Source organism: Actinoplanes sp. GCM10030250 (genome assembly GCF_042666575.1).
Lineage (GTDB): Bacteria > Actinomycetota > Actinomycetes > Mycobacteriales > Micromonosporaceae > Actinoplanes.
The window spans coordinates 1-41,641 of sequence record NZ_JBHTDO010000031.1 but is presented as its reverse complement, the minus strand read 5'-3'; the positions used below and the strand labels follow the sequence as shown (position 1 = coordinate 41,641).

Here is a 41,641-nt window from a genome sequence, read left to right as displayed (position 1 = left end):
GCGCCCGAACACCCCCCTCACGGCCAGCCGAGCCACCCGGCTGGCGCTGAGAGCTGTGTCCGGCGCCCCCGGGGAGCAGCGCGGGGCGGCTGGCCGTCAGCGGGGCGGGGCGGCTGGCCGTCAGCGGGGCGGGGCGGCTGGACGTCAGCGGGGTGGGGCGGCCGGCGCCCGGTGCTGGCTCGCGGGGGTGAGGCAGCACCGGGCGCCGGCTGGTCAGGGGCGGTGGAGGAGGCGGGCGGCCAGGGTGGTGGAGGCGGCGGCGGTGAGGAGTCCGAGGTAGACGCTGGTCTCGGCGAGGACGAAGCCGGTGATGTCGAGGACGGCGACCGCGCAGAAGGCGGCGAGGAACCAGATCGTTGACACCCGGGCCACGTACGCGAGGGCGTCCCTGGTCGGCGGGATGCGGACGCCGAGGTGGCCGCTCGGCTGGATGCGCAGGGAGTCGGCGAAGTCGTCGGAGGCCACCGCCAGGGACGGGGCGTCGGTGACACCGCGCATGGCGGACTCGAAGCGGGACAGGGCCAGCTGGGCGCCGGTGTGCTCCGGGGCCAGGCTGAACGCCTTCATGACGGCTTCGCGGGCGCTGAGCGGGCGGCCGATGGCGAACAGGGCGAGGGCGTACGTGACGTACAGGTCGGCGTCGTAACCGGCGAACTCGACCGCGATCCGCAGGCCCTCGGCCGCCTCGGCGGTCTGGCCGGCGGCGAGCCGGGCCTCGGCGAGGCGGTTGTGCAGGCGCGGGTTGCCGGGGTCGTCCTGGCAGGCGGCGTAGGCGGATTCGATCGCCTCGGCGTGCTCACCGAGTGCGGTGCAGGCGCGGCTGACCCAGAAGAGCGACTCGGCACCGTCCGGGTCGAGTTGCCAGGCGGCTCCCGCCGCGCGCAGGGCGCCCCGCGGGTCGCCGAGGTCGAGGCGCGCCCGGGCCATCCGGTGCCAGGCGGCGATGTTGCCCGGCTCGCGCCCGACGAACGGGGCGAGCAGGTTGGCCGCGTTGTGGGCACGGCCGCGGGCCAGCAGGGCGTCGGCTTCGATCAGCAGGGGCTCGGTTCGCACGCCGGATGAGATCGGCGCCGGGGGCATGCACTTGCGGAACCCGGCCGTTGCGTCCCGGTTGCGCCGGACAGAAGGCGCACAAGAGCCGGGGCGTGGGGACTGACCAGAAAAGGTCAGCCGGAGCGGAGTTCATCGCGGTAGGCGGTCAGGGCCTTGGCCATCCCGCCCAGGAAGCGCTCGACCGCCCGCAACTCCTCGACGCTGAACTGCTCCATCACCGCGTCGGTGTGCGGGCGCAGCGGCGTGAAGAACGCCACAGCCAGCGACATCCCGGCATCGGCGTAGCGCAGGTGCACCACCCGCCGGTCGGTGCTCTCCCGGGTGCGGCGCAGGTGACCGCCGCGCTCGAGACGGTCGATCAGCGCGGTGGTGGCGCCGGAGGACAGGCCCATCGCCTCGCCCAGGCGGCCGGGGGTCAGCGGGCTGCCGTCCCGCTCGGCCCGCATCACCGCGAGCAGGGCGTGCATGTCCGTCGCGTGCAGCTGGTTGCGGTTGGCGAAGGCGTGCCCGATGTGCTGCGCCTCGCTGCTGTACGTGTTCAGCAGGTCGACGAGTTCCCTGCGCAACCGCTCCCGCTCAGCGGTCTCCTTCGCTTCCACGGGGGTAAGTGTTGCAGATGTCCGCCCAGTCGTGAACAATCTCGATTGTAAAGATTCTCGTTCTTGGAGTATTCATGAGATGGCACAGCGTCAAAGGGGCATCGGCGTGAAACGGGCTCAGGCATGAAGGGCATCGGCTTGAAAAGGGCGTGGGCCACCCTGTTGCTGGCCCTCGTGCTCGGCGGGCTGGTCTTCGCCTTCGCCGGCTCGACGCGGACGGACAACGATCAGACCTCCTCGCTGCCGGCCTCGGCCGAGTCGACCCGGGTCGCCAAGCTGCAGAAGGAGCTGCCGTCCGGCCGCACCAACCCGGCGCTCGTCGTGATCGCCAAGGGCGGCGCCGAGCTCACCGACGCCGATGTCGCGAGCGTTCAGGACCTCGGCCGGCCGATCTTCTCCGAGGACCGCAAGGCCGCCCTGATCACCGTGCCGCTGCCGGCCAGCGGTGACAGCGACGAGACCATCCGCGTCGTCGACGAGCTGCGGGCCACGGCGAAGGACGGCCTGCCCGCGGGGGTCACCGCGCAGGTCACCGGCGGGGCCGGGTTCGGCGCCGACCTGGCGAACAGCTTCAGCGGCGCGAACACCCGGCTGCTGATCGTCACCGTCATCGTGGTCACGGTCCTGCTGCTGGTGACGTACCGCAGCCCGATCCTGTGGATCGTCCCGCTCTTCGTCGTCGGTTTCGCCGATCAGCTCGCGGCGAAGGCCATCGCGCTCTACTCCGAGCACACCAGCCTGGCGATCAACGGTTCGACGACGGGCATCGTCACCGTGCTGGTGTTCGGCGCGGGCACCAACTACGCGCTGCTGCTGATCTCCCGTTATCGGGAGGAGCTGCACCGGCACGAGAACCGGTTCGACGCCATGTCGAGGGCGCTGCGCGGTGCCGGCCCGGCCATCGCGGCCAGCGCCGGTACGGTCATCCTCGCCCTGCTCACCCTCCTGCTCGCCGACCTCAGGACGAACGCCGCGCTCGGTGTCACCGCCGCCACCGGTGTCCTGATCGCCGCGGTCTTCGCGCTCGTCGTGCTGCCCGCCGCGCTGGTGGTCTGCGGCCGCGGCCTGTTCTGGCCGTTCATCCCGCGGATGGGCCAGGGCGGCCCGGAGGACGGCAAGGGCTTCTGGGCCCGGATCGCCCGTACGGTGGTCCGCCGCCCCGCCGCCGTCACCGCCCTCGCCGTCGTGGTCCTCGGCCTGCTGGCGTCCGGCGCGATCGGCACCAAGGTCGGCCTCTCGCAGACCGAGCAGTTCCGGGTCGAGGCCGAGTCGGTGGCCGGCCTGGAGACGCTGAGCCGCTACTTCCCGGCCGGTGCCGCCGGTCCCGCCGTCGTGCTGGCCCCGCCGGACAAGGCCGAGCAGGTCCTCGCCACGGTCAGCGACACTCCCGGCGTCGCTCAGGCCCGGATCGGCGAGCGCACCGATGCGCAGGTCAGCATCAGCGCCGTGCTGGAGGCGGCACCGGACACCGCCGAGGCCTTCGACACCATCCGTGACCTGCGCGACCGGGTCGGCGACGACGCCCTGGTCGGCGGCAGCGTGGCGACCGCCCTGGACACCCGGGACGCCGCCCGCAGCGACCTGGTGACGATCGTGCCGGTGATCCTGATCGTGGTGCTGCTGGTGCTGATCGTGCTGCTCCGCGCCCTGGTCGCGCCGCTGCTGCTGATGGCCACCGTGGTGCTGAGCTTCCTGGCGTCGCTGGGTGCCGGGTCGTGGCTGTTCCGCAACGTGTTCGACTATCCGGCGCTGGACAACTCGGTACCGCTGTTCTCGTTCCTGTTCCTGGTCGCGCTCGGTGTGGACTACAACATCTTCCTGGTCACCCGGGCCAAGGAGGAGACGCCGGCGCGCGGCACCAGGGAGGGCATGGTGCACGCCCTCGCGGTCACCGGCGCGGTGATCACGAGCGCCGGCATCCTGCTGGCGGCCGTCTTCGCCGTGCTCGGGGTGCTGCCGGTCGTCACGCTCACCCAGATCGGTGTCATCGTCGGCATCGGGGTGCTGCTGGACACGCTGCTCGTCCGTACCGTCTTGGTCCCCGCCCTGGCCACCCTCACCGGTGACCGGTTCTGGTGGCCCGGCCGCCCGCAGGACGAAAAGCCCGAAGCGACCGGCGGCGACGTGCCGCCACCGGCCCTGCCCGCCGACCGGGAAGCCGGGGACCGCACTCCGGCGGCCGCCCCCGCCGAGACCGCCTGAGCCACCGTCCCCGGAAACTGTTCAGGCGCACGCCGGGCTCATCCTGGAAACCGTCAGGAAGCGGCGGCCGGCGCCTGAAGCGGAACTCCGGCGAACGGAATCACCGCGGGCGCCGTACCGTTCTCCCCCGCCGGGTGCTGCCACACGCCGCGGCGGCGCAGCTCCGGCAGCACACCCTCGCCGAACCAGTACGCCTCCTCAAGATGCGGATATCCGGAGAGGATGAACTCGGAGATGCCGAGGGCCGCGTACTCCTGAAGGCGATCGGCCACCTCGGTGTGGCTGCCGACGAGCGCGGTGCCGGCGCCGCCGCGGACCAGGCCGACGCCGGCCCAGAGATTCGGCGAGACGACCAGGCCGTCGCGGTCGCCGCCGTGCAGGTCGAGCATCCGGCGCTGGCCCTCGGACTCGCTGCGCCGCAGCCCCGCCTGCACCTTGGCGATGTCGTCGGAGGAGACGTTGCGCAGCAGGCGGGCGGCCTCGTCCCAGGCCTGGTCGGCGGTGTCCCGGGTGATCACGTGCAACCGGATGCCGAACCTGATGTCCGGCTTGAGGGTGCGGATCCAGGCCAGCTTCTCGGCCACCTGCGCGGGCGGTTCACCCCAGGTCAGGTAGACGTCGGCGTGGTTCGCGGCGACCGGCCCGGCCGCCTTCGACGAGCCGCCGAAGTAGATGGCCGGCGGCAGGTCGGGAACCCGGGCGAGCCGCGCGTCCTCCACGCGGATGTGCTCACCCTCGTGGGTGACGGTCTCACCGCGCAGCAGGGCGTTGACGACACCGAGGAACTCTCCGGTGCGCGCGTACCGCGAGTCCTTGTCGAGGAAGTCGCCGAACTGGCGCTGCTCGTGGGACTCACCGCCGGTGACCACGTTGAGCAGGAGCCGGTTGCCGGACAGCCGCTGGAAGGTGGACGCCATCTGGGCGGCGAGGGTCGGTGAGATCAGCCCGGGGCGGAACGCGACGAGGAACTTGAGCCGCTCGGTGACCTCGGTGAGCATCGCCGTGGTCAGCCAGGCGTCCTCGCACCAGGCGCCGGTCGGGGTGAGCGCGCCGACGAAGCCGAGCTGCTCCGCGCTGCGCGCGATCTGGCCGAGATATTTGATGGTCAGGGGGCGCACGCCACCGGCCGAGCCGACCGGCGTGCCGTGCCCGCCGCCGACGATGTCGCGGCTGTCGCCATTGGTGGGAAGAAACCAGTGGAAGTCCATTCCCGGAGACTACCTACATGTCCTATGGACTGGATAGGATGCCCGGCATGAATGAGGGCGAGTACGACGAGCGTCGGCTGCAGGACTTCCTCGCCGGGCGGGCGCGCGGCTTCTCACGGCGCGATCTGCTCAGAATCGGCGCCGCCGTGAGCGTCGCCGGCACGGGCGTGGCTGCCGCGGCAACGCCCGCCGGGGCAGTCGAAAAAGCCGCCACCATCGTCAAGCCGCTGCCGCCGGAGCTGTTCCGGGTGCACGGCACCAACGCCGAGACCCGCTGGTCGGCGCTGAGGGATCAGGGCTACCACGTGCCGGTGGACAGGTTCTTCGTCCGCAACCACACCAGCACCCCGATCATCGACCCGGCCGGCTGGCACCTGGAGGTCTCCGGGTCCGGGCTGCGCGGTGCGGCGGCACAGTTCACCCTCGAGGACCTGAAAAGGCTGCCGGGCGAAACCCGTACAGTCGCTGTCGAATGCGCGGGCAACGCCCGCAGTTACTACACCACCCAGCAGGGCCAGACCGTTTCCGGCACTGCCTGGGGTCTCGGCGCCGTCGGCGTCGCGCGCTGGCGCGGTGTCCGGCTCTCCACCGTCCTGCGCCGCGCGGGCCTGAGCCGCCACGCCCTCGACGTGCAGCCCACCGGCCTCGACGCGAACTTCGTCAGCGGCGGCGCCGACCTCGGGCCGGTCCGCCGCCCGCTGCCGCTGCGCAAGGCACTTGACGACGTGCTGCTCGCCTACGAGATGAACGGCGAGCCGCTGCCGGCCGACCACGGTGCGCCGGTCCGCGTCGTCGTGCCCGGCTGGATCGGCATCTCCTCGATCAAGTGGGTGGGCCGGATCGAGGTCTCCGCCGAGCCGCTCTTCTCGCCGTGGAACACCCAGTTCTACCGGCTGTTCGGCCCCGAGTTCCCGGCCGAGGGCCTGCCCTTCGACCGCCAGGTGATCAAGAGCGCGTTCGAGCTGGACCCGGGCGCGACCTTCGCCGCCGGTGTGCGGACCCGGCTGACCGGCCGTTCCTGGTCGGCGAGCGGGCCGGTCAGGAAGGTCGAGGTCAGCACCGACGGCGGTACGACCTGGCGCCGGGCCCGGCCCTACGGCGCGACGCCGGGCGGGGTCTGGCAGCGCTGGGAGCTGGACTGGACGCCCGCCGCGGGCGCACACGAGCTGCTGGCCCGCGCCACCGACGTCAAGGGCAACACCCAGCCGGACGTGGCCCGGTTCAACACCCTCGGCTACGTCTTCGACGCCGTGGTCCGCGTGCCCGTGTCAGCAGCCTGAGAGCCGGCCGTCAGGCGGACGGTGAAACCGTCGGCGTCCCGCTCCAGGGCGACGTGGTCGCAGAAGAGGTGGCTGAGCCACAGGCCGTTGCCGGCGGCCTGCACCAGCCCGGCGAACGGGTCGCCCGGACCGGGGCCCTCGTCGGTCACCGTCACCACCACCCGGCCGCCGCCCTGCCAGGCCCGCAACCGCACCGCTCCCTTGCCGTGCCGGTGCGCGTTGGTGACCGCCTCGGTGATCCCCAGCAGCATCCCGTCCAGGGCCGGGCCGGTGACCAGCCCGCGGACCGCGTCCCGCGCCACCGCCCCGGACGGGTCGATCAGGTCGGCCACCGGCGCGGTTGCCTGCAGCGGGTCGGGCCGCACCGGGCGGGGCTCGCCGAGGTAGCCGGCCGGGTCGGTGTAGTCCCGGTTCACCGCGTACCGGCCGCCGGGCAGGAAGCTGTGCGGGTGGGTGCGCCGGACGTCGGTGAGGACCCTGTCCGGCGTGACCCGGGTGTCGTAGACGCACAGGCTCCAGACCGGGAACTCGTCGTAGACGTGGTTGACGGCGGACTCGTACCGCGCCCACCAGTCCCAGGCCGGCCCGAAGACCTCGCGGGGCGGCTCGCCGAGGATCCGGACCCGTGGCGCACCATCGGCGAGGTGGCCGCCGATCAGGTCCCGGTACTGCCGGATCAGCGCGGCGGGACGGGTGTAGACGGTGTCGGCGTCGAGGAACGTCACGCCGCCGCCGGGCGGCAGGGCGGCGCGGATCAGGCTGGTGGTGCACCCGCCGAGGGTCACCACCGCCGGTTCGCCCACGGTGATCCCGCCCCGCAGGAACGGTACGGCGACACCCAGCAGGTGCTCGGCCGAGTCGTGACAGACGGCGTCGTGGCGGTGCCCGCCCGGGAGCGGGCTCATCCGGCCTCCTCGACCCGCAACCCGGTCAGGCACAGCGCGTCGGCCATCGGCGCCACGGTCCGCAGCCGGGTCCGGATCACCACGGTCAGCGACCGCCGCTGCGCCTGCCGGTGCAGCGCGATCAGGCCACGGTGGGTGATGAAGCCCAGGTCCTCGGCGTGCATCAGTATCTCGCCGCCGGCCGGGCGCAGGTCGGCCCGCTCGAAGAGCGCGAGGAAGAGGTCCTCGGCCGAGGCGTCCACCTCACCGGCGAGCACGGTCTCCGACGACGTGCGCCCGGCGTACAGCTGGAACGGCACGCCGGGTGCGTTGGTCCGCTGGTGCACGCCGGCCAGTTCCGCGACGGCCCGGTCTCCCAGCTCGGCCCGGTCGTAGACGCAGACCGCCCGCAGCGGGGCGGTAAGCATGTAGCGGCCGATCGCGTACTCGTACCTGACGAAGGCGTCGAGGCGCTGCCGCGTGCGCACCATCGGCGTCGCGTCGGCGACCACGCGCAGCCCGGTGTACCCGGCGGCCACGGCCTCCTCGGTGGCCGCCACGTAGGACGACATCTGGGCGACCGGGTCGAACGGCTGCTCGGGGCAGTAGACCTCCAGCGGATCAAGGACCTGGACGGTGCCGGGTGGCCAGGCCGGGGCCTCGTCCAGCAGCCATCCGACGGCACCGTTGGAGCGGGGCCCGGGTACGTACCAGACCCGTTCGCCCGCTAGCAGGCCGGCATGCAGGAAAGACCGTGCGTTCAGCACGAATTCCTGGTGATCGTCATACGACCAGCAGGTGTGCATCATGGGCCCCAGGGTGCCACGGCGCGCTCCGCAGTGGCAGAACGTCGCCCGTCCGGGGGATCCCGCCGGCCTGGCGATAGGGTCTTGTCATGCCGTCGAGAAGGGCCAAACCGACGTCGAGCGACGTGGCGGCGGCCGCGGGGGTCTCCCGCTCGGCGGTGTCGTTCGCCTTCAACAACCCGCAGCGCATCTCGGTGGCCACCCGGGAGCGGATCCTCGGCGTCGCCCAGCAGCTCGGGTACGCGCCCAGCACCCTGGGCCGGATGCTGCAGGCCGGCACCACCGGCTCGATCGGGGTGCTGCTGCCGCAGCGGCTGGCCCGGGTGCTGGAGAACCCGTACTACTCGCGGTTCCTGATGGGCGCCGGGCAGATCTGCGACCAGGAGGGTTACACCCTGCTGCTCACCCCGCCGCTGCAGGACTCGGTGCTCAGGGCGATCCCGTACGCGGCGGTGGACGGCTTCATCGTCTGCGGCCTGGAGAAGGACCGCGGCGAGGTGGCCGAACTGGAGCGTCGCGGCATCCCGTTCGTGCTGATCGACAGCGACCGGCACGAGGGCGCGCCGAGCGTCGAGGTGGACGACCGCGGCGGCGCCCGGGAGGTGACCCGGCACGTGCTGGAGCTGGGGCACCGGCGGCTCGCGGTGCTCTCCATCGGGGCCGAGCGGGAGGCGCTGGCACGGGGCAGCTACGGGCCGATCGCGCGGCGGCTGGCCGGGATCGGGGACGCTCTGGACGAGGTGGGGCTGAGCCTGGCCGGCGTGCGGCTGGCCGAGGTGCCGGTCACCCGGGCGGACGGCTATCGGGCCGCGCGGGAGCTGATGGCGGCGGGCGAGCCGCCGACGGCGATCCTCGCGCTGTCCGACGTGCTGGCGTACGGGGCCGTGGACGCTTTGCAAGAACTTTCCGTCGATGTTCCCGGCGACGTCTCCGTGACCGGTTTCGACGATCTTGCGGAGTCGGCGTGGTTCCGGCCGCGGCTGACGACCGTACGGCAGCCGATCGTCACGAAGGGCCGGATGGCCGCCGACTTCCTGGTCTCGGCCATCCGGGGCGAGGCTCAGCATCCGCACCAGACACTCGGCACCTCGCTGATCATCCGAGATTCCACCGCAAAAGCCCCATAACGGCATACTGCAAGAACTTGCTGCAAGAAAGCAGCCGTCTTGCTATGTAACACGAGTTAGTTGCCTGCTACCTTCCTGATCCATGACAGACGCACTGATCGCACCGCCCGCCGTGGAGGCGCCGCCCGCATCCTGGTGGCGCAACGCGGTCATCTACCAGATCTACCCGCGCAGCTTCGCCGACTCGAACGGCGACGGCATCGGTGATCTGCCCGGCATCACCGGCCGGCTGCCCTACCTGCGTGACCTCGGCGTGGACGCGGTCTGGCTCTCACCCTTCTACTCCTCACCGCAGGCGGACGCCGGTTACGACGTCGCCGACTACCGCACCGTCGACCCGATCTTCGGCACCGTCGCGGACGCCTCCGAGCTGATCACCGGCGCACACGCCCTCGGCCTGCGCGTGATCGTCGACCTGGTGCCGAACCACTCCTCCGAGGAGCACGAGTGGTTCCGCAAGGCGCTCGCCGGTGGCCCCGGGTCGCCGTTCCGCGAGCGTTACCACTTCCGCACCGGCAAGGGCGACAACGGTGAGCTGCCGCCGAACGACTGGCCGTCGATCTTCGGCGGGCCGGCCTGGACCCGGGTCGCCGACGGCGAGTGGTACCTGCACCTGTTCGCCGCCGAGCAGCCGGACTTCAACTGGGAGCACCCGGCGGTCCGCGACGAGTTCAAGACCATCCTGCGGTTCTGGCTCGACCTGGGTGTCGACGGCTTCCGCGTCGACGTGGCGCACGGCCTGGTCAAGGAGGACGGCCTGCCGGACGTCGGCTCGCACGCCGAGTGGCACCTGCTCGGCGTCGGCGAGAGCCCCTGCTTCGACCGCGACGGCGTGCACGAGATCTACCGCGACTGGCGCCGGATCCTCGACGAGTACCCCGGCGAGCGCATCGCGGTGGCCGAGGCGTGGGCACCCAGCCTGGCCCGGGTCTCCCACTACGTGCGCGGCGACGAGCTGCACCAGGCGTTCAACTTCAGCTACCTGGGCACCGCCTGGAACGTGCACGAGCAGTGGCAGATCATCGACGAGTCGCTCGCCGCGATGCGTACCGTCGGCGCGCCCACCACCTGGACGCTGTCGAACCACGACGTGGTCCGGCACACCACCCGCCTGATGCAGGCCGGCGAGGGCGAGGTGGCCGGCCGCAAGCCCGCCGAGGTCGACCAGGAGGCCGGCCTGCGCCGGGCCCGCGCCGCGTCCGCGCTGATGCTGGCGCTGCCCGGTTCCGCCTACGTCTATCAGGGTGAGGAGCTCGGCCTGCCCGAGGTCATCGACCTGCCGCCGGAGGTGCGCCAGGACCCGGCCTTCCACCGCGCCACCGGCCAGGACGGTTACCGCGACGGCTGCCGGGTGCCGATCCCGTGGAGCGGGACCGCCGCGCCATACGGCTTCGGCCCGGACGGCGGCGGCAGCTGGCTCCCGCAGCCGGACTCGTGGGCCGGGCTGAGCGTCGCTGCCCAGGCCGGGGTGGACGGTTCCACGCTGGAGCTCTACCGGGCCGCGCTCGCCGTCCGCAAGGCACACCCGGCGCTCGCCGGCACCGACAACCTGCGCTGGGTGCCGGCACCGGCCGGCGTGCTCGCCTTCGAGCGCGACGGGGCGGAGAACTTCCGCTGCACGGTCAACATGGGCGACCAGCCGGTCGCCGTCGGCCGCCCCGGCGAGTTGCTGCTGGCCAGCGGCCCCCTGGACGGCACTCCGGACAACGTGGTGCTCCCGCCGGACACCACGGCCTGGTGGTCGATCTGACCACCCGGTGAAAGGTCCCGGCCACCCCAGGACGGTGGGGGTGGCCGGGACGCACCACCGTCCTGAGTGGATCATGCAGGGGCGCGTATGCTTCCCGGCTATGACCGATCACGACGCCGTGAAGCTCGACACCAGCGTCCCGCACTCGGCGCGGGTGTGGAACTACTGGCTGGGTGGCAAGGACAACTACCAGGTGGACCGGCAGGTCGGCGACGACTTCGCCAACCTGTACCCGGACATCGCCGTGGTGGCCCGCCAGTCGCGCGCGTTCCTCAAGCGTGCGGTCACGCACCTGGCCGTCGACGCCGGGCTGCGGCAGTTCCTCGACATCGGCACCGGCATGCCCACCGCGGAGAACACCCACCAGGTGGCCCAGGCGGCCGCGCCCGAGTCGCGCATCGTCTACGTCGACAACGACCCCCTGGTGCTCGTGCACGCGCGGGCGCTGCTGACCGGCACGCCGCAGGGCGCGACCGAATATGTCGACGCCAACCTCCACGAGCCCGCCAAGATCCTCGACGCCGCGAAGGGCACGCTGAACCTGGACGAGCCGGTCGGCCTGATCCTGATGAACATTCTCGGTCACGTCCCCGACCTGGACCAAGCCGTGTCGATCGTCCGGGCCCTGCTCGCCGGCCTGCCCTCCGGCAGCTACCTGGTCACCGCCGACGGCACCAACGTCATCGACGGTCCCGCCTTCGAGGAAGCCATCGGCGTCTGGAACGCGAACGCGCCGCTGAGCTACCACCTGCGCCACCCGGATCAGCTCGCGCGCTATCTCGAGGGCCTCGAGGTGCTGGAGCCGGGCCTGGTCCCGTGCGCCGGCTGGCGACCGGCGGCGGGCGCCGCACCCGACGAGCTCCGCGCGGTCGACGAATACGGCGCGGTAGCACGCAAACCCTGAGATCCAGGCGTTCCTCCAGCAATCACTTTCGGTCAGGCTTACGTCTCGCCTACCGCTCCTTTTCCGGTACGACCCACGTAGAGTCCCCGAACTACCGGCGGGACGGCCAGGAGTTCCCTCCCGGCCGTCCCCCGCCGCCCGCTCATGCGTTCCCGTCAAGCTCAGGTCATGTCGACGGCGTAGGCCTCGTCACGGACGTCGGGGTCCGGATGGTCCCGGAGCCCGAGCAGCATCCCGCGCCACGGCTCACCCCACCCGAACGTGGCGCCGAGCCGGGTAAGCTCCACCGCGAGCAGCCCGCCGGCCAGGTCACCGCGGGCGGTGAGCCGGCTGGCGACCGGGTGCAGGAAGTCCACCCCGATCAGCTCCGGCAGCTGGCGCAGGCGGCCACCGGCGTGCTGGGCCGCGCGCAGGGCGAGGACCGGCCGCCCGTCGCAGAGGTCGGCGATCGTGTCGAGATCGTCGAGCCGTCCGAGTCCGATCAGCGTGATCACGGCGACGCTCCGATAGCCGGGCTGGTCCGCGAGCCCGCGGAACTCCGGAATCAGCCGCGCCCGGGCCTCGCCCCGGGGACCGGCGAGCGCGGCCCGCGCGAGGGCCTCGATGCGCCGCCGGGCCGGGCGGTCGTCGCCGGGACGGCCGGGCAGGTCGTCGGCGGCGTCGCGAGCGGCCAGCCGTTCGAACGCCTCGTGGAGCCAGCCGGATCCGGCGGCGGCCATCAACCCACCGGTCCGGACGCCGTCCAGGCTCTCGCCGAGGTCGGTGAACCGGTCCACGATCAGCGCGGTGACGTCGGCGGACCAGGGCGCCCAGCCGGGCAGGCTCTGGAACGCGGCCCGCCGGATCTCCCGGTCCGGTGCCCGGCAGGCGGCCGCGATCAGGGCGGCGTACCGGGCACGATGCGGCTCGGCGATCCGCCGCGGGTCGGCGACGAGCACCGCGCGCAGCTCCTCCCGGCTGCCACCGGCCGCCGCCTCCACGATCGTCCAGCTCACCGCGGAGTCAAGGTGCTGCCGGGCGGCGGAGACGATCGCCGCCCGCACGTCCCGGTGCTGGTCCGGCACCCGGTACGCCGCCAGCAGCGTCTCCATCACCTCCGGCGGCCCGTACCGCGCCAGCAGCCGCACCGCCTCCTTCCGGCTGGTCACCTTGGCCCCGGACGTGGACAGGATCGGGCCGATCGAGGCCACCAGCCGGGACGGCGGGATGTGCGCGACCGCCCGGCCCGCCGCATACAGGGCGACCCGGGCCCGGTCGTCGCCCACGTGCGCGAGCAGCACCGGCAGGGCCTCGTCCGGCCGTTCGGTCCGGATCAGGGCACCGAGCGCCGCCTCCGCCAGCACCACCTCCGCCGAGTCGGCATAGCGCAGGACCACCTCCCACCCGGCGACCGGTATCCGCGCCACCGCCTTGATCGCCGCGGCCCGCTGCCACACCGGCTGCTCGGTGTCCTCGGCGACCAGGCTCAGCAGCCCGGCCATCCGGTTCTGCTGACGCGGCAGCCACCGCTCCGCATGGGTGATCGTCCCCGGAACCCAGCGGACGCCGGCCGGCACGAACCGCCCGCGCGGGCGGCGTGCCAGCGCCACGTCGAGCAGGTCGGTGCGGCGCGCGCTGATCGTCTCCCACACCACCGGGATCGCCACCGCGGTCGGGTCGGCCGCCAGCACCTCCGCCACCCGGTCGTCGCGCCCGCGCCGGTCGTCGAGCCACAGCGTGATCGCGGTACGGGCGTCGGTCTCCGAGACCCGCGGCTCGAACGCGCGGCGCAGCAGTCCCCGCAACTCCGGCAGGTTCCGGGCACGCCGGCCCAACGCCCGGGTCACCGCGAACAGCGGGCCGCACGAGCCACGGCTCATCGTCGCCTCGATCCACGGCCGCAGCCGGGCGAACACCATCGCCTCCTGTCCCCGGCGGAGCCCGTCGAAGCGGTGCAGCACCGGCATCGACGCCGACGTACTGACCCGGTCGATGGTGGACAGCGCCCAGGCGAGCAGCTCCGGCTCGTCCACGTGATGGCGCAGCACCCCGGCCGCGAGCCGGGCGAGCGCGTTCGTGGTGCCGGCTGAGGTGTCGCGGGCCTCGGTCACGTCGGTGACGATCGTTGCCAGGTGGCCGGCGACCGCGGGGGTGAGCAGCCGGGCCGCACCGGCGAGCGGCCGGAGCGCCGACATCCGTACCGGATCCTGCTCGTTGCCCAACCGCAGCAGCCGCCCGATCACCTCGGCGACCGGCTCCGGGTCGCGGCTGCGCACGGCCGCCAGGACCAGCAGGCCGTAACCGCGGGCCCGGTCACCCGCGTCGCCGGAGCGGATCGCCGATTCGAGCGCGGCGACCGCGTCCGGCCAGGCCAGGTAGCCGCTCCAGTATTCGGCCTGGGGTTCCTGCTCACGGATCCGCGGCAGGGTGAGAACGCGGGCCGCCTCCCGGATCCGGACCTCGCGCGGCAGCACGTCCATCAGCTCGGCCGGCGGGATGCGCACGGAGGTGTCGACGCCGGCGAACGCGGCGTCGTGGAGTTCGGCACGCCGCGACGGCGGCAGCGCGGCGAGCAGGGCGGGCAGGTGGCGGTCGCGGATCGTGCGGGCCAGCGGGACGAGGGCCGCGGTGGAAAGCACCGCGAGGCGGCGCAGCAGCGCCGGTGGCAGGGCCAGGCCGCGCAGCCAGGCGACGCGACGGGGCGCGGTGAGCAGGCGGGCGACGCGGTCCGGGCTGTGAGCAGCGATTTTTCCGTACGCGGTGAGCGAACCCGGGAGTGAATCCTCGGGGGCGTAGAGCTCGAGGAGATCGAGCGCTGCCGCGGGGTCACCGGACAGCACGGCGGGTGCGGCCCGGTGCCAGATCCAGGACCGGCGGTCGGGCTCGGTGGCGGCCAGGACGTCCCGGACCCATTCATGCACCAGGCCGGCGTGGCGGTGGGCGAGCGCGGCCAGGTTGACCTGGTGCTCCAGGCCGGGCAGGAGTGCCCGTACCGTCTCAGCGCCGCAGGCGGGAAGGACCGCCGCCGCCTCACCCGGCCCGTGCGACGCCAGGACGTCGCGGATCAGCGCGTCCGCGACAGCGGGCCGGCGCAGGCGGCGCACCCGGCGATAGAGCCGGCGCCGATCGGCGGCGCTCAGGTCGTGCGTGGTGAGGATGCCCGCACGCAGCGCGGCGTCGAGGGCGACGGCCCGCAGCGCCGGCAGCGGATCCCGGCTTGCCGCGGCGATGCCCTCGGTGTCGCGGCTGGTCATGGCCGCGATGAGCGCGAGGTGACGCTCGTAAGGCCCGTGCTCGCGCAGGTCGGCGCAGACCTCGGCCCGGTCGGCGGCGGTGCGGGCCCAGGCGGCGACGTGGCGCAGCCGCTGCCGGTGCGGCAGCGGGTCGAGGACGGCGAGCAGCTCCCGGGTCGCGGTGATCATGCCGAGCATTGTGCCCGCGAGCCCGCCCGCTCCCACCCGATTTACGGCCACCGGCCGATCTTGAGAACCGCCGAGCGGCGTCATGCGCGGCGCGGGTGGAGAGCTGCTTCTGAGCGGCCCACCGCGCGCGGACTCGCGCGGGGATGCGCGGGCGGCGGGCGGCGCGCCCGCAACCCAACCCTGCGCTTCCACACCCGCCCCGAACGACAACCGGCTCGCACACAAGCCGACCGTGCGCTTCTACCCACGCCGGGGCGACAACCAGATCCCAAACAACCTCACTGTGCGCGCCTGCTGGTCCTTTCTAGGCGGGGGCCTCCGCGCGCTCGCGGATGGCGTGGCCGACCTCGGCCCGCAGCGCGGCGAATTCCGGCGAACCGCGGAGTTCGTCCGGGGCGATGCCGGTGCGGGGGAGGCCGATCTTCAGGTCCAGCGCGATCTGGCCGGGCCGGGGTGTGAGGACCACGACCCGGCTGCCGAGGAAGACCGCCTCGTCGACGCTGTGGGTGACGAAGATGCTGGTGCGGCCGGTTTCCGCGCTCACCTTGCGGAGGTCCTCCTGGAGGCGTTCCCGGGTGAGGGCGTCCAGCGCCGCGAACGGCTCGTCGAGCAGCAGCAGCGGGTTCTCGACGGCCAGGGCCCGGGCGATCGCCACCCGCTGCTGCTGACCGCCGGAGATCTGCCAGGTGCGGCGCTTCGCCACGTCGTGCAGGCCGACCTGGGCGAGCAGCTCCTCGACGCGGGATTCGGTGGCCGGCAGGCCCGCGTACTTCAGGGCCAGGGCGACGTTGCCGCCGACGGTCTTCCACGGGAACAGCCGGGGCTGCTGGAAGACCAGACCGGCGCCCTTGCCGGGCACCGGCGGCGTCCCGGCGGTGAGCACGCTGCCGACGGTCGGCTGCTCGAAGCCGGCGATCAGCCGCAGCAGCGTGCTCTTGCCGCACCCGGACGCCCCGACGAGAACCAGGAACTCCCCCGCCGGGACGGTCAGGTCGACCGGCCCGACGGCGGTGACGTCGCCGTAGGAGTGTTCGACACCCTCGATGAGGACGGCGTCAGCTGAGGGAGAGTCAGCCGAGGACACTGGGGAGACCCTTCACGTAGATGGACTTCTTGACGTCGTCGAGCGTGGGCACCGCGTCGATCTTCTGCTGGCCCTTGAGGAACTCGGCGGCGCTCACCAGGTTGTCCGCGATCTTGCCGACGCTGCCCTCGGTGCCCAGCCACTCCGGCGAGGAGATGTCGGCCGGCTTGAGGAAGACACCCTGCTTGAGCTGGTTCAGGGCCTCGTCGGGGCTGAGGTTGAGCTCGGCACCGACCGCCTTGGACGCGGCCGCCGGGTCATTGGCGATGACGTCGAGGGCCTGCGCCTCGACCTTGCGCCACGCGTCCACGGCCTCCGGGTGCGCCTCGGCGAACGCGGTGGAGACCACGCCCAGGTCCAGCGTGGGCTTGCCACCGGCGGCCAGCTCCCGGCTGGTGATGAGCACCTTGCCGGTCTTCTTCAGGTCGTCGAGCGAGGGCAGCCAGCTGTACGCCGCGTCCAGGTCGCCCCGGGTCCACGCGGCCAGGATGTCCTGCGGTTCCAGGTCGACGATGGTCAGCTCGGACTCCTTCACGCCGGCCTTGTCCAGGGCGGCGAGCAGGCTGTAGTGGGCGGTCGAGGCGAACGGGGTGGCGACCTTCTTGCCGCGCAGCGAGGCCACGTCGGTGACACCGCTGCCGTTGCGGGCCACCAGGGCCTCGTTGTCACCGGCCACGTCGAGCACGAACGCCACCTGGTAGGGGATGCTCAGCGGTGCCGACAGGCCACGGGCCACCGGGCTGGAGCCGATCGCGGCGATGTCCAGGCTCTTGGCGACGAACGCGGTGTTGATGCTGGCGCCCGAGTCGAACTTGGTCCAGGTGATCTCGTAGTCCGGCAGCGCCTTCTCGAGCAGGCCCTGGTTCTTGACGATCAGGTCACCGCTCGGGAACGCCTGGAACGCGATCCGGATGGTCTTCTTCTCCGGGTCCGGCCCACCGCTGGCGGCGCCGCTCCCGCAGGCTGCCGTCGCGGCGAGCAGCGCGACGGAGAAGGCAGCGGCAAGGATTTTCTTCACTGTGGATCCCTTATCTATGATCTGCCGCGCCACGGGATCAGCCGGTTCTCGGCGATCCGCAGCAGGGCGTCGATGAGCAGGCCGGAGAGGCCGATGGCGAACAGGCCGAGGACGACCACGTCGGTCTGTGAGTAACGCTGCGCGTCGCGGACCATGCCGCCGATGCCCGGCACACCGTTGATCGTCTCGGCGGCCACCACCGACGAGTACGCGACGCCGACGGCCAGCCGGATGCCGGTGAAGATCTCCGGCAGGCCGGCGGGCAGCACCACGTCACGGACGGTCTGCCAGCGCCCGGCACCCAGCGCCCGGGCGGCCTCGACCAGCCCGGTGGGCGCGCTGTGCACGGCGGCGGCGGTGGCGACCGCGACCGGGGGCAGCGCGGCGATCGACAGCAGCCACAGCTTCGGGGTCTCGTCGATGCCGAACCAGATGATGAACAGGCTGAAGTACGCCAGCGGCGGCAGCGCCCGGATGAACGTGACGACCGGCTCGGTCACGATCCGCAGCCAGCTGATCGTGCCCATCAGCACCCCCAGGATCAGGCCGCCGACGATGCCGATCACCGATCCGATGACGATGCGGCGCAGGCTCACCCCGAGGTGCTCGATGAGCAGGTGACCGCTGTATCCGCGGACACCGTCGTGCACGGTCGAGGTCACGACCAGCTGGTGCCAGACCGCCGCGGGCGAGGGAATGAAGGTCGGGTTGCGCATGACGCGCGCGGTGATCTCCCAGAGGAGATAGAGCACGACGAGCGCGAGCAGCCGCAGCGCGAGGCGGCGGCGGAGGCCGCCGCCGGGCGCGAGCGCGGCGGTCCGGCCGGCCTGCTGGGTGGCGGCGCGCTCAGCGGGCGGCGCGGGGGCTACGGAGGTGGTCAAGGAAGCTCCTGGCAGAGGTACGCGTGAATGCCTCTTATTCCTACCGTATCTATGGGCTTACTCGCAATAGCCGTCCCGATTACTGGGCCCGCCGGCGCGCCCGCCGCCGTTGTAACAGGCTGTTAAAACATATATTCCTGATAGGACTTGTGGGACTTGGGAATTCCTACCTACCGTCGGCGCCATGAGCGTCCTGACACCGCGGCGACCGGGGAACACCGGTCCACCACCGGCCACCGGCACGACCGGCGACGACCTCGTCGTGGTGCCCGCCCGCCATCCCGGGCGGTGGGCCGCCGTCGCGCTGGTGTTCGTGCTGCTGGCCCAGTTCGCGCACGGCCTGGTAACCAACCCGGGCTGGGACTGGCCCACGTTCTTCGGCTACTTCCTGGAGAAGTCGGTCGTCGAGGCGCTGGGCGTGACGCTCACGCTGACCCTCGCCGGCGCGGTCCTCGGCTTTCTCGGCGGCGTCCCGCTCGCCGCGATGCGCCTCTCCAAGAACCCGGTGCTAGCCACGGTGAGCTGGACCTACATCTGGGTCTTCCGGTCCGTGCCGCTGCTGGTGCAGCTGCTGTTCTGGGCGAACCTCGGCTATCTCTACGAGACCCTGCAGGTCGGCATCCCGTTCGGGCCCGGATGGTCGTTCCCGACCGTCAACCTGATCAGCTCCTTCGGCGCCGCGCTGCTCGGCCTGGCCCTGCACGAGGCGGCGTACGCCGGCGAGATCATCCGGGCCGGTCTGCTCTCGGTGGACGCCGGACAGCACGAGGCGGCCGCCGCGCTCGGCATCCCCCGGCGCCGGCAGTTCTTCCGGATCGTCCTGCCGCAGGCCATGCGCGCGATCCTGCCGAACGCCGCGAACCTGCTGGTCAACCTCCTCAAGAGCACGTCGATCGTGTACGTGCTGGCGATCGGCGAGCTCTTCTACCAGGTGCAGGTGATCTACGGGCGCAGCGGGCGGGTCGTGCCGCTGCTGATGGTCGCGACCGTCTGGTACGTGATCCTCACGGCCGCCCTGTCGGTCCTGCAGTACTACACCGAGCGCTACTACGCCCGGGGCGCGGTGCGGAACCTGCCGCCCACTCCGCTGCAGCGGCTGAGGACGGCCTGGAGAACGAGGGCGGCAGCGAAATGATCGAGATCACCGGTGTGCACAAGTCGTTCGGCACGACCGAGGTGCTGCGCGGGGTCGACCTGACCGCCGAGGCCGGAACGGTCACCGTCATCCTCGGGCCCTCCGGCTCCGGCAAGTCGACCCTGCTGCGCTGCATCAACCACCTGGAGAAGGTCGACCGCGGCCGGGTGCGGGTGGACGGCGAGCTGATCGGTTACCGCCAGTCCGGCAACCGGCTGCACGAGCTGAGCGAACGGCAGATCCTCAAGCAGCGCGCCGGTATCGGGTTCGTGTTCCAGAACTTCAACCTCTTCCCGCACCTCACGGCCGCGGAGAACATCGCGGAGGCGCCCATCTCGGCTCTCGGAGTGCCGAAGGCGCGGGCCCACGAACACGCACAGGAGCTGCTGGAGCGGGTCGGGCTCGGCGATCGCGGGGACGCGTACCCCCGCCAGCTCTCCGGCGGCCAGCAGCAGCGCGTGGCGATCGCCCGCGCCCTGGCGCTCGACCCGAAGCTGATCCTCTTCGACGAGCCGACCTCCGCCCTCGACCCGGAACTGGTCGGCGAGGTCCTCGACGTGCTCCGTGACCTGGCCCGGGCCGGCACCACGATGATCGTGGTCACGCACGAGATCGGCTTCGCCCGGGAGGCGGCCGACACGGTGGTCTTCATCGACGAGGGCCGCATCGTCGAGCAGGGTCCGCCCGCTCAGGTACTCGACCGCCCGCAGCACGAGCGGACCAGGGCGTTCCTGTCCAAGGTCCTCGTCTGAGCCTCCGCCCGCGAAAACCGTCGCACCACCGAATTGAGAAACAGGGAGCGCTTGTGCGTACAAAATGGATGGTTGCCCTTGCGGTGACGGCCTTGAGCCTGACCGCCTGCGCCGCCCCCGAAGAGAAGGCGGCGGAGCCGGCAGCCGGCGCGAATCCCTCCGAGGTGGCCGTCGTCAAGATCAACGACAGCCCCGACCAGAACCGGATCCTCCCGGCCAAGGACGACGCGATCGCGGCGCTCCTGCCGGCGAAGACGGCGGCAGCCGGCAAGCTGATCATCGGCGTCGGCGCGGCCGGTTCCGGCTTCCCGCCGCTCGCCTTCGCGGCCACCGACAACAAGACGCTCATCGGCAGCGAGCCCGACATCGCGGTCGCGATCGCCGGCGTCCTCGGCCTCGAACCGGTCCTGGAGAACGCCTCCTGGGAGAACCTGTTCATCGGCCTGGACAGCGGCAAGTTCGACCTCGGCGCCTCCAACATCACCGTCACCGAGGAGCGCAAGCTCAAGTACGACTTCGTCACCTACCGTCTGGACAACCTGGCCTGGCTCGCGAAGAAGGGCTCCGGCACGACGGTCACCGGGCCGAAGGACATCGCCGGTAAGAAGGTGTCGGTGAGCTCCGGGACCAACCAGGAGAAGATCCTGGTCGAGTGGGCGGATGAAGCCGAGAAGCAGGGCCTGCCGAAGGTCGAGATCAAGTACTACCAGACGAACCAGGCGGTGTATCTGGCCCTCGGATCCGGCCAGATCGACCTGCACCTCGGCCCCAACCCGTCGGCTGCCTACCACGTGGCGACCACCGGGCAGACCGAGATCGTCGGGACGTACTCGGGGGCCGGCAAGGACCTGCAGGGCCTGATCGCGCTCACCACGAAGAAGGACAACGGGCTGATCAAGGCGTACTCGGCGGCGCTGGACAAGCTGATCGCGTCGGGTGACTACGCCAAGATCCTGGACCGCTGGAACCTGGCCAACGAGGCCGTCACCAAGGCCGAGGTGAACCCGCCCGGCCTGCCGATCGAGGGCAAGTGAGCCATCCGGCCGCCGCGGCGGGATCTCCCGTCGCGGCGGGGCTACCCGCCGCGACATCCCTCTCCGGCGCGGCGCCTGTTTCCGGCGCTCCGTCCGGCGCGGCGCCTGTTTCCGGCGCTCCGTCCGGCGCGGCTCGACTCTCCGGGGCTCGACTTTCCGGGGATCTCTCCCCTGCTGACCTTGATGTGCTGGACAACCCGGCGTGGAGTTCGCTGGCCGGAGTGCACGCGCGGTTCGCCGAGGCCTACGGGCAGGCCGCGCGCTATCAGCGCGACGTCGCGCCGTTCCACGCGCTGGCCGACCCCACCGACCCTCGTGCGTGGGCCGACCTGGCTCAGCTTGTCCCGCTCGGTGAGGCGGTGACCATCGCGGGGGCCGGCGGGGTGGCCCATCCCGGGTGGGAGGTGGAGGGTTCCATCGCCGGCGTACAGCTGGTGGACGTCTCGCTCCGCGCGGAGCCCGAACCGGCGGCGGTGCGGCTCGGTGCCGCCGACGTGCCGGAGATCCTCGACCTGATCGAGCGGACCCGGCCCGGCCCCTATCTTCGGCGCACCGTCGAGCTCGGCACCTATCTCGGGCTTCGGGAGAACGGCGCGCTGATCGCGATGGCCGGTGAGCGGCTGCACCCGACCGGCTGGACCGAGATCAGCGCGGTCTGCACGGATCCCGCCTGGCGCGGGCGTGGCCTGGCCACCCGGCTGGTTCGTGCTGTGGCCGCCGGCATCCGGGAGCGTGGGGAGACGCCTTTCCTGCACACGTCGGCGGCTAACGCTCCGGCCATCCGGTTGTACGAGTCGATCGGATTCGTGCTGCGTAAGAAGACGGACTTCACAGCTTACCGCCGTATCTGAGGTTGGTGCCGAGCCCTAAACAGTCTCGCCGCCGGTGCTTTCGCCGCCGGTGCCGGTGCTTTCGCCGCCGGTGCCGGTGCTCTCTCCGCCGGTGCCGGTTCGGAGGGCGTGCAGGGCCCAGCGGTTGGCGGCGGCGATGACGGCGAGGGCCGCTGCCAGGATCGGGTGGCCGGTGAGAAGTAGGGCGAGGGTGGCACCGCCGAAGACGAGCCACTCGGGGAGAAGGCGTTGCGGGTCGGGCAGCGGGTGGCTCGCCTTCGGGGCGACCCAGCGGCCCCATACGATCGCGCCGAGCACCGGAAGGGCGACCGCGGCGAGGATCCGGCTCCAGACCGGTCCGGGCGTGTGCCACCCGCCGTAGGCGAGGGCCGCCAGCGCGCACAGTTCGAGCACGAACCGCAGTCCCAGGTTGAGAACCCGCACGCACGCCGGTCTACCAGACGCTGATCTTCCTTGCAAAGCCTATTTCGCCTGTAGGTTTTATTGACTTCGCGGTTGAGCAGGAGAAGAGTGACGACATGGCGCAGCTATCCGCCCGCACTCGCCTCGCAAGCCCGGTCGACATCGCCATCCACGGCGAATACCGCAGAACGCCGGAGACGCGGTTCACCGGCCGGATCACCGAGGACGGCGCGTTCACCGCCCGGCCGTTCCGCTACCACGTCTACGGCGGCTGGTTCTGTCCGTGGACCCACCGGGTGGCGATCACCCGCGAACTCGCCGGCCTGCACGACGTCGTGACGATGTCGTATGTGGACGATCGGCGCGACGCCCGCGGCTGGGCGTTCCGTGAGCTGCACGGGCCCGACCCGGTGAACGGCTTCACGCTGCTGCGACAGGCATACGAGGCGACCGAGGAGAACTTCGACGGGCACGTAGCCGTACCCATGCTGTGGGATCGATTCTCGAGCCGCGTGGTCAGCACGGACGCCGCCGGGATCGGCATCGATCTGGCCACCCGTTTCCGGCACCTGGCCTACACCCCGGTGAACACCTACCCGGAGGCGCTGCGCGACGAGATCGAACGGCTGGACCGCTGGATCGGCCCGGCGGTCAACCACGGGGTGACCGCCGCCCGGCACGATCCGGCGGCGCGGTCCGCCCTCCTCGAGGCGTTCGAACTGCTGGACGGGCGGCTGGCCCGGTCCGGATTCCTGGTCGGCGGGGTGCTCACCGAGGCTGACGTGCGCCTGTGGGTGACGCTGATCCGATTCGACGCCGGCCCGAACGCCGACCGTGCAATCAACCCGGGCCTGCACGTTTATCCGCACCTCTCGCGGTACACGCACAGGCTCTACGAGCTGCCCGCCTTCCGCGACACCACCCGCTTCGAGTCGTTCAGCGCCTGAACCCCCGGCCCAGCTGGCTCCCAATACTGCCTCAACCGCGCTGGGACAGCACTGGGTGCCAGCCGGGCTACTCAGAGCCGGGCCCAGGGCCGGACTCAGGCTCGGACTCAGGCTCGGACCCAGGGTCGGACCCAGGGTCGGACTCAGGCTCGGGAGAAAGGGCGGAGCGGTGGGACGGGTCGGGTTGGCGGCCGGCCACCTCGACAAGATGGTGCCGGCAGGACTGAGCGGCCGGACTGAGCGGCCGGTCCCGCGAGTGCATCACCCCGATCGGCGGGTGCACCGGCGTCGGATGCAGATTCCGCACCGCCACCGCCGGCCCGCTGCCCCCTTCCGCCGCCGACCGTGACAGGAGCCCCACCCCGAGCCCCGCCGCCACCAGCTCACGAATCCCCGCCGCGTCGCTGGCCTCGAACTGCACCCGCGGCGTGAACCCAGCCGACCGGGCCGCGTCCTCCAGGATCCACCGCAGCCCACTCCCCTGCCGCAGGCTGACGAACGCTTCGTCCCGCGCCTCACCCAGGGTGAGCCGGCCGGCCCGCGCCAGCACATGCCCGAGCGGCACAGCCAGCAGCAGATGCTCGTCCGCCAGCGGCAGCGCGTCGAACCGCGGCGGCAGGTCAGCGTGCACCGGCCCCACCACCAGATCCAGCTCGCCCTCGTCGAGCGCTCCGAGCAGCCCGGTCACCAGCCCGGAGCGCAGGCGCAGCGCGATGCCGGGGAACCGGTCGCGGAAGCGGGCGAGAGCTTGCGGGAGATCGTACGGCCCGAGCGTCGCCGTAGCCCCGATGGTCACTCGCCCGCTCACCACCGCCGTGATCTCATGCAGTTCGGTCCGCGCCCCGTCCAGCTCGGCCATCACCCGCCGCGCCCGGGCCACGAACAGCTCACCGGCCGGGGTCAGCGCCACCCGCCGCGTGGTCCGGGCGAACAGCGCCAGCCCCAGCTCCGCCTCCAACGCCCGAATCTGCGCCGACACCGCCGACTGGGCAACGTGCAGCCGTTCCGCGGCCCGGGTGAAACCGCCGTACCGCGCTACCGCCTCGACGTAACTGAGCTGCCGCAACTCCACGCCTTGATGGTGGACCCGGCAGCGGGGAATGGAGGGCCTACCGCGATCCGTCCATCGATCCAGCGATTTCGGCACGTCCTCCGCGCCGGCGTCTGAATGCCGGTTGACCGGCCGCCGTCTGGTGCGCGGCGGGGCTTGTGACAGCGGCCGTGAGGTTGTCTCCGACCACGTGAACTTGTCTCCGGCCAATAATTCGGCAGAGTGCGGAGTTGGCACCGCAGTGTGCGGTGGGGAAATTCATTTTGGCATGATCTACTGCTGACACCTCGGGGTCGGGATGCGGGAAAATTTAGGTATGAGACAGGGGTCGTTGTTCAGCCGGGAGCAGATGACGGAAATGCGCGACCGGACCCTGTCTCGGAATTATTCTGCCGCTCGTGATGAATTTCGCCGTGTGCATGAGCGTCATCGCGAATGGGGGTTGCGGCGCCGTCATGCCGAAAAGCTGCGCCGTCTTCGTGAGGGCACTTCGGCCCCAGCCCCGCGCACCGCACCACCCGCCCCACGTCCCACGGCGCCAGCCCCGCGCACCGCCCCACGTCCCGCGACGCCAGCCCCGCGGCCGGCACCACGGCCTGCACCGCGGCCGGCACCACGGCCTGCACCGCGGCCGGCACCACGGCCTGCACCGCGGCCCGCAACACCCGCCTCTCCTCCCGCGGCGTCCGCACCGCGCCCCTTAACACCCGCACCGCGTGTCGTGGCGCCGGCCCGATGTTCGGTGGTGCCCGTTTCGCGTCCGATGGTGCTGGTGGCCGCGTGGCAGGCATTTGTCGCGCAATGGTCGGTGACTTTGACGACGTGGGCTTGCGGTGGGGTTTTCTTGAATTTTGGTGGTCATTGTGGGATTGCGGTTGGGGCGGCAGTCGATGATTTCGGATATGTGCGGCGGCGTTGTGGTCACCATGCTGGGGTTCAGGAGAAGGCGGGCATTATTGGTTCTTTTTATGAGTGCCGGAAAGCTGACCGGAAAGTTGAAAGGACGGGGTGCCTGAATCGGCTGCCGAGACTGCTGCTGGTGCCGGTCTGGGGATGCGCTGGACGTTCGGTCCTCTGCCGTGCGCCGCCGGGCTCCGTTGTCGGCAGGGCGGTCAGACGGTCCACTCCTTGGCCAGCAGTTCGTAGGAGCGCACGCGGTCCGTGTGCGAGTGGGCGATTGTCGTGATCAGCAGTTCGTCGGCGCCGGTGACTCGCTGGAGGGTGCGTAAGCCGGACGCCACGGTTTGTGGTGAGCCGACGAACTGGGTGGCGACCCGGTCCGCCACCAAGTGGCGATCGTGATCGCTCCACTCGTACGCCGAAGCCTCCTCCACGCTGGGGAACGGCACCGCGCCGAGTCCGGTCCGGATGCTGCGCACCCACAGGGCGTATGGTGCCGCCAGGCGCCGAGCTGTCGCGTCGTCCTCCGCGACCAGGACGTCCGCCGAGACCATGAGGTGCGGCTTGCTGAGCGCCGCCGACGGCACGAACGACTCCCGGTAGGCCTGGGCCGCCTCGAGGACCTTGGCGGGCGCGACGTGGTAGTTCGCGACGAACGGCAGGCCCCGTGCCCCTGCCGTGCGCGCGCTCTCGCCGCCGCTGCTGCCCAGCAGCCACAGCTGCAGGTCGGCGCCCTCGCCGGGTACCGCCCGGATCTCGTTGCCCTCGTCGTCGGTGATCGGCCCGGCGAGCAGCGCCTCGATCTGGTCGAGGATCTCCGTCAGGGCCAGCGGCTCCGCGCCGGGCTGCTGGAGGTAACTGCTCGCCAGGGCGGTCCGCTTCGAGGCGAAGATCGGCGCCCAGGAGAAGGCCTTGGGAATGAGCAGTCCGTCGACGACGCGTTCCTCCTCGGGGACGGCCGGCGGGCGGGCGGCGAGGGCCTCCTTCTTGGCCTGGCCGGAGCGGCCCAGGCCGAGGTCGAACCGGCCCGGGTGCAGGGCGTCGAGCAGCCCGAACTGCTCCACGATGGACAGGGCGGTCTGGTGGCCGGTCTGCACGGCGCCGGAGCCCAGCCGGATGTGGCCGGTGACCGCGGCGATCTGCCCCAGCAGCAGCGCGGGCTGCGCACTCGCCACACCGGGCGTGAAGTGGTGCTCGGCCACCCAGTAGCGGTGATAGCCGAACTGCTCGGCCCGGCGGGCCAGATCCAGCGTGCGCCGCAGGGCGTCACCGACATCGCCGCCGGCAACGAGCGGGGCAAGATCAAGGACATTCAGGGGTACGGGCACAGCTCACTCCCTTTCCGATACGGGCGGCAGTCCGAGGTGGCCGCGCAGGGTGGTGGTCTCGTACTCGGTGCGGAAGACGCCGCGCTCCTGCAGTAGGGGGACCACCTGGTCCACGAAGTCGTCGAGGCCGGCCGGGGTCAGGTGGGAGACGAGGATGAAGCCGTCGCAGGCGTCGGTCTGCACGTACTCGTTGAGCTGGTCGGCGACCCGCGCAGGCGTACCGATGAAGTTCTGCCTGCCGGTCACGTCGATGATCAGGTCGCGGATGCTGAGGTTCTTGGCCTCCGCCTTGGCGCGCCACTCGGTCGCGGTCTTGAGCCGGTCCGGGTACATCCCGGCGCGGCCCTTGATGATCGTGTCGTCCTCGTCGGCCACCGGGTCGATGGCCGGCAGCGGGCCCTCCGCGTCGTAACCGGACAGATCGGTGTTCCAGAGCTGTTCCAGGAGCAGGATCGCGGTCTGCGGGCTGACCTGGGCGCGCCGGATGTGGTGGGCTTTCTCCTGCGCGTCCGCGTCGCTGTCGCCGAGCACGTAGGAGACGCCAGGGATGATCTTCAAGCTGTCCGGGTCGCGGCCGTATCGCGGCAGGCGGGCCTTCACGTCGCGGTAGAACTCCTGCGCATCGGCGAGCTGGTGGTGCCGGGAGAAGATCGCGTCGGCGTGCTGGGCGGCCAGTTCGCGGCCGCCGGTCGAGTCGCCGGCCTGCAGGACGACCGGGTGGCCCTGCGGGCTGCGCGGCACCCCGAACCGGCCACCGATGTCGAACTGCCGCCCCTGGTAGGCGAAGTCGCCGCCGCCGGAGTCCCAGAGGCGGCGGGCGGCCTCGATGAACTCGCCGGCCCGGACGTATCGGTCCGCGTGGTCCAGGAAGCCGCCGCGCCGGAAGTTCTCGCCGAAGAACGCACCGGGCGAGGTCACCACGTTCCACGCGGCCCGGCCGCCGGAGAGGTGGTCGAGGGTGGCCAGCTGACGGGCCAGCTCGTACGGCTCGTGGTAGGTGGCGTTGAGGGTGCCGGCCAGTCCGAGCCGCTCGGTGACCGCGGCCAGCGCCGCCAGCACGGTGAGCGTGTCGGGGCGGCCGACCACGTCCAGGTCGTGGATGAGCCCGCGCTGCTCGCGCAGCCGCAGGCCCTCGGCGAGGAAGAAGAAGTCGAACTTGCCACGCTCGGCGGTGCGGGCCAGGTACTCGAACGAGTCGAAGTCGATCTGGCTGCCGGAGCGCGGGTCGCTCCAGACCGTCGTGTTGTTCACGCCCGGGAAGTGGGCGGCCAGGATGATCTGCTTAGGCACGGCCGGCCTCCTCGTAACGGTTGGGAGCGGGGGCGAGGCCGAGGCGTTCCCGCAGCGTGCCGCCCTCGGCGGGCTGGAAGAGCCCGCGTTCGCGCAGGATCGGCACCAGGTCGCGGGTGATCGCGGTGAGGTCGTGCGGCAGCTCACCCGGCCGCAGCCGGAAGCCGTCGAGCCCGGCTCGCGCCCAACCCTCGATCAGGTCGGCGGCCTGCTCGGCCGTGCCGGCGAAGACCGCGGCGTCGGAGGTGGTGACGCCCCTGCGCCGGAGCGCGTCGTCACCGAGGTGGACCACCAGGTCGGCGTAGACCTTGAGCCGCCGGTCCAGCTTGCCGATGATCTTGGCGGCGGAGTCGGCGTCGGACGGGGTGATGAAGACCAGGTCGGCGGAGCGCGCCGCGAACTCCCAGGCCAGGGGTACGTGCGCGAGCACGGCGACCACCGGCTGTCCCTGCGGCGACCGCGGCACGATCGAGGGTCCCTTGACCGAGAAGTACGGTCCCGCGAAGTCGATGTAGTGCAGCCGCTCGCGGTCGATGAACCGGCCGGTCGCGACGTCCTTGATGATCGCGTCGTCCTGCCAGCTGTCCCAGAGCCGGCGGACCACCTCGACCGCGTCGGCGGCCTCGGCGAACAGCTCCTCGACACCGAGCGGCTCGCGGCGGCCCAGCAGCGCGGCCTCGGCCGGGTCGCCGGAGACCCGCGGTTGCCAGCCGGCCCGGCCCTTGCTGACGTGGTCGAGGGTGGCCAGCGCGGTGGAGAGGTGGAACGGCTCGGTGTGTGTGGTGGTGGCGGCCGGTACCAGCCCGATGTGCCGGGTGAGCGGGGCGATCCGGGCCGCGACCAGGACGGCGTCGGGCCGGCCGCCGCCCGCGGGAGGCCCGAAGGAGTCCTCGATCGTGACGAGGTCGAGCCTCGCGTCGTCGGCCGCGCGAACCAGGTCGACCCAGGGATCAGCGGTGAAGTACCGCCCGTCCAGGGCGACCGCCAGATGCAGTCGGGTCATCCTCTTTTCCTATATCTTCTATAGGACTAATGCAAGAGTGGGTGACACGCGGCTCAGATCTTGGATGAACCATCACGGCCGGGGATGCGTTCCCCATGACGTGCAGCAGACAGACCTCGCCGATCCGCAGCCGAAGCCGGACGAACCAGCCACCCCGGACGAAGCCCCGCCGGCGGAGCCCACAGCTCTCCCCGAGGAGCTCACTACTCCTTCCGAGGAGTCCACAGCTCCCTCCGAGGAGTCCACAGCTCCCTCCGAGGAGCCCACCGCCTCGTCCGGGGACGAATCGGACCGGGCGGTCCTGGAAGACTCCGCTGACTCGACCGGAAAGCCGCCCGGCCGTGTACGCCGCCTGGTGCGCTCGCCCCGGTTCCAGACCGGCCTGACCGTCCTGGCCTGCGTGATCGTGTTCGCCGCGCTGCTGTACCCGAACGTGCTGAAGCGGCTCAACCCCGGCGGGTTCGCCCGGATCCCGATCGAGGCGGGCCTCGGCATCGCCCTGCTGATCCTCGTGCCCCGGCGGGTACGCGTCGTCCTGGCGTCGATCGGCGGCATCGTCCTGGGCCTGCTGATCATCGAGAAGTCGCTGGACATGGGCTGGTTCGAGACCCTGGCCCGGCCGTTCGACCCGATTCTCGACTGGGAGCTGCTCGGTGACGCGTACGGCTTCGCCCGTGACGTCTACGGACCGGGCTGGGCGTACGCCGCCATCGCCGGGATCGCCCTGCTCGTCCTCCTGGTCCCCGCCCTGACCACCTGGGCCGTCCTGCGGGTCGCCGCGCTGCTCGGCCGGTTCCGCAAGATCTCCGCCTACACGGCCGGCGGCGTGACGGCCGTCTGGCTGGTCGCCCTGCTGCTCGGCCTCCAGATCGTCCCGAAGGTGCCGGTCGCCGCCCGCTCCACCGTCACCTACGCGTGGGACCGGGTCACCCAGGCGAAGGCCGGCATCGCCAACGAGGCCAAGTTCGCCGAGGAGGTGAAGGTCGACCCGTTCAAGGACACCCCCGGCGACAAGCTGCTGACCGCGCTCCGCGGCAAGGACGTGATCTTCACCTTCGTCGAGAGCTACGGCCGCAACGCCCTCGAGGCGCCGGAGCTGGCACCGGGTGTCAACGCCGTCCTCGCGCAGGGCACCACCAAGCTGCAGCAGTCCGGTTTCGCGGGCCGCAGCGGCTGGCTCACCTCGCCCACCTTCGGCGGCAACAGCTGGCTGGCCCACTCGACCTTGCTCTCCGGCCTCTGGATCAACAACCAGGGCCGGTACCGCAACCTGACCGCCAGCGACCGGCTCACCATCCCGTACTCGTTCAAGCGGGCCGGCTGGGACACCGTCAGCGTCATGCCGGGTGCCACCCGCGCCTGGCCGGAGGGCACCTTCTACGGCTACAACCGGGTCTGGGACAGCCGCAACCTCGGCTACCAGGGCCCCAAGTTCAGCTGGGCGCCGATGCCCGACCAGTACACGCTCAAGCAGTTCACCGAGCTGGAGTACAAGAAGCCGGGACGTCAGCCACTGATGGTGGAGATGCCGCTGGTCTCCAGCCACACCCCGTGGGCGCCGATCCCCGAGTTCATCGAGTGGGACGCGGTCGGTGACGGGTCGGTCTACGCCGACATCGCCAAGAACCAGAAGACCAAGGCGGAGACCTGGGCGTTCTCGCGGCGGGTCAAGAAGGCGTACGGCGACTCGATCGAATACACCCTGACCACGCTCATCGACTGGGTGAAGAACTACGCCGACGACAACCTCGTGCTCGTCTTCCTCGGCGACCACCAGCCGTCCAAGGCGGTCTCCGGCGAGAACGCCAGCCACGACGTGCCGATCACCATCGTCACCAAGGACGGCGCGCTGCTGGAGCGGATGAACGCCTGGAACTGGTCCGAGGGCCTGAAGCCGGCAACGGACGCCCCGGTCTGGCCGATGAACACTTTCCGGGACCAGTTCCTCACCACGTTCGGCTCACAGAGCACGCCACACTGACAGAGCACGCCACACTGACAGAGCACGCCGCACTGACGCGGTGGGCGGCGCCCGACCGGTCACTCCCGGGCGCCACCCACCCCCAGCTGGCTCTCAGTGCTGTCCCGCGGCCCGGCGGACACCACTGAGAGCCAGCCCGTTTCGCTACCGGGGTGTCCGGAGCACCGGGCGCAGGGATTCCAGTACGTCGGGGTTCTCGATCGTCGACGGCACCGGCTCGTCACGGCCGTCCGCGATCCCCCGCATCGTCGCCCGCAGGATCTTGCCGGAGCGGGTCTTCGGCAGCGCCGCCACCACGTCCACCCGGCGCAGCGCGGCGACCGGCCCGATCCGCTCCCGGACCAGGGCGATCAGCTCCGCCTCCAGCGCGGCCGGGTCGGCGGCGGCATCGCTGCGGACCACCACGAACCCGCGCGGCACCTGGCCCTTCAGCAGGTCGCCGACGCCGATCACGGCACACTCGGCGACCGCCGGATGGGCGGCCAGCACCTCCTCCATCGCGCCGGTCGAGAGCCGGTGACCGGCCACATTGATCACGTCGTCGGTGCGCCCCAGCACGTACAGGTAGCCGTCCTCGTCGAACACCCCGCCGTCACCGGTCAGGTAGTTGCCCTGGAACGCGGACAGGTAGGAGCGCACGTACCGCTCGTCGTCCTGCCAGAGCGTGGGCAGGCACCCGGGCGGCAGCGGCAACCCGATCACGATCGCGCCCTCCTGCCCGGCCGGTACGGCGGCACCGGCCCCGTCGACCACCCGCACCCGATAGCCCGGCATCGGCACCGACGGGGAACCCGGCCGGGTCGGCAGCTGCTCCAGGCCCCGCGGGCTCGCCGCGATCGGCCAGCCCGTCTCGGTCTGCCACCAGTTGTCGATCACCGGTACGCCGAGCAGGTCACCGGCCCACTCGTACGTCCGGGTGTCGAGCCTCTCCCCCGCCAGGAACAGCACACGCAGGCTGCTCAGATCCCGCCCGGCCAGCAGCTTGCCCTCCGGGTCCTCCTTGCGGATCGCCCGGATCGCTGTCGGCGCGGTGAACATCGCCGCCACCCGGTGCTGCTCGGCGACCCGCCAGAACGCGCCCGCGTCCGGGGTGCCGACGGGTTTGCCCTCGTACAGGATGGTGGTGGCACCGGTGAGCAGCGGACCGTAAACGATGTACGAGTGCCCGACGACCCAGCCCACGTCCGATGCGGCCCAGAAGACCTCGCCCGCCCGTACCCCGAAGATGTTCTCCATCGACCAGCGCACCGCCACCGCATGGCCGCCGTTGTCGCGCACCACGCCCTTGGGACGGCCGGTCGTCCCGGACGTGTAGAGAATGTAGAGCGGGTCCGTGGCCCGCACCGGCACACAATCCGCCGGTGCCGCCCTCTCGACGGCCTCGTCCCAGGTCAGATCGCCGTCCCGCAGGGTCGCCGGCGCCTGTGGCCGCTGCAGGATCACCCGATGGTCCGGCCGGTGCGCCGCCTCGGCCAGCGCCGCGTCGAGCATCGGCTGGTACGGCAGGACCCGCCCGCCCTCGATCCCGGAGGAACTCGCCACGATCACTTTCGGGCGCGCGTCGTCGATGCGCGCGGCCAGCTCCCGGGCGCCGAACCCGCCGAAGACCACCGAGTGCACCGCTCCGAGCCGGGCACACGCCAGCATCGCGACGACGGCTTCGGGCACCATCGCCATGTAGATCACCACGCGGTCGCCCCGCTCGACCCCCAGGCCACGCAGCGCACCGGCGAACAGGGCCACCTCGTCGCGCAGCTCACGGTACGTGCGGACACGGACCTGGCCGGTGACCGGACTGTCGTGGATCAGCGCGGGCTGATCGCCGCGCCCGTCGAGGACATGCCGGTCCAGGGCGTTGTGACAGGTGTTCAGCTCGGCGTCGGGGAACCAGCGGAAGATCGGCGCCTCGCTGTCGTCGAGGATCCTCGTGGGCTCGCGGTGCCAGTCGATCGCGGTCGACGCCGCACGCCAGAAGCCCTCGGGATCGGTGATGCTGCGGTCGTACGCCTGCCGGTAAGCACCCATGATCTGACGCTGCCCCCGGGCGGCCGCTTTGTCCAGTGCGTCACGCCCCGTTGCGCATCCTAGGAGGCTAGTCAGCAGCCGGACCGGACCGTCCGCCAGAGAGACCTCTCGGTCCGCATCAACCCGCTTGCGGGAACACTCGTTCCACCATCGTGAGCAGCGTCGTACTCAACAACGTGTGCACCTGCTCCCGGCTCAGAGCTCCCCGCTGCAACCACTCCCGAGCCGTGTAGATCGCCAGCCCCACATAAGCCCTGGCCATCCCCCGCAGCGCCTCCGCCGGCCGCTCCCCCAGCCCCAGGGCCTCCAGCACACTGTCCGCCGCGACATCAACAGCCTCGGCGATCACAGCGTCAACTTCCGCATCACCGCCCATGCCGCCGGCCGAGATCGCCGCCAGCCAGGAGGTGCTGTGCCGGGAGACGACGTCGAGGAACCAGTTGACGATCGCTTCGGCCCGTTCGGGCAGATCGCCCCCGGGTAGGCGCTCGACAGCGACGGCGGGCACTGTCAGCATGATCCGTACGACTTCGAGGTAGAGGTCCTTCTTCGTCCCGAAGTAGTGGTTGACGAGGCCGCGCGCCACTCCGGCGATTCGTGCCACGTCGGTCGTGGAGACCTCGGCATACGGTTTCTCACCGAACAGGCGGACGGCGACCGAGAGGATCTGTTCGCGCCGGGCGTCCGGTTCGAGCCGACGCCGCCGGGTCGCCTCGACGTGTACCACCAGATGACCTTACGTCACGTCGATTCATCGCGTTCCGAGATCGGGGGTGAATCGATGCAACGATCGGATTTAGCGATGAATAGTGACAATTCATATCGGGCTTATTGACACATCGCCAATAGTGATCGAGGGTGTATCGATGCCAACGCCTGGATTGGACGGCTACACCGAGCCGTGGCGCAAGCCGGAACACGACGACCTGGCCGAGCTGGCCCGCACCTTCTTCACGAAGGAGGTGGTGCCGCACGCCGGCCGCCTGGGTAAACAGGGCCACCCCGACCGAGAGCACTATCTCCGCGCCGGCGAGCTGGGGCTGCTGGGCCTCTCCGTGCCGGAGCAGTATGGCGGCGGTGGCGGCGATTTCACCCACGAGGCTGTGCTGTTGCACGAACAGACGCTGGCCGGCGAGGGTAGCCTCGGCCTGGCGGTGCACAGCGGCATCGTCACCGGCTATCTCAACGAGTACGGGACCGAGGACCAGAAACAGCGCTGGCTGCCCGGTTTGTGCTCCGGTGAGCTGATCGGCGCGATCGCGATGACCGAGCCGGACGGCGGTTCCGACGTCCAGGCGATACGGACCCGGGCGGTCCGCGACGGCGATGACTACCTGGTGAGTGGCTCGAAAACCTTCATCACCAATGGGTATCTGGCGGACTTATTGGTCCTGGCCGTGAAGACCGATCAGTCCGCGAAGGCGCACGGCATCTCCCTGATCGTCTGCGAGCTGACCGACGGCGCGCCCGGCTTCCGGCGCGGGCGCAACCTGGAGAAGATCGGGCTGCACGCCAACGACACGGCCGAGCTGTTCTTCGACGAGTTCCGGGTGCCGGCCGGCAACCTGCTGGGCACCGAGAACGCCGGCTTCTTCCAGCTGATGCAGCAGCTGCCCCAGGAACGCCTGGTGATCGGCGTGGGAGCGGTCGCCGCCATGCAGCGGGCGGTCGAGCTCGCCACGGCGTACGCGAAAGATCGCACCGCCTTCGGCAAGCCCCTGATCGGCCACCAGAACACCCGGATGGTCCTGTCCGACTGCGCCACCCGGACCCGGGTGTCCCGGATCTTCGTCGACGACTGCATCACCCGGCACACCCGTAATGAGCTGGACGTGGCGACCGCCGCGATGGCGAAGCTCTACCTCACCGAGGGCCAGTGCGAGGTGGTCGACCGCTGCCTGCAGATCTTCGGCGGTTATGGCTACACCACCGAGTACCCGATCGCCACGATGTATGCGGACGCCCGGGTCCAGAAGATCTACGGCGGCACGAACGAGATCATGAAGGAGCTGATCGCGCGTGTCCTCTGAGCCGGGCCCCCACCGCACCGGTCCGCTGAGCGGCGTCAAGGTCGTCGAGCTGGCCGGCCTCGCACCCGGACCGTTCGGTTGCATGGTGCTCGCCGATCTGGGCGCCGACGTGATCCTGGTGGAGCGCCCCGGCGGCAGCGGACCGCTCGTTCCGCCGTCCGGTCCGCTCCAGCGCAACCGCCGGGTGGTCACCCTCGACCTGAAGAGCGAGGCCGGGATCGGAGACCTGCTGCGCCTGGTGGAGCGGGCCGACGTGCTGGTGGAGGGCTACCGCCCCGGGGTCGCCGAACGCCTCGGCTTCGGTCCCGCCGAGTGCGAGAAGATCAACCCCAGGCTGGTGTACGGCCGGATGACCGGCTGGGGACAGGATGGTCCCCTGGCCGCCGCCGCCGGGCACGACATCGACTACCTGGCGATCGCCGGCGCCCTGGAGCCCCTCGGGCGTCCCGGCGAACCGCCGCACGCGCCGATCAACCTGCTCGCGGACTTCGCCGGCGGCGGGATGCTGCTGGCCGTCGGTGTCCTGGCCGCCCTGCTGGAGCGGGAGCGCTCCGGCCGCGGCCAGGTCGTCGACGCCGCGATGGTCGACGGCTCGGCGCTGCTCACCACGTTCCTGCACGGCATGATCGGCGCCGGGATGTGGCCGGGCGGCCGCGGCGAGAACCTGCTCGACGGCGGAGCACCGTACTACGACACATACCGGACGTCGGACGGCGGATACGTGGCGGTGGGCGCGCTGGAACCGCAGTTCTACGCGGCGCTGCTGCGCGGGCTGGACGTGGACGGCGAGGGGCTGCCGCACCAGCTGGACCGGTCCGGGTGGCCGGAGCTGCGGCGGATCCTCACCGAACGGTTCGCCGCCAGGAGCCGGGACGAGTGGGAGGAGATCTTCGCCGGGCTGGACGCGTGTGTGAGCCCGGTGCTGACTCCGGGCGAGGCGGCGGATCACCCGCACAACCGGGCCCGGGAGACCTTCGTGGAGGTGGGCGGGATGCGGCAACCGGCTCCGGCGCCACGCTTCGGCCGTACCCCCGCCGATGCACCCACCCCGGCCGATGCGACAACGGTGACCGACGTCCTGGCCGGCTGGAAATGACGGAGGGCCGGCCGCCTTCCGGCGACCGGCCCCGCACGTGCTCCTTCGTCAGAACTTGAAGGCGCCGACCAGGTTGCGCAGCTCCTCCGCGGTACGCGACACCTCGGTGCTGGCCTCCAGGGTCTGGTTGACCCCGCCGACCGTGGCCGCGCTCGCCGACGAGACGTCGCTGATGTTCGTGGCGATCCGGCTCGAACCGGCGGCCACCTCGGCGATGCTGCGGCTCATCTCCCCGGTGGTGGCGGTCTGCTCCTCCACCGCCGACGCGATGGTGGTCTGGAAATCGTTGATCTGCGCGATCACCTCGGAGATCCGGTTGATCACCTCGACCGCGCCGCCGGTGTCCTGCTGGATGGCGTTGACCCGGGCGTGGATGTCCTCGGTCGCGCGGGCGGTCTCCTGAGCCAGGTCCTTGACCTCGCTCGCGACCACCGCGAAGCCCTTGCCGGCGTCGCCCGCTCGTGCGGCCTCGATGGTCGCGTTCAGGGCCAGCAGGTTGGTCTGCTCGGCGATGCTGGTGATCAGCTTGATCACGTTGCCGATCTCGGCCGACGACTCACCGAGCTGCCGGATGGTGTCGGTGGCGCGGGCCGCCTCGGCCACCGCGATCGCGGCGATCTGCACGGCCTCGCTGGTGTTGCGGGAGATCTCGCGGATCGACTGGCCCATCTCCTCGGAGCCCGCGGCGACGGTCTGCACGTTGCGGGAGATCTCGTCGGCCTCGGTCGAGGCCGAACTGCTCTGCCGGTCGGTGTTGTCCACCGCCGCGGCGATCTCACCGGAGACGGCCGCCAGCTCGGTCGAGGCGGCAGCCAGGCTGTCGGCGTCGTGGGCGATCGTCTGCATCGACTCGCGCAGCTTGTCCAGCGAGCGATCGAGGCCGGCCGCCATCTGACCGAACTCGTCGCGGCTGGAGATGTCGCTGCGCACGGTCAGGTCACCGCGGTCCAGCGCGTCGATGACCAGGCCGAGCTTGCGAACCGGGCCCAGGATCGAGCGGACCATCGGGAGCGCCAGGGCGACCAGCAGCACCAGTCCGATGCCGGCCACGAGGATCGCTGTCGTCCGCGTCGAGCTGACCGTGTTCGCCAGGTCGGCCTCCTGCTCGGCGACCGCCGCCAGCACCTTCTCGCTGAGCGCGTCGAGCTCGTCGTCGGTCTTGTTGTTCCGCTCGGAGATCTCGTCGGTCCGCCCGATCACGGCCTTCGGGCTGGCCACACCGGCGGTGACGAATTCCGTGATGAACGTGTTGAAGTCCTGGAAGTCCGGGCGGTAACCCTGGAATTCCTGAAGCATGGCAGTGGGCAGCCCGCACGAGACCACCCCGTCGGCAGCCTCGACCGACGACTGCACGTCGTCCTTCACGTCGCCGCTCACGTCGTGCCCGAGCGCGGCCCGGTACGCGTCCACCTTCAACTCGCTCTGCCTGTTGTTCAGGTGGTTGATGGCGGCGGTGCAGGCTTCCAGGGCGCGCATCTCCTCGGCCTGGGTGGTGAGGCTCCGCTGCCCGAGCAGCGTGATGGCGCCCATGCCACCGAGCGCGAGCGCACCGGTGGTGACGATGATGCCCAGCCGTTTGGCTGTGCCGATGTTGCCCAAGGCGCCCATCTGACCTCCACGATTCTCCGACGTCAGATCCATCGACCGTTCCGGCCCGCACCTGAGAGGACATTTCAGGGGCCGGTACGTTCGGATGCAGACGATCCGGAAGCGGAGAATCGCGGGCTTGCTGATCGGTCAGCCTGGCGGCGGGTCAGCGGCCTTTGTCGCGGCGGGTCAGCGGCCTTTGTCGCGGCGGGTCAGCGGCCTTTGTCGCGGCGGGTCAGCGGTTCAGCTTGGTGCGCCAGTCGCCGGGGACGGCGCCGGCCGGGCCCGGCACCGGCTGGTCGTCGGGGCGGCTGGTCGGCGCGGCCAGCTCGGGCCCGTTGGCCGCCTGCTCGGTGGAGAAGTCCCAGAACCAGTCCTCGCCCGGCTCGAAGGACTGCATCACCGGATGCCCGGTACTGCGGAAGTGCGCGGTGGCGTGCTGCGACGGCGAGGTGTCACAGCACCCGACGTGGCCGCACTGGGCACAACGGCGCAGGTGGAACCACCAGCCGTCGGCGGACAGGCACTCCGCACAACCGGTGCCCGAGGGCGGGACGTCGGGCTGGATGGAAGCTTCAGCGGTCACACCGAAAACCTATCGCATGCCGTTCCGGGCACCGATCCCGCAGCTCAGCGTGCCCGGTCGTAGCCGGCCTGCGCCTCTCGAACCTGGCCGATCTCGCCCTCGACCAGTTCGATCAGCTCGACCAGCTTGGCGGCGACGCGCTCGCCCAGCTCGGTGAGGCTGTATTCGACGCGGGGCGGGATGGTCGCGTGCACGTCACGGCGGACCAGACCGTCGCGTTCGAGGGCCTGCAACGTCTGGGCCAGCATCTTCTCGCTCACCCCGTCGACGCGGCGGCGCAGGGCGTTGAACCGGTACGACCCCTCGTGCAGTGCCGCGAGCGCGAGACCGCCCCAGCGCCCGGTGACGTCGGCCAGCACCGAGCGGGAGGCGCAGTCCCGCGCGAACACGCTGGCGACCAGCTCGTCGCTCGGTTCAGTCATGCACCGGACGATACCGGCGTCCGGCCGACCCTGCGAAGTGACAGCACTCACTAGCAGTTGGCGCTTTCGAAAAGTTAGTGCATTCTTCTGGCCAGTGCCGCAGTTTCCTGTCTCGAACCCTTGGGAGTCACCATGACCATCGCCGTCACCGGAGCAACCGGCCAGCTCGGCCGTCTCGTCATCGACGCGCTGATCAGCCGGGGTGCGGCGCCGGGCGAGATCGTCGCCGCCGTCCGCGACACCACGAAGGCCGCCGAGCTGGCCGCCCGCGGAGTCCAGGTACGCGAGGCCGACTACAACCGCCCGGAAACCCTGACCTCAGCGTTCGCCGGCGTCGACCGGCTCCTGCTGATCTCCGGCAACGAGGTCGGCAAGCGGCTCCCCCAGCACACCGCCGTCGTCTCGGCGGCTCAGGCGGCCGGGGTGGGCTTCCTCGCGTACACCAGCATCTTGCGCGCCGACACCAGCACCGTCGGTCTCGCCCCCGAGCACAAGGCCAGCGAGGAGGTAATCGCCTCGTCCGGGATCCCCTACGCGTTCCTGCGCAACGGCTGGTACACCGAGAACTACGGCGCCTCGTTCGGCAGCGCGCTGAGCACCGGTGCGTTCGTGGGCAGTTCCGGTGAGGGCCGGATCGCCGCCGCCACCCGCGCCGACTACGCCGAGGCGGCGGCCGCCGTGCTGCTCTCCGGTGAGCCGGGCGTCTACGAGCTCGGCGGCGACGCGTTCACGATGGCGGAGCTCGCCGCCGAGGTCTCCCGCCAGACCGGTACGCCGGTCGTCTACCGTGACCTGCCGGTCGCCGAGTACCAGGCGATTCTCGTCAGCGCGGGCCTGCCGGAGGGGTACGCCGGCCTGCTCGCCGACACCGACCTGAAGATCGTCGACGGCGAGCTGGACACCGACAGCGACGACCTACCCCGCCTGATCGGCCGCCCGGTGACGCCGCTCCCGGACGCGGTGGCGGCTCTGCTGAAGAACTGAGTCAGGCTTCGTCGGTCACGTCGGCGAACGAACCGTTCAGCGCCGAGATCGCGGCGTCCGCTGTCAGCCGCAGCGCGACGCCGCGCTCGCCGGCGCCGAGGCTGATCGTGCGGCCCCGGGTGCGCTCGTCGGCGATCACCGGCCACGGGCGGGCCGATCCGAACGGGGTGATCGTGCCGCGCTCGTACCCGGTTGCCTCCTTGGCGGTGGCCGCGTCCGGCATCGACAGGCGGCTGACACCGAGAAGGGCGCGCAGTTTCGGCCACGAGATGACCCGGTCGCCGGGGACGAGGACGAACAGGTATTCGCCTTCGGCGCGCCGTACCACAAGGGTTTTGACCAGATCTCGCACTTCCACCCGCTGCGCGGCCGCCGCCTCGGCGACGCTGTTCACCGGCCCGTGCCGGACCACCTCGTGCTCGACACCGGCGGCGCTCGCCGCCTCGATCGCGGAACTGATCACCGGATCACCCTAACGGCTGCACCGGAACGGACGGCCGAAGCGCTAGTAGGGTCGGCTTATGAAGCCGCGCCTGCACCCAGGACCGAATCACCCGATCACCGTCACGCCGAGCGACCAGCACATCGTCGTCACCGTGGCCGGCAAGGTGGTTGCCGACACCCGGAACGCGGTGACGCTGCAGGAAGCCTCCTACCCGCCGGTGCATTACGTGCCGCTCACCGACGTGGACCAGAGCCTCCTGGAGCCGACCGCGACGCAGAGCTACTGCCCGTACAAGGGCGACGCCACCTACTACACGATTCCCGTCGGCGGTGAGAAGGCCGTCGACGCGATCTGGGAGTACAAGGATCCCTACGACGCGGTCGCCGGGATCAAGGGTCACGTCGCGTTCTACCCCAACCGCGTCGACTCGATAGAGATCGACTAGTCGCGCAGTGCGGATCGGACCGCAGCCATCTGATACCGATCTGCCTCGTACGGCGTATATAGCGAAATCCGATCAATCGCTGATCCGAATCGCTCGCGCAGCCCGGCGGCCACCACCGCCGGGTCGCCCGCGATCGCGAACGCGCCGAGCACGTCATCATCGATCTCGGCGGCCATCTCCGCCCACAGCTGCCGCCGGGACAGCACGTTGAGCCGGTCCGCCAGCTCACCCCAGCCGTGCAGCTCGAGCACCGGCCGATAGGCGGGCGTCGACGCGTAGAACGCGATCTGCCCGCGAACGGCCTGCTCAGCCCGCGCCCGCTGCTGCTCGTCGGTGCCCAGCACCACCATCACGCTCATCGCCAGGCTGAACCCTTCCAGGCTCCCGCCCCGCGCCTCGCGCACCGCCGGCACGATCCGCTCGCCGAGATACTCCGCACTGGTCAGCGGATGCACCAGCAGCCCGTCCGCGACCCGCCCCGCCGCCCTGATCATCAGCTCACCGACCGCCGCCAGCTCCACCGGCGGATTCCCGAACGGATTCGGTCCCGGGCTGAAGAACTCAGTCATCAGCGTGTGCTTGTAGAACTCCCCCCGGAACGCCAGCCGCTCCCCCGTCTCCCACGCCCGCCAGATCGCCCGCAGCGCCGCCACGAACTCCTCCATCCGCGCCGCCGGCCTGCTCCACGGCATCGCGAACCGCCGCTCGATGTGCGGCTTCACCTGCGACCCCAGCCCCAGCCGGAACCGCCCCTCCGAGATCAGCCGCAGATCGTTCGCCAGCACCGCGACATTCATCGGATTCCGCGCGAACGCCACCGCAATCCCCGACTGCAGCGTGATCCGGCTCGTCGCCCGCGCCACCAGCGCCAGCGTCGTGAACACGTCATGCCGGGTTTCCGCAGCCGCAAACCCGTCATATCCCACTTGTTCCGCCGAAACAGCCGCCGCTTCCACCTCTGCGGGCGAGGCCGCGACCGGCGCGGCGAAGTCAACCAACATCCCACACACTTAACACCAAAGATCTTTTCTGGTACGCCCGACGCCGTCCCCGAACCCAGCTCCCCCGTCCCGCCTCCTCCGCAAGGGCGGGTCCGCCCGGCGCGCCCCGCCTCGGCCCCGTCCCACTCACCCCCTCCCCCTCCCCCTCC

36 protein-coding genes are annotated in these 41,641 nt (G+C 71.1%); 15 read left to right on the top strand and 21 right to left on the bottom strand.

The annotated features are described in order from the left end of the window. Positions 1-213 precede the first annotated feature (213 nt). Both ACFQV6_RS32115 and ACFQV6_RS32110 read right to left on the bottom strand, forming a co-directional pair. On the bottom strand, positions 214-1,053 hold the full coding sequence (locus ACFQV6_RS32115) for a tetratricopeptide repeat protein (protein WP_378031396.1): 840 nt from the start codon (positions 1,051-1,053) through the stop codon (positions 214-216). A gap of 113 nt (positions 1,054-1,166) precedes the next feature. After that, positions 1,167-1,652 carry a MarR family winged helix-turn-helix transcriptional regulator gene (locus tag ACFQV6_RS32110; RefSeq protein WP_378031395.1) on the bottom strand — a complete coding sequence of 162 codons (486 nt, stop codon included), beginning with the start codon at positions 1,650-1,652 and terminating at the stop codon, positions 1,167-1,169. Positions 1,653-1,775: 123 nt separating this feature from the next. Here ACFQV6_RS32110 and ACFQV6_RS32105 point away from each other — a divergent pair, with 123 nt between their 5' ends. Continuing rightward, a complete protein-coding gene (locus ACFQV6_RS32105; protein WP_378031394.1) occupies positions 1,776-3,854 on the top strand; it encodes an MMPL family transporter in 2,079 nt (692 codons plus the stop codon). 53 nt (positions 3,855-3,907) lie between these two features. Here ACFQV6_RS32105 and ACFQV6_RS32100 read toward each other — a convergent pair whose 3' ends face one another. Next, positions 3,908-5,062 carry an LLM class flavin-dependent oxidoreductase gene (locus ACFQV6_RS32100; RefSeq protein ID WP_378031393.1) on the bottom strand — a complete coding sequence of 385 codons (1,155 nt, stop codon included), beginning with the start codon at positions 5,060-5,062 and terminating at the stop codon, positions 3,908-3,910. A 47-nt stretch (positions 5,063-5,109) separates the two neighbouring features. Here ACFQV6_RS32100 and ACFQV6_RS32095 point away from each other — a divergent pair, with 47 nt between their 5' ends. Beyond that, the gene (locus ACFQV6_RS32095) at positions 5,110-6,342 is read left to right on the top strand and encodes a sulfite oxidase (protein ID WP_378031392.1); all 1,233 of its coding nucleotides are present in this window, start codon (positions 5,110-5,112) and stop codon (positions 6,340-6,342) included. Here ACFQV6_RS32095 and ACFQV6_RS32090 read toward each other — a convergent pair. Together ACFQV6_RS32090 and ACFQV6_RS32085 are read right to left on the bottom strand one after the other, a co-directional pair. Next, a complete protein-coding gene (locus ACFQV6_RS32090) occupies positions 6,297-7,247 on the bottom strand; it encodes an anti-sigma factor RsbA family regulatory protein (protein ID WP_378031391.1) in 951 nt (316 codons plus the stop codon). The two genes, ACFQV6_RS32095 and ACFQV6_RS32090, sit on opposite strands and share 46 nt — an antisense overlap. Further along, positions 7,244-8,035, bottom strand: a complete 792-nt coding sequence (locus ACFQV6_RS32085; RefSeq protein WP_378031390.1) for an MEDS domain-containing protein — start codon at positions 8,033-8,035, stop codon at positions 7,244-7,246. The genes ACFQV6_RS32090 and ACFQV6_RS32085 overlap by 4 nt, the downstream gene beginning before the upstream one ends. An 86-nt stretch (positions 8,036-8,121) precedes the next feature. On the opposite strand from ACFQV6_RS32085, the gene ACFQV6_RS32080 reads away from it, so the two are divergent. The 3 genes from ACFQV6_RS32080 to ACFQV6_RS32070 all read left to right on the top strand — a co-directional run bounded on the left by ACFQV6_RS32080 (position 8,122) and on the right by ACFQV6_RS32070 (position 11,813). Beyond that, the gene (locus tag ACFQV6_RS32080) at positions 8,122-9,159 is read left to right on the top strand and encodes a LacI family DNA-binding transcriptional regulator (RefSeq protein ID WP_378031389.1); all 1,038 of its coding nucleotides are present in this window, start codon (positions 8,122-8,124) and stop codon (positions 9,157-9,159) included. 82 nt (positions 9,160-9,241) lie between these two features. Further along, complete coding sequence (locus tag ACFQV6_RS32075) at positions 9,242-10,909, top strand: glycoside hydrolase family 13 protein (RefSeq protein WP_378031388.1); 1,668 nt, start codon at positions 9,242-9,244, stop codon at positions 10,907-10,909. 100 nt (positions 10,910-11,009) lie between these two features. Further along, positions 11,010-11,813: an SAM-dependent methyltransferase gene (locus ACFQV6_RS32070; protein WP_378031387.1), complete on the top strand. Its 804-nt coding sequence runs from the start codon at positions 11,010-11,012 to the stop codon at positions 11,811-11,813. A gap of 161 nt (positions 11,814-11,974) precedes the next feature. On the opposite strand, the gene ACFQV6_RS32065 is transcribed toward ACFQV6_RS32070, so the two are convergent. The 4 genes from ACFQV6_RS32065 to ACFQV6_RS32050 all read right to left on the bottom strand — a co-directional run bounded on the left by ACFQV6_RS32065 (position 11,975) and on the right by ACFQV6_RS32050 (position 18,197). After that, entirely contained in the window at positions 11,975-15,214 is a 3,240-nt protein-coding gene (locus tag ACFQV6_RS32065; protein WP_378031386.1) for a hypothetical protein, read from the bottom strand. 304 nt (positions 15,215-15,518) lie between these two features. Then, entirely contained in the window at positions 15,519-16,298 is a 780-nt protein-coding gene (locus tag ACFQV6_RS32060; RefSeq protein WP_378031385.1) for an ABC transporter ATP-binding protein, read from the bottom strand. Then, entirely contained in the window at positions 16,285-17,316 is a 1,032-nt protein-coding gene (locus ACFQV6_RS32055; RefSeq protein ID WP_378031384.1) for an ABC transporter substrate-binding protein, read from the bottom strand. The genes ACFQV6_RS32060 and ACFQV6_RS32055 overlap by 14 nt, the downstream gene beginning before the upstream one ends. A 14-nt stretch (positions 17,317-17,330) precedes the next feature. Next, positions 17,331-18,197 (bottom strand): ABC transporter permease, encoded by an 867-nt coding sequence (locus tag ACFQV6_RS32050; protein ID WP_378031383.1) that lies wholly within the window; start codon positions 18,195-18,197, stop codon positions 17,331-17,333. Between the two features lie 184 nt (positions 18,198-18,381). Here ACFQV6_RS32050 and ACFQV6_RS32045 point away from each other — a divergent pair, with 184 nt between their 5' ends. The 4 genes from ACFQV6_RS32045 (at position 18,382) to ACFQV6_RS32030 (ending at position 21,969) form a co-directional block, all read left to right on the top strand. Next, on the top strand, positions 18,382-19,332 hold the full coding sequence (locus ACFQV6_RS32045; protein ID WP_378031382.1) for an amino acid ABC transporter permease: 951 nt from the start codon (positions 18,382-18,384) through the stop codon (positions 19,330-19,332). Continuing rightward, positions 19,329-20,084: an amino acid ABC transporter ATP-binding protein gene (locus ACFQV6_RS32040; RefSeq protein ID WP_378031381.1), complete on the top strand. Its 756-nt coding sequence runs from the start codon at positions 19,329-19,331 to the stop codon at positions 20,082-20,084. The genes ACFQV6_RS32045 and ACFQV6_RS32040 overlap by 4 nt, the downstream gene beginning before the upstream one ends. 83 nt (positions 20,085-20,167) lie before the next feature. Continuing rightward, entirely contained in the window at positions 20,168-21,118 is a 951-nt protein-coding gene (locus ACFQV6_RS32035; protein ID WP_378031380.1) for an ABC transporter substrate-binding protein, read from the top strand. Next, entirely contained in the window at positions 21,115-21,969 is an 855-nt protein-coding gene (locus ACFQV6_RS32030; RefSeq protein WP_378031379.1) for a GNAT family N-acetyltransferase, read from the top strand. The genes ACFQV6_RS32035 and ACFQV6_RS32030 overlap by 4 nt, the downstream gene beginning before the upstream one ends. Before the next feature lie 15 nt (positions 21,970-21,984). Here the strand turns inward: ACFQV6_RS32030 and ACFQV6_RS32025 are convergent, their stop codons facing one another. Further along, positions 21,985-22,392 carry a YrdB family protein gene (locus tag ACFQV6_RS32025; RefSeq protein WP_378031378.1) on the bottom strand — a complete coding sequence of 136 codons (408 nt, stop codon included), beginning with the start codon at positions 22,390-22,392 and terminating at the stop codon, positions 21,985-21,987. Positions 22,393-22,487: 95 nt separating this feature from the next. Between ACFQV6_RS32025 and ACFQV6_RS32020 the strand changes: the two genes are divergently transcribed. Next, positions 22,488-23,318 (top strand): glutathione S-transferase C-terminal domain-containing protein, encoded by an 831-nt coding sequence (locus tag ACFQV6_RS32020; RefSeq protein WP_378031377.1) that lies wholly within the window; start codon positions 22,488-22,490, stop codon positions 23,316-23,318. A gap of 67 nt (positions 23,319-23,385) precedes the next feature. On the opposite strand, the gene ACFQV6_RS32015 is transcribed toward ACFQV6_RS32020, so the two are convergent. The 4 genes from ACFQV6_RS32015 to ACFQV6_RS32000 all read right to left on the bottom strand — a co-directional run bounded on the left by ACFQV6_RS32015 (position 23,386) and on the right by ACFQV6_RS32000 (position 28,890). After that, positions 23,386-24,390, bottom strand: coding sequence for a LysR substrate-binding domain-containing protein (locus ACFQV6_RS32015; RefSeq protein WP_378031376.1), 1,005 nt, complete (start codon positions 24,388-24,390; stop codon positions 23,386-23,388). A gap of 1,091 nt (positions 24,391-25,481) precedes the next feature. Continuing rightward, positions 25,482-26,597 carry an LLM class flavin-dependent oxidoreductase gene (locus ACFQV6_RS32010; protein WP_378031375.1) on the bottom strand — a complete coding sequence of 372 codons (1,116 nt, stop codon included), beginning with the start codon at positions 26,595-26,597 and terminating at the stop codon, positions 25,482-25,484. Positions 26,598-26,600: 3 nt separating this feature from the next. After that, the gene (locus tag ACFQV6_RS32005) at positions 26,601-27,887 is read right to left on the bottom strand and encodes an LLM class flavin-dependent oxidoreductase (RefSeq protein ID WP_378031374.1); all 1,287 of its coding nucleotides are present in this window, start codon (positions 27,885-27,887) and stop codon (positions 26,601-26,603) included. Then, a complete protein-coding gene (locus ACFQV6_RS32000) occupies positions 27,880-28,890 on the bottom strand; it encodes an LLM class flavin-dependent oxidoreductase (protein ID WP_378031373.1) in 1,011 nt (336 codons plus the stop codon). The genes ACFQV6_RS32005 and ACFQV6_RS32000 overlap by 8 nt, the downstream gene beginning before the upstream one ends. A 100-nt stretch (positions 28,891-28,990) precedes the next feature. Between ACFQV6_RS32000 and ACFQV6_RS31995 the strand changes: the two genes are divergently transcribed. Beyond that, positions 28,991-30,871: a sulfatase-like hydrolase/transferase gene (locus ACFQV6_RS31995; protein WP_378031372.1), complete on the top strand. Its 1,881-nt coding sequence runs from the start codon at positions 28,991-28,993 to the stop codon at positions 30,869-30,871. Between the two features lie 144 nt (positions 30,872-31,015). Here ACFQV6_RS31995 and ACFQV6_RS31990 read toward each other — a convergent pair whose 3' ends face one another. Then, positions 31,016-32,896, bottom strand: a complete 1,881-nt coding sequence (locus tag ACFQV6_RS31990) for a propionyl-CoA synthetase (RefSeq protein WP_378031371.1) — start codon at positions 32,894-32,896, stop codon at positions 31,016-31,018. Between the two features lie 118 nt (positions 32,897-33,014). Continuing rightward, complete coding sequence (locus ACFQV6_RS31985) at positions 33,015-33,623, bottom strand: TetR/AcrR family transcriptional regulator (RefSeq protein ID WP_378031370.1); 609 nt, start codon at positions 33,621-33,623, stop codon at positions 33,015-33,017. A 139-nt stretch (positions 33,624-33,762) separates the two neighbouring features. Between ACFQV6_RS31985 and ACFQV6_RS31980 the strand changes: the two genes are divergently transcribed. Next, entirely contained in the window at positions 33,763-34,926 is a 1,164-nt protein-coding gene (locus tag ACFQV6_RS31980; protein WP_378031369.1) for an acyl-CoA dehydrogenase family protein, read from the top strand. After that, the gene (locus tag ACFQV6_RS31975) at positions 34,916-36,022 is read left to right on the top strand and encodes a CaiB/BaiF CoA transferase family protein (RefSeq protein ID WP_378031368.1); all 1,107 of its coding nucleotides are present in this window, start codon (positions 34,916-34,918) and stop codon (positions 36,020-36,022) included. Before ACFQV6_RS31980 ends, ACFQV6_RS31975 begins: the two co-directional genes overlap by 11 nt. Positions 36,023-36,070: 48 nt before the next feature. Here the strand turns inward: ACFQV6_RS31975 and ACFQV6_RS31970 are convergent, their stop codons facing one another. The 3 genes from ACFQV6_RS31970 to ACFQV6_RS31960 all read right to left on the bottom strand — a co-directional run bounded on the left by ACFQV6_RS31970 (position 36,071) and on the right by ACFQV6_RS31960 (position 38,617). After that, entirely contained in the window at positions 36,071-37,630 is a 1,560-nt protein-coding gene (locus ACFQV6_RS31970; RefSeq protein WP_378031367.1) for a methyl-accepting chemotaxis protein, read from the bottom strand. Between the two features lie 214 nt (positions 37,631-37,844). Beyond that, a complete protein-coding gene (locus tag ACFQV6_RS31965) occupies positions 37,845-38,195 on the bottom strand; it encodes a UBP-type zinc finger domain-containing protein (protein ID WP_378031366.1) in 351 nt (116 codons plus the stop codon). Positions 38,196-38,239: 44 nt separating this feature from the next. Then, the gene (locus tag ACFQV6_RS31960; protein ID WP_378031365.1) at positions 38,240-38,617 is read right to left on the bottom strand and encodes a winged helix-turn-helix transcriptional regulator; all 378 of its coding nucleotides are present in this window, start codon (positions 38,615-38,617) and stop codon (positions 38,240-38,242) included. 132 nt (positions 38,618-38,749) lie between these two features. Here ACFQV6_RS31960 and ACFQV6_RS31955 point away from each other — a divergent pair, with 132 nt between their 5' ends. After that, positions 38,750-39,601, top strand: a complete 852-nt coding sequence (locus ACFQV6_RS31955; RefSeq protein ID WP_378031364.1) for an SDR family oxidoreductase — start codon at positions 38,750-38,752, stop codon at positions 39,599-39,601. A 1-nt stretch (position 39,602) separates the two neighbouring features. Here the strand turns inward: ACFQV6_RS31955 and ACFQV6_RS31950 are convergent, their stop codons facing one another. Further along, positions 39,603-40,064, bottom strand: coding sequence for an aminoacyl-tRNA deacylase (locus ACFQV6_RS31950; RefSeq protein ID WP_378031363.1), 462 nt, complete (start codon positions 40,062-40,064; stop codon positions 39,603-39,605). A gap of 58 nt (positions 40,065-40,122) precedes the next feature. Here ACFQV6_RS31950 and ACFQV6_RS31945 point away from each other — a divergent pair, with 58 nt between their 5' ends. After that, positions 40,123-40,491, top strand: a complete 369-nt coding sequence (locus ACFQV6_RS31945) for a DUF427 domain-containing protein (RefSeq protein WP_378031362.1) — start codon at positions 40,123-40,125, stop codon at positions 40,489-40,491. Here ACFQV6_RS31945 and ACFQV6_RS31940 read toward each other — a convergent pair. Beyond that, positions 40,488-41,492, bottom strand: coding sequence for a TIGR03617 family F420-dependent LLM class oxidoreductase (locus ACFQV6_RS31940; protein WP_378031361.1), 1,005 nt, complete (start codon positions 41,490-41,492; stop codon positions 40,488-40,490). The two genes, ACFQV6_RS31945 and ACFQV6_RS31940, sit on opposite strands and share 4 nt — an antisense overlap. Positions 41,493-41,641: the final 149 nt, after the last annotated feature.

Coding starts and splice junctions, on each gene's coding strand:
- ACFQV6_RS32070 (WP_378031387.1), top strand. CDS start 11,010: ATGACCGATCACGACGCCGTGAAGCTCGACACCAGCGTCCCGCACTCG.
- ACFQV6_RS32040 (WP_378031381.1), top strand. CDS start 19,329: ATGATCGAGATCACCGGTGTGCACAAGTCGTTCGGCACGACCGAGGTG.
- ACFQV6_RS32075 (WP_378031388.1), top strand. CDS start 9,242: ATGACAGACGCACTGATCGCACCGCCCGCCGTGGAGGCGCCGCCCGCA.
- ACFQV6_RS32090 (WP_378031391.1), bottom strand. CDS start 7,247: ATGAGCCCGCTCCCGGGCGGGCACCGCCACGACGCCGTCTGTCACGAC.
- ACFQV6_RS32105 (WP_378031394.1), top strand. CDS start 1,776: ATGAAGGGCATCGGCTTGAAAAGGGCGTGGGCCACCCTGTTGCTGGCC.
- ACFQV6_RS31970 (WP_378031367.1), bottom strand. CDS start 37,630: ATGGGCGCCTTGGGCAACATCGGCACAGCCAAACGGCTGGGCATCATC.
- ACFQV6_RS32020 (WP_378031377.1), top strand. CDS start 22,488: ATGGCGCAGCTATCCGCCCGCACTCGCCTCGCAAGCCCGGTCGACATC.
- ACFQV6_RS32100 (WP_378031393.1), bottom strand. CDS start 5,062: ATGGACTTCCACTGGTTTCTTCCCACCAATGGCGACAGCCGCGACATC.
- ACFQV6_RS32080 (WP_378031389.1), top strand. CDS start 8,122: ATGCCGTCGAGAAGGGCCAAACCGACGTCGAGCGACGTGGCGGCGGCC.
- ACFQV6_RS32095 (WP_378031392.1), top strand. CDS start 5,110: ATGAATGAGGGCGAGTACGACGAGCGTCGGCTGCAGGACTTCCTCGCC.
- ACFQV6_RS32085 (WP_378031390.1), bottom strand. CDS start 8,035: ATGATGCACACCTGCTGGTCGTATGACGATCACCAGGAATTCGTGCTG.
- ACFQV6_RS32000 (WP_378031373.1), bottom strand. CDS start 28,890: ATGACCCGACTGCATCTGGCGGTCGCCCTGGACGGGCGGTACTTCACC.
- ACFQV6_RS31990 (WP_378031371.1), bottom strand. CDS start 32,896: ATGGGTGCTTACCGGCAGGCGTACGACCGCAGCATCACCGATCCCGAG.
- ACFQV6_RS32065 (WP_378031386.1), bottom strand. CDS start 15,214: ATGATCACCGCGACCCGGGAGCTGCTCGCCGTCCTCGACCCGCTGCCG.
- ACFQV6_RS31940 (WP_378031361.1), bottom strand. CDS start 41,492: ATGTTGGTTGACTTCGCCGCGCCGGTCGCGGCCTCGCCCGCAGAGGTG.
- ACFQV6_RS31945 (WP_378031362.1), top strand. CDS start 40,123: ATGAAGCCGCGCCTGCACCCAGGACCGAATCACCCGATCACCGTCACG.
- ACFQV6_RS32045 (WP_378031382.1), top strand. CDS start 18,382: ATGAGCGTCCTGACACCGCGGCGACCGGGGAACACCGGTCCACCACCG.
- ACFQV6_RS31980 (WP_378031369.1), top strand. CDS start 33,763: ATGCCAACGCCTGGATTGGACGGCTACACCGAGCCGTGGCGCAAGCCG.
- ACFQV6_RS31955 (WP_378031364.1), top strand. CDS start 38,750: ATGACCATCGCCGTCACCGGAGCAACCGGCCAGCTCGGCCGTCTCGTC.
- ACFQV6_RS31960 (WP_378031365.1), bottom strand. CDS start 38,617: ATGACTGAACCGAGCGACGAGCTGGTCGCCAGCGTGTTCGCGCGGGAC.